The 55,763-nt window shown below is 65.6% G+C and carries 58 protein-coding genes and 3 tRNA genes (2 of these 61 running past the window's edge); 34 read left to right on the plus strand and 27 right to left on the minus strand.

Annotation, left to right across the window (positions count from 1 at the left end; translation table 11 throughout):
• The 6 genes in view from rsmG to rpmH are tightly spaced (at most 41 nt apart) and all read right to left on the minus strand, a layout consistent with a single transcriptional unit that may run on beyond the window.
• Positions 1–555, minus strand: partial view of a 16S rRNA (guanine(527)-N(7))-methyltransferase RsmG gene (gene rsmG, locus AC1D1A_RS06775; RefSeq protein WP_476947386.1) — the 5' portion only. The gene continues 96 nt to the left of window position 1, outside the view; the window shows 555 of its 651 coding nt (coding positions 1–555); the start codon lies at positions 553–555; the stop codon falls past the left edge of the window.
• A 16-nt stretch (positions 556–571) separates the two neighbouring features.
• Complete coding sequence (locus AC1D1A_RS06780; RefSeq protein ID WP_476947387.1) at positions 572–1,162, minus strand: Jag family protein; 591 nt, start codon at positions 1,160–1,162, stop codon at positions 572–574.
• On the minus strand, positions 1,162–2,139 hold the full coding sequence (yidC, locus tag AC1D1A_RS06785) for a membrane protein insertase YidC (RefSeq protein WP_476859643.1): 978 nt from the start codon (positions 2,137–2,139) through the stop codon (positions 1,162–1,164). The genes AC1D1A_RS06780 and yidC overlap by 1 nt, the downstream gene beginning before the upstream one ends.
• Positions 2,140–2,154: 15 nt before the next feature.
• Positions 2,155–2,550 carry a membrane protein insertion efficiency factor YidD gene (yidD, locus tag AC1D1A_RS06790; RefSeq protein WP_230009110.1) on the minus strand — a complete coding sequence of 132 codons (396 nt, stop codon included), beginning with the start codon at positions 2,548–2,550 and terminating at the stop codon, positions 2,155–2,157.
• The gene (gene rnpA / locus AC1D1A_RS06795; protein WP_079552763.1) at positions 2,543–2,953 is read right to left on the minus strand and encodes a ribonuclease P protein component; all 411 of its coding nucleotides are present in this window, start codon (positions 2,951–2,953) and stop codon (positions 2,543–2,545) included. The genes yidD and rnpA overlap by 8 nt, the downstream gene beginning before the upstream one ends.
• 41 nt (positions 2,954–2,994) lie before the next feature.
• Entirely contained in the window at positions 2,995–3,132 is a 138-nt protein-coding gene (rpmH, locus tag AC1D1A_RS06800; RefSeq protein WP_003800212.1) for a 50S ribosomal protein L34, read from the minus strand.
• 463 nt (positions 3,133–3,595) lie between these two features.
• Here rpmH and dnaA point away from each other — a divergent pair, with 463 nt between their 5' ends.
• The 11 genes from dnaA to AC1D1A_RS06855 all read left to right on the plus strand — a co-directional run bounded on the left by dnaA (position 3,596) and on the right by AC1D1A_RS06855 (position 15,986).
• Complete coding sequence (dnaA, locus tag AC1D1A_RS06805) at positions 3,596–5,017, plus strand: chromosomal replication initiator protein DnaA (protein WP_018775671.1); 1,422 nt, start codon at positions 3,596–3,598, stop codon at positions 5,015–5,017.
• Between the two features lie 585 nt (positions 5,018–5,602).
• Complete coding sequence (gene dnaN / locus AC1D1A_RS06810) at positions 5,603–6,727, plus strand: DNA polymerase III subunit beta (protein ID WP_018775670.1); 1,125 nt, start codon at positions 5,603–5,605, stop codon at positions 6,725–6,727.
• Between the two features lie 99 nt (positions 6,728–6,826).
• The gene (gene gnd, locus AC1D1A_RS06815) at positions 6,827–7,711 is read left to right on the plus strand and encodes a phosphogluconate dehydrogenase (NAD(+)-dependent, decarboxylating) (RefSeq protein ID WP_223915420.1); all 885 of its coding nucleotides are present in this window, start codon (positions 6,827–6,829) and stop codon (positions 7,709–7,711) included.
• A 45-nt stretch (positions 7,712–7,756) separates the two neighbouring features.
• Complete coding sequence (gene recF / locus AC1D1A_RS06820; protein WP_476947388.1) at positions 7,757–8,983, plus strand: DNA replication/repair protein RecF; 1,227 nt, start codon at positions 7,757–7,759, stop codon at positions 8,981–8,983.
• Positions 8,980–9,537 (plus strand): DciA family protein, encoded by a 558-nt coding sequence (locus tag AC1D1A_RS06825; RefSeq protein ID WP_223914868.1) that lies wholly within the window; start codon positions 8,980–8,982, stop codon positions 9,535–9,537. The genes recF and AC1D1A_RS06825 overlap by 4 nt, the downstream gene beginning before the upstream one ends.
• Before the next feature lie 414 nt (positions 9,538–9,951).
• Complete coding sequence (gene gyrB, locus AC1D1A_RS06830) at positions 9,952–12,051, plus strand: DNA topoisomerase (ATP-hydrolyzing) subunit B (protein ID WP_374706707.1); 2,100 nt, start codon at positions 9,952–9,954, stop codon at positions 12,049–12,051.
• Between the two features lie 61 nt (positions 12,052–12,112).
• Positions 12,113–14,851, plus strand: coding sequence for a DNA gyrase subunit A (gene gyrA, locus AC1D1A_RS06835; protein ID WP_476850707.1), 2,739 nt, complete (start codon positions 12,113–12,115; stop codon positions 14,849–14,851).
• Entirely contained in the window at positions 14,848–15,480 is a 633-nt protein-coding gene (locus tag AC1D1A_RS06840) for a DUF3566 domain-containing protein (protein ID WP_243178157.1), read from the plus strand. Before gyrA ends, AC1D1A_RS06840 begins: the two co-directional genes overlap by 4 nt.
• Before the next feature lie 98 nt (positions 15,481–15,578).
• Positions 15,579–15,652: transfer RNA gene (locus tag AC1D1A_RS06845), tRNA-Ile, on the plus strand.
• Positions 15,653–15,721: 69 nt separating this feature from the next.
• A complete protein-coding gene (locus AC1D1A_RS06850) occupies positions 15,722–15,838 on the plus strand; it encodes a DLW-39 family protein (protein ID WP_230006372.1) in 117 nt (38 codons plus the stop codon).
• A 72-nt stretch (positions 15,839–15,910) separates the two neighbouring features.
• Positions 15,911–15,986 (plus strand) — tRNA-Ala (locus AC1D1A_RS06855).
• 58 nt (positions 15,987–16,044) lie between these two features.
• On the opposite strand, the gene AC1D1A_RS06860 is transcribed toward AC1D1A_RS06855, so the two are convergent.
• Entirely contained in the window at positions 16,045–16,413 is a 369-nt protein-coding gene (locus tag AC1D1A_RS06860) for a cupin domain-containing protein (protein ID WP_230006371.1), read from the minus strand.
• 131 nt (positions 16,414–16,544) lie between these two features.
• Between AC1D1A_RS06860 and AC1D1A_RS06865 the strand changes: the two genes are divergently transcribed.
• A complete protein-coding gene (locus tag AC1D1A_RS06865) occupies positions 16,545–17,474 on the plus strand; it encodes a DMT family transporter (protein ID WP_476850708.1) in 930 nt (309 codons plus the stop codon).
• 65 nt (positions 17,475–17,539) lie between these two features.
• On the opposite strand, the gene AC1D1A_RS06870 is transcribed toward AC1D1A_RS06865, so the two are convergent.
• On the minus strand, positions 17,540–18,412 hold the full coding sequence (locus tag AC1D1A_RS06870) for a glycosyltransferase family 2 protein (RefSeq protein ID WP_223914864.1): 873 nt from the start codon (positions 18,410–18,412) through the stop codon (positions 17,540–17,542).
• 188 nt (positions 18,413–18,600) lie between these two features.
• Positions 18,601–19,599 carry a hypothetical protein gene (locus tag AC1D1A_RS06875; RefSeq protein ID WP_230011606.1) on the minus strand — a complete coding sequence of 333 codons (999 nt, stop codon included), beginning with the start codon at positions 19,597–19,599 and terminating at the stop codon, positions 18,601–18,603.
• A 155-nt stretch (positions 19,600–19,754) separates the two neighbouring features.
• Here AC1D1A_RS06875 and AC1D1A_RS06880 point away from each other — a divergent pair, with 155 nt between their 5' ends.
• Positions 19,755–20,300: a peptidylprolyl isomerase gene (locus AC1D1A_RS06880; protein WP_026538031.1), complete on the plus strand. Its 546-nt coding sequence runs from the start codon at positions 19,755–19,757 to the stop codon at positions 20,298–20,300.
• Positions 20,301–20,309: 9 nt separating this feature from the next.
• Positions 20,310–21,179, plus strand: coding sequence for a rhomboid family intramembrane serine protease (locus AC1D1A_RS06885; RefSeq protein WP_230008395.1), 870 nt, complete (start codon positions 20,310–20,312; stop codon positions 21,177–21,179).
• A 1,115-nt stretch (positions 21,180–22,294) separates the two neighbouring features.
• Here AC1D1A_RS06885 and AC1D1A_RS06890 read toward each other — a convergent pair.
• Positions 22,295–22,900 carry a DNA-3-methyladenine glycosylase I gene (locus tag AC1D1A_RS06890; RefSeq protein ID WP_476947389.1) on the minus strand — a complete coding sequence of 202 codons (606 nt, stop codon included), beginning with the start codon at positions 22,898–22,900 and terminating at the stop codon, positions 22,295–22,297.
• 104 nt (positions 22,901–23,004) lie between these two features.
• Positions 23,005–23,259: a cell division protein CrgA gene (locus AC1D1A_RS06895; protein ID WP_028278234.1), complete on the minus strand. Its 255-nt coding sequence runs from the start codon at positions 23,257–23,259 to the stop codon at positions 23,005–23,007.
• 177 nt (positions 23,260–23,436) lie between these two features.
• On the opposite strand from AC1D1A_RS06895, the gene AC1D1A_RS06900 reads away from it, so the two are divergent.
• Together AC1D1A_RS06900 and AC1D1A_RS06905 are read left to right on the plus strand one after the other, a co-directional pair.
• Positions 23,437–24,204: a class E sortase gene (locus AC1D1A_RS06900; RefSeq protein WP_476859648.1), complete on the plus strand. Its 768-nt coding sequence runs from the start codon at positions 23,437–23,439 to the stop codon at positions 24,202–24,204.
• A gap of 170 nt (positions 24,205–24,374) precedes the next feature.
• Positions 24,375–25,016, plus strand: a complete 642-nt coding sequence (locus tag AC1D1A_RS06905) for an anthranilate synthase component II (RefSeq protein ID WP_028278232.1) — start codon at positions 24,375–24,377, stop codon at positions 25,014–25,016.
• Positions 25,017–25,079: 63 nt separating this feature from the next.
• Here AC1D1A_RS06905 and pknB read toward each other — a convergent pair whose 3' ends face one another.
• The 7 genes from pknB to AC1D1A_RS06940 are packed head-to-tail and all read right to left on the minus strand — an operon-like array spanning position 25,080 to position 34,833.
• Positions 25,080–27,059: a Stk1 family PASTA domain-containing Ser/Thr kinase gene (gene pknB, locus AC1D1A_RS06910; protein WP_476947390.1), complete on the minus strand. Its 1,980-nt coding sequence runs from the start codon at positions 27,057–27,059 to the stop codon at positions 25,080–25,082.
• Between the two features lie 6 nt (positions 27,060–27,065).
• Positions 27,066–28,910, minus strand: a complete 1,845-nt coding sequence (locus tag AC1D1A_RS06915; protein ID WP_476850714.1) for a protein kinase domain-containing protein — start codon at positions 28,908–28,910, stop codon at positions 27,066–27,068.
• Positions 28,907–30,364: a peptidoglycan D,D-transpeptidase FtsI family protein gene (locus tag AC1D1A_RS06920; protein WP_476850715.1), complete on the minus strand. Its 1,458-nt coding sequence runs from the start codon at positions 30,362–30,364 to the stop codon at positions 28,907–28,909. Before AC1D1A_RS06920 ends, AC1D1A_RS06915 begins: the two co-directional genes overlap by 4 nt.
• A complete protein-coding gene (locus tag AC1D1A_RS06925) occupies positions 30,361–31,806 on the minus strand; it encodes an FtsW/RodA/SpoVE family cell cycle protein (protein ID WP_476850716.1) in 1,446 nt (481 codons plus the stop codon). The genes AC1D1A_RS06920 and AC1D1A_RS06925 overlap by 4 nt, the downstream gene beginning before the upstream one ends.
• Positions 31,803–33,602 carry a PP2C family protein-serine/threonine phosphatase gene (locus AC1D1A_RS06930; protein WP_476947391.1) on the minus strand — a complete coding sequence of 600 codons (1,800 nt, stop codon included), beginning with the start codon at positions 33,600–33,602 and terminating at the stop codon, positions 31,803–31,805. Before AC1D1A_RS06930 ends, AC1D1A_RS06925 begins: the two co-directional genes overlap by 4 nt.
• 2 nt (positions 33,603–33,604) lie before the next feature.
• Positions 33,605–34,087 carry an FHA domain-containing protein FhaB/FipA gene (locus AC1D1A_RS06935; RefSeq protein ID WP_018775647.1) on the minus strand — a complete coding sequence of 161 codons (483 nt, stop codon included), beginning with the start codon at positions 34,085–34,087 and terminating at the stop codon, positions 33,605–33,607.
• Positions 34,084–34,833, minus strand: a complete 750-nt coding sequence (locus tag AC1D1A_RS06940) for an FhaA domain-containing protein (protein WP_476870300.1) — start codon at positions 34,831–34,833, stop codon at positions 34,084–34,086. The genes AC1D1A_RS06935 and AC1D1A_RS06940 overlap by 4 nt, the downstream gene beginning before the upstream one ends.
• A 384-nt stretch (positions 34,834–35,217) precedes the next feature.
• Between AC1D1A_RS06940 and AC1D1A_RS06945 the strand changes: the two genes are divergently transcribed.
• A tRNA-Leu gene (locus AC1D1A_RS06945) sits at positions 35,218–35,300 on the plus strand.
• Between the two features lie 196 nt (positions 35,301–35,496).
• Here AC1D1A_RS06945 and AC1D1A_RS06950 read toward each other — a convergent pair.
• Positions 35,497–36,189 (minus strand): TetR/AcrR family transcriptional regulator, encoded by a 693-nt coding sequence (locus tag AC1D1A_RS06950; protein ID WP_476850718.1) that lies wholly within the window; start codon positions 36,187–36,189, stop codon positions 35,497–35,499.
• Between the two features lie 194 nt (positions 36,190–36,383).
• Here AC1D1A_RS06950 and AC1D1A_RS06955 point away from each other — a divergent pair, with 194 nt between their 5' ends.
• The 4 genes from AC1D1A_RS06955 to AC1D1A_RS06970 all read left to right on the plus strand — a co-directional run bounded on the left by AC1D1A_RS06955 (position 36,384) and on the right by AC1D1A_RS06970 (position 40,968).
• Positions 36,384–37,772 (plus strand): flavin monoamine oxidase family protein, encoded by a 1,389-nt coding sequence (locus tag AC1D1A_RS06955; protein WP_223915405.1) that lies wholly within the window; start codon positions 36,384–36,386, stop codon positions 37,770–37,772.
• 54 nt (positions 37,773–37,826) lie between these two features.
• Entirely contained in the window at positions 37,827–38,810 is a 984-nt protein-coding gene (locus AC1D1A_RS06960; RefSeq protein WP_476947392.1) for a universal stress protein, read from the plus strand.
• Between the two features lie 14 nt (positions 38,811–38,824).
• Entirely contained in the window at positions 38,825–40,357 is a 1,533-nt protein-coding gene (locus AC1D1A_RS06965; protein ID WP_476850727.1) for an APC family permease, read from the plus strand.
• 128 nt (positions 40,358–40,485) lie between these two features.
• Positions 40,486–40,968 carry a pyridoxamine 5'-phosphate oxidase family protein gene (locus AC1D1A_RS06970; protein ID WP_476947393.1) on the plus strand — a complete coding sequence of 161 codons (483 nt, stop codon included), beginning with the start codon at positions 40,486–40,488 and terminating at the stop codon, positions 40,966–40,968.
• Between the two features lie 111 nt (positions 40,969–41,079).
• On the opposite strand, the gene AC1D1A_RS06975 is transcribed toward AC1D1A_RS06970, so the two are convergent.
• Both AC1D1A_RS06975 and AC1D1A_RS06980 read right to left on the minus strand, forming a co-directional pair.
• On the minus strand, positions 41,080–41,718 hold the full coding sequence (locus AC1D1A_RS06975; RefSeq protein ID WP_230008242.1) for an NADPH-dependent F420 reductase: 639 nt from the start codon (positions 41,716–41,718) through the stop codon (positions 41,080–41,082).
• 53 nt (positions 41,719–41,771) lie between these two features.
• On the minus strand, positions 41,772–42,404 hold the full coding sequence (locus AC1D1A_RS06980; protein WP_230008241.1) for a hypothetical protein: 633 nt from the start codon (positions 42,402–42,404) through the stop codon (positions 41,772–41,774).
• A gap of 196 nt (positions 42,405–42,600) precedes the next feature.
• Between AC1D1A_RS06980 and AC1D1A_RS06985 the strand changes: the two genes are divergently transcribed.
• Positions 42,601–42,978, plus strand: coding sequence for a VOC family protein (locus tag AC1D1A_RS06985; RefSeq protein WP_223914848.1), 378 nt, complete (start codon positions 42,601–42,603; stop codon positions 42,976–42,978).
• A gap of 28 nt (positions 42,979–43,006) precedes the next feature.
• Here AC1D1A_RS06985 and AC1D1A_RS06990 read toward each other — a convergent pair whose 3' ends face one another.
• Both AC1D1A_RS06990 and AC1D1A_RS06995 read right to left on the minus strand, forming a co-directional pair.
• Positions 43,007–43,615 (minus strand): NADPH-dependent FMN reductase, encoded by a 609-nt coding sequence (locus tag AC1D1A_RS06990; protein WP_476947394.1) that lies wholly within the window; start codon positions 43,613–43,615, stop codon positions 43,007–43,009.
• A gap of 141 nt (positions 43,616–43,756) precedes the next feature.
• The gene (locus AC1D1A_RS06995) at positions 43,757–44,161 is read right to left on the minus strand and encodes a DUF5997 family protein (RefSeq protein ID WP_018775636.1); all 405 of its coding nucleotides are present in this window, start codon (positions 44,159–44,161) and stop codon (positions 43,757–43,759) included.
• Between the two features lie 122 nt (positions 44,162–44,283).
• Between AC1D1A_RS06995 and AC1D1A_RS07000 the strand changes: the two genes are divergently transcribed.
• Positions 44,284–45,039, plus strand: coding sequence for a LysR family substrate-binding domain-containing protein (locus AC1D1A_RS07000; protein WP_026538047.1), 756 nt, complete (start codon positions 44,284–44,286; stop codon positions 45,037–45,039).
• Between the two features lie 90 nt (positions 45,040–45,129).
• The gene (locus AC1D1A_RS07005; protein ID WP_476947395.1) at positions 45,130–45,615 is read left to right on the plus strand and encodes a VOC family protein; all 486 of its coding nucleotides are present in this window, start codon (positions 45,130–45,132) and stop codon (positions 45,613–45,615) included.
• A gap of 104 nt (positions 45,616–45,719) precedes the next feature.
• On the opposite strand, the gene AC1D1A_RS07010 is transcribed toward AC1D1A_RS07005, so the two are convergent.
• Positions 45,720–46,283 (minus strand): dihydrofolate reductase family protein, encoded by a 564-nt coding sequence (locus tag AC1D1A_RS07010; RefSeq protein WP_476947396.1) that lies wholly within the window; start codon positions 46,281–46,283, stop codon positions 45,720–45,722.
• 351 nt (positions 46,284–46,634) lie between these two features.
• Positions 46,635–47,180: a hypothetical protein gene (locus tag AC1D1A_RS07015; protein ID WP_476851761.1), complete on the minus strand. Its 546-nt coding sequence runs from the start codon at positions 47,178–47,180 to the stop codon at positions 46,635–46,637.
• Between the two features lie 223 nt (positions 47,181–47,403).
• Here AC1D1A_RS07015 and AC1D1A_RS07020 point away from each other — a divergent pair, with 223 nt between their 5' ends.
• Both AC1D1A_RS07020 and AC1D1A_RS07025 read left to right on the plus strand, forming a co-directional pair.
• On the plus strand, positions 47,404–48,111 hold the full coding sequence (locus tag AC1D1A_RS07020; protein WP_476947397.1) for a VOC family protein: 708 nt from the start codon (positions 47,404–47,406) through the stop codon (positions 48,109–48,111).
• Positions 48,112–48,154: 43 nt separating this feature from the next.
• On the plus strand, positions 48,155–48,739 hold the full coding sequence (locus AC1D1A_RS07025; protein ID WP_476947398.1) for a GNAT family N-acetyltransferase: 585 nt from the start codon (positions 48,155–48,157) through the stop codon (positions 48,737–48,739).
• 303 nt (positions 48,740–49,042) lie between these two features.
• Here the strand turns inward: AC1D1A_RS07025 and AC1D1A_RS07030 are convergent, their stop codons facing one another.
• A complete protein-coding gene (locus tag AC1D1A_RS07030; RefSeq protein WP_230012656.1) occupies positions 49,043–49,378 on the minus strand; it encodes a hypothetical protein in 336 nt (111 codons plus the stop codon).
• 97 nt (positions 49,379–49,475) lie between these two features.
• On the opposite strand from AC1D1A_RS07030, the gene AC1D1A_RS07035 reads away from it, so the two are divergent.
• The 8 genes from AC1D1A_RS07035 (at position 49,476) to AC1D1A_RS07070 (ending at position 55,321) form a co-directional block, all read left to right on the plus strand.
• On the plus strand, positions 49,476–49,796 hold the full coding sequence (locus tag AC1D1A_RS07035) for a DUF6221 family protein (protein WP_230010922.1): 321 nt from the start codon (positions 49,476–49,478) through the stop codon (positions 49,794–49,796).
• A 129-nt stretch (positions 49,797–49,925) separates the two neighbouring features.
• Positions 49,926–50,228 (plus strand): urease subunit gamma, encoded by a 303-nt coding sequence (locus AC1D1A_RS07040; RefSeq protein ID WP_476870293.1) that lies wholly within the window; start codon positions 49,926–49,928, stop codon positions 50,226–50,228.
• Positions 50,229–50,236: 8 nt separating this feature from the next.
• Positions 50,237–50,587 carry an urease subunit beta gene (locus AC1D1A_RS07045; protein ID WP_476947399.1) on the plus strand — a complete coding sequence of 117 codons (351 nt, stop codon included), beginning with the start codon at positions 50,237–50,239 and terminating at the stop codon, positions 50,585–50,587.
• Positions 50,584–52,374 carry an urease subunit alpha gene (gene ureC / locus AC1D1A_RS07050; protein WP_476947400.1) on the plus strand — a complete coding sequence of 597 codons (1,791 nt, stop codon included), beginning with the start codon at positions 50,584–50,586 and terminating at the stop codon, positions 52,372–52,374. Before AC1D1A_RS07045 ends, ureC begins: the two co-directional genes overlap by 4 nt.
• 19 nt (positions 52,375–52,393) lie before the next feature.
• Entirely contained in the window at positions 52,394–52,876 is a 483-nt protein-coding gene (ureE, locus tag AC1D1A_RS07055) for an urease accessory protein UreE (RefSeq protein ID WP_476859661.1), read from the plus strand.
• A gap of 108 nt (positions 52,877–52,984) precedes the next feature.
• Entirely contained in the window at positions 52,985–53,653 is a 669-nt protein-coding gene (locus tag AC1D1A_RS07060) for an urease accessory protein UreF (RefSeq protein WP_476947401.1), read from the plus strand.
• Between the two features lie 34 nt (positions 53,654–53,687).
• A complete protein-coding gene (ureG, locus tag AC1D1A_RS07065; protein ID WP_476947402.1) occupies positions 53,688–54,305 on the plus strand; it encodes an urease accessory protein UreG in 618 nt (205 codons plus the stop codon).
• Positions 54,306–54,604: 299 nt separating this feature from the next.
• A complete protein-coding gene (locus tag AC1D1A_RS07070) occupies positions 54,605–55,321 on the plus strand; it encodes an urease accessory protein UreD (RefSeq protein WP_476947403.1) in 717 nt (238 codons plus the stop codon).
• Between the two features lie 68 nt (positions 55,322–55,389).
• Here AC1D1A_RS07070 and galK read toward each other — a convergent pair whose 3' ends face one another.
• A protein-coding gene (gene galK / locus AC1D1A_RS07075) for a galactokinase (protein WP_476947404.1) crosses the window boundary here: on the minus strand, positions 55,390–55,763 show its 3' end. It continues 799 nt past the right edge of the window; the window shows 374 of its 1,173 coding nt (coding positions 800–1,173); the start codon falls outside the window, past its right edge — the gene reads right to left on this strand; it ends in the stop codon at positions 55,390–55,392.

The following is a 55,763-nucleotide window of genomic DNA, read 5'->3' on the forward strand; positions in this document are numbered from 1 at the left end:
GCCGCCCAGTTTGCGGATAACCTTGGCGGCCTTTTCGATTTCCTCGCCGACGCTGCGTCCCTTGATGGCGACGACTTCTCCCTTGCCGGCCAGGAGCGGAATGGTCAGCCCGGCGAGATTGGACAGCGCGGATACGGCGCGGGCAGTCACGACGTCGGCGTTCACGAGTCCCACTGCGAGTTCGGCGCGGGTGCGCATGATCGTGACGTTCTCGAGGCCCAGATCATCCACCACCTCCTGGAGCCAGATGACGCGGCGCTCCAGTGGTTCGATCAGCGTCAGTTCCAGATCCGGCCGCGCAATGGCCAGGCACAGGCCAGGCAGGCCGGCGCCGCTGCCGACGTCGGCGACATGGCTTCCGTGGGCAATCTGGCTCTCAATGACGGCGCAGTTAAGCACGTGCCGGCTCCAAAGCCGCGGCACCTCACGGGGCCCGATCAGGCCCCGCTCGGTCCCGGACGTCGCCAGGTGCTCGACGTAGCGTTTCGCCAGTTCCAGGCGGTCGCCGAAGATGGACTCTGCTGCCTTGAGTTCCGGGGCGGTAATTTCAACCATCAAGCTAGTCAACGGTTCAGTCTGCGGAGACAACGATGTGCCGGTCGGCGCCTTCGCCTTCGGACTCGCTCACGAGTCCCAAATCAGCGACGGCGTCGTGCACGATCTTGCGCTCGTAGGCGCTCATCGGAGCCAGGGCAACTGCATCACCGGAATCCTTCACAGCGGCGACAGCGTCCTCAGCGATCTTCTGCAGGTCGCCGGCACGCTCGGCACGGTAGCCGTTGATATCCAGCACCAGGCGGGAACGGTTCTCCGTCGCGGAGAGGACCGCGAGCCGCGTAAGCTCCTGGAGGGCCTCAAGGACTTCGCCGTCACGGCCCACCAGGCTGTCCAGCCCGGCGGCTTCCTCTTCGGCGACGATCGAGATGTACGTGCGGCCGTTGCGGACCTCGATGTCGATGTCGCCATCAATGTCCGCGATATCCAGCAGTTCCTCGAGGTAGTCCGCAGCGACGTCGCCTTCTTCTTCGAGGCGGCTGGCGGAAACACTCTTGCCGGTGCCGGCGTCCGCACCCTGTGACGAGTCGTCGGCCGCGCTCTGGGCGTCGTCCCGGTCCTCGTCAAACTCGGCGGAAATAGCGTGTTCGGTGCTCTCGGCGGACATTACTTCCTCTTCCTGTTCTTACGTTGCGGCTGGACGCGCTGGGTCTTGGCTTCGACGGCGGCCGCGGCGGAGGCTTCGGCCTCGGCGTCGACCTTCTTGCCGCCCAAAAGGGGCAGGGCGGGCAGGCCCTTGGCTGCCCGGCGCTCGGCGAGAGCCTTGGCCGCCGGCGATCCCGGCGTAGGCATCCGGCGGATCACGAAGAACTGCTGTCCCATGGTCCACAGGTTGGTGGTGGTCCAGTAGATCAGGACGCCGATGGGGAAGTTAATACCGCCCACACCGAAGACGACCGGCAGGATGTAGAGCATCATTTTCTGCTGGCGCATGAACGGGCTGGCCAGGGCCTCTTCGGACATGTTCTTGGCCATGATCTGCTTCTGCGTGATGAACTGCGAGGCCGTCATGGCCAGGATCATCACGATGGAGAGGATCCACACCGACACCACATTGCCGCCCGGAGGCGTGCCGTGGAGCAGCGTGGCGGACAGCGGGGCACCGAAGATGGTGGACTCGTCGAACTGCTTGACCTGCTCGGGGCTCATGGCGCCGATGCCCTGGCCGGTGGTGGCCGCCGCAGTGATGCCGGAAAGCACCTGGAAGAGCGCAAAGAAGAAGGGCATCTGGATCAGCATGGGCAGGCAGGCGGAGAACGGGTTGGTGCCGTGCTTCTTGTACAGCGCCATCTGTTCCTGCGCCATGGCCTGGCGGGAGAGCTGGTCCGTCTTGCCCTTGTACTTGTCCTGCATTTTCTTCAGGTCCGGCTGCAGGAGCTGCATCCCGCGCTGGGCCTTGATCTGCTTGACGAAGACGGGAATCAGGGCGGCGCGGATGACCAGCACCAGCCCGATGATGGCCAGGGTCCAGGTCCAGCCGCTGGCCGCCGGCATGCCAATGGCGCTGAGTCCGTCATGGAAGCCGACCATGATGGCTGAGACCAGCCATTTGAACGGGGCCAAGATTGTTCCAAAGATGTCCATACGATTCCCTATTCGTCAGGCCGCAGTGCGGCCTTCTCCATCAGGCTGAGCAGCCAGGTATATGTCCGGATTGTTCAGCACAACAATTGTGGGGGTGCGGCCCGCGGGCCATTCCCGATGCCCGGCGGGGACATGGTCCACACCACCGGCATTCCATGGATGGCAGCGCAACAGGCGCCTCGCAGCGAGCCAGCTTCCTTTCACCGCGCCGTGGACGGTGATCGCTTCAAGGGCATAGGCCGAACAGCTGGGGAAAAAACGGCAAACCTGGCCGTACAGCGGTGAGATCACCTTGCGGTACGCCAGGAGCAACAGGATGAGGACATCGCGGGGCAGGTTCCAGACTGCCCGGCCCAACCATGCTGCTGCGGATCTTGCAGGAGGGACGACGGCGGCAGTTGAGTTACGCACGCGGGGTCCCTTCCTGTGTCGTCTCGTTAGAACCTGGTGAAGCAGCCTGCGAAAGGCGGTTGCCCAGCCTTTTCATGGTCGTCTCCAAAGCGGCGTCATAGTCGGCAAGCAGCTGGTCCCAGCTGGCTCCCGCTGCGGCGGGCAGGGCCCGGACCACAATGGCGAACCCGCTGCCGTATTTCTGCAACGACAATGCACCGGCTTCTCTCAGTCTCCTCTTAACGAGGTTCCTGACAACAGCGTTCCCGACACTCTTGGAAACGATGAATCCGATCCGGCTTGGTTCATCGGCAGCGAGAGCTGCCGCATATAACACTACGTTCCGGCGTCCATTGCGGACACCGGAACGTACAGTTGTTGAAAAATCGGTTGATGTCCGCAGACGGTTCCTGGTGGCTAGCACCGTTCAACTCGCACAGGGATATGGACCGACGAGTCAGTTATTTAGGCCGACAGTTCGGTGCGGCCCTTGCCACGACGGGCTGCCAGGATGGCACGGCCGGCACGGGTACGCATACGAAGGCGGAAGCCGTGCTTCTTGGCTCGACGGCGGTTATTCGGCTGAAAAGTCCGCTTGCTCACGTTAGTTACTCCAGTGGATCAAAGGTGCGCCCACCCGATCAAGGGGAAGAACTGGCCGACGCTAAGTTTTGGTATGTGCCGCTTCCCTCGTATCTCACACGACGCGGGGCGTCAGGAAAGATGCAGATGAGGCGAAAAGCGTACACATGGGACTTCACAACGTTAGGGCTTGCCAACCTCCCGAGTCAAACCGGGGACCGCTCCGCACGCTATCCCCAGCTGTGGCTAACTACTCCCGCAGCCTGTGGATGAAGTGCGTCACGCGCCCCATTTCAGAACCACAACGGTGTAATTATCCACAGGACTGAACCCAGCTATCTTCTGGCGTTTTCATCCCCTACAGTGTCTCAGTAACCCCTTATCCACGGACTGTGCATAACCCTGTGGATTGAGCCGGCCGGTGGACAGCTCCGGACCGCGTGGATGCACGTAATGCAGGCCAGCAAGTTTGAGGAACTGATTGATGACAGTAGACGAAGCCAACCAAGCCAACACTGTCGGAAGTTCCTGGCGGCGGGTAGTGAGCCTCCTGGAGAACGACCACCGTGTCTCTCCCCGGCAGCGCGGCTTCGTCATCCTCGCCCAGGCGCAGGGGCTCATCGGTTCCACCCTGCTAGTGGCAGTTCCGAATGAGCTCACCCGCGAAGTGCTGCAGACCCAGGTCAAGGAAGCCCTCGACGACGCGCTCCGCAGCGTGTTTTCCGACGAAATCCGCTGCGCGATCGACGTCGACACGGATCTGGTGCCGCTGCACACAGAACCCGAACCCGCCGTCGAACTTTCCCTGGCCGCCGACCCGACCGTGGAGTTGAAGCCGCAGCCGATGCTGCCGAGCACCTCGCATGAATTCGGCCGGCTTAATCCGAAGTACGTTTTCGACACCTTCGTGATCGGTTCCTCCAACCGGTTCGCCCACGCAGCCGCCGTGGCAGTAGCCGAGGCGCCGGCGAAGGCCTACAACCCGCTGTTCATCTACGGGGACTCCGGACTCGGCAAGACCCACCTGCTTCACGCGATCGGCCACTATGCGCGCCGGCTCTACAGCGGGATCCGGGTCCGCTACGTCAATTCCGAGGAATTCACCAACGACTTCATCAACTCCATCCGCGACGATGAAGGCACCAGCTTCAAGACCACGTACCGCAACGTGGATGTGCTGCTGATCGACGACATCCAGTTCCTGGCCGGCAAGGACCGGACGCTGGAGGAGTTCTTCCACACGTTCAACGCCCTGCACAACAACAACAAGCAGGTGGTCATCACCTCGGACCAGCCGCCGAAACTGCTCGCCGGCTTCGAGGACCGGATGAAGTCGCGCTTCGAATGGGGCCTGCTGACCGACATCCAGCCGCCCGAACTGGAGACCCGCATTGCGATCCTCCGGAAGAAGGCCCTCAGCGAGGGCCTTTCCGCGCCGGACGATGCGCTCGAATACATCGCCTCCAAGATTTCCAGCAACATCCGCGAACTTGAGGGAGCCCTCATCCGCGTCACGGCGTTCGCCAGCCTGAACCGGCAGCCGGTGGATGTGGCCCTGGCCGAGATGGTGCTCAAGGACCTGATCACCGACGACGGTGCCCAGGAAATCACCTCTGCGCAGATCCTCACCCAGACAGCCGACTACTTCAAGCTCAGCATGGAAGAACTCTGCAGCAAGTCGCGCACCCGCACGCTGGTGACCGCCCGGCAGATCGCGATGTACCTGTGCCGGGAGCTGACGGACATGTCCCTGCCCAAGATCGGACAGGAGCTGGGCGGCCGCGACCACACCACCGTGATCCACGCCGACCGCAAGATCCGCGAACTCATGGCCGAGCGCCGGGTCATCTACAACCAGGTGACCGAGCTGACCAACCGGATCAAGCAGCAGCAGCGCAATTCCTGAGCCATCGGCCGGCGCACTCATACCTTATTAACAGGGCCCTGTGGACAACCCTGTGGATAGTTAAGGGGACAACCGCGGTTAATGGGCTTAAAACCCTTAAGGCGCCTGTGGATTGGCCAGTCGGCCAAAAATCTTGTCCCCATCCACACCCTGTTTAAAACCTGCTCCGCCCACAGTCCATGAACAGGGCTTAACCGCGGATTCGCACGGCAGGATCGAGTTATCCACAGTTTCCACAGCAGTTATTAACACTACTAATCCCAAGAAAATGAAATTCCCTCAAACAACAATCTCCATCCCACCTCCAAGCAGCGCCCAGGCCCGTTCCGGACCGGCGCAGGAGACCGGCCCCGCGAACAACACCGATGTAACCCGGGGATGGGAGAAACGCTCACCTTGGGGCTAAGCTGTCTGCAGTGCGTCCGTCCCGGACATCTTTTGTGGTTCCTACCGGGCCATGGGGCCCGGGCGGGCGGACGATTCCTTTGTTGACGGAATTCGGCGTCCCTGCCGAGGTCCGCCGCAGCTCGAGCAGTTTCAGCGATTTTCAGCACTAACAGCAGCAATGAAAGGCGGCACCCTTCCGTGAAGTTCAGAGTCGAACGGGACGTCCTGGCAGAAGCCGTGACATGGACCGCCCGGTCGTTGTCTCCGCGGCCGCCCGTTCCCGTACTTTCGGGCCTGCTCCTGAAAGCTGAAGCCGGTACCGTCAGCCTGTCGAGCTTCGACTACGAGACCTCCGCGAGGCTCGAAATCCCCGCTGACATCAGCGCCGAGGGCACTATCCTGGTATCGGGCCGCCTGCTCGCGGACATCTGCCGCAGCCTGCCGTCCGCCCCCGTCGAGGTCGAAACCGACGGCAACAAAGTGACGCTCACCTGCCGCCGAAGCAGCTTCCACCTGGCCACGATGCCCGAGGCTGAATACCCGCCGCTGCCGGCCCTGCCGACAATCAGCGGCACCGTGCCCGGCGATTCGTTCGCCCAGGCCGTATCCCAGGTGATCATCGCGGCCAGCAAGGACGACACCCTGCCGATCCTGACCGGTGTGCGGATGGAAATCGAGGACGACCTCATCACCCTCCTGGCCACCGACCGCTACCGCCTGGCCATGCGGGAAGTCCCCTGGAAGCCTGCGACGCCGGGCATCTCCACGAGCGCCCTGGTCAAGGCCAAGACCCTCAACGAAGTGGCGAAGACCCTGGGCAGCAGCGGCGACATCAACATCGCCCTCGCCGACGACGACAGCCGGCTGATCGGCTTCGAGAGCGGCGGCAGGACCACCACTTCACTCCTGGTCGACGGCGACTACCCGAAGATCCGTTCGCTCTTCCCGGATTCGACCCCCATCCACGCCACCGTGCAGACCCAGGAACTGGTCGAAGCCGTGCGCCGCGTCTCGCTCGTGGCCGAACGCAACACGCCTGTCCGGCTCGCTTTCACCCAGGGCCAGCTGCACCTGGACGCCGGCACCGGCGAGGACGCCCAGGCCTCCGAAGAGCTCGAAGCCCAGCTGTCCGGTGAAGACATCACCGTGGCCTTCAACCCGCACTACCTGATCGAGGGCCTCAGCGTCATCGAAACCAAGTTTGTGCGGTTCTCCTTCACCACCGCACCCAAGCCGGCCATGATCACTGCCCAGCAGGACGCCGAGGGCGAGGACCAGGGCGACTACCGCTACCTCGTCATGCCCGTCCGGCTGCCCAACTAGCCCGTCATTGCCGTGCCCCGGACCTCCGGAGCACGGCACCTGCGGGCCATCACGGCCGTCTCCAACGAAGCACCCCAGCGCAGAAAAGAGTTCATCCCCGTGCACATCGGACTAATCGGCCTTGGAAAAATGGGCTTCAACATGCGTGAACGGCTGCGCAACGGCGGGATCGAGGTCACCGGGTTTGACCGCAACCCCGACGTTGCCGACGTCGCCACCCTGGACGAACTCATCGCCGCCGTCCCGGCGCCGCGCCTGATCTGGGTCATGGTCCCCTCGGGCGAGATTACCGACGCCGTGATCACCGAACTGGGCACCAAGCTCGACGCCGGTGACCTTGTGATCGACGGCGGCAACTCCCGCTTCACGGAAGACCAGAAGCACGGTGCCGCGCTGGCCGAAAAGGGAATCCGCTTTGCGGACTGCGGCGTGTCCGGCGGGGTCTGGGGCCTCCAGAACGGTTACGGCCTGATGGCGGGCGGCGATGCCGCGGACATCGAACGGGCACTCCCCGTCTTCGATGCGCTCCGTCCCGCAGGTGAGCGGGCCGACAGCTTTGTGCACGTCGGCGGCGTCGGCGCCGGCCACTACGCCAAAATGGTCCACAACGGGATCGAATATGGCCTGATGCAGGCTTACGCCGAGGGGTACGAGCTCCTGGCCGCCAAGGAGATCGTCGCCGATCTTCCCGGGACATTCCGGGCCTGGCAGAAGGGAACGGTTGTCCGCTCCTGGCTCCTGGACCTCATGGTCAAGGCCCTTGACGAGGATCCCGGACTGGAATCGATCTCCGACTACGTCGAGGATTCGGGCGAAGGCCGCTGGACCGTCGAGGAGGCCATTGCCAACGCGGTGCCGGCCCCGGCGATCACGGCTGCGCTGTTCGCCAGGTTCTCCTCCCGCGAGGACAATTCGCCGGCCATGAAGATGGTCTCGGCGCTGCGCCACCAGTTCGGCGGCCACGCGACCCGGCCGGCCAAATAATCCTGCCCGGCCACTTGATCCTGCCTGTGAAGTCCTGAATCCCGCGTGTACCTAGAAAAGCTCTCGCTCACCGATTTCCGCAGCTACGCCCAGGTCGATCTCAGCCTTGAGCCCGGAGTCACCGTCCTGGTGGGTTCCAACGGCATCGGCAAGACCAATCTGATGGAGGCGATCGGGTATCTGGCCACGCTCAACTCGCACCGGGTCAGCACGGACGCGCCGCTGTTGCGGTTCGGTGCCGAGCGGGCCATGATCCGGGCCAAGCTGGTCCGTGGCGAGCAGTCCACCGTGCTGGAGCTGGAAATCAACGCGGGCCGGGCAAACCGCGGACGGATCAACCGGAGCAATCCGGTCCGCGCCCGGGACCTGCTCGGGATCTGCCAGACGGTGCTCTTCGCGCCGGAGGACCTGGCGCTGGTCAAGGGCGATCCGTCCAGCCGCCGCCGGTTCCTGGACGAGCTCCTGGTCAGTCTCATGCCGCGCCACGCCGCGACCAGGAGCGACTATGACCGGGTCCTGAAGCAGCGCAACGCGCTGCTCAAGTCGGCCCGCGCTGGAAAATTCAGCACCGGCCACGAGGCAACGCTCGATGTCTGGGACCAGCACATGGCCCGGGCCGGGGCTGAGCTGCTGCACGCGCGCCTGGAGCTGGTGGACCGGCTGCAACCGCACCTGAAAAACGCCTACGCGCAGCTGACCGACGGCTCCAAGGAGGCCTCTGCGGTGTACCGTTCCACGCTGCAGGACAGCCTGGACGACGACGGCGCCACCTCAGGACCAGCGGATTCCAGGCCTGCGGACGGAACCGCAGCCGATGAGGCCGCGCCGGCGGACGACCTGCGCCTGCTCTCCGTCGAGCAGCTCACCGACCGCTACATCCAGGCCTTCGCCGCAGCCCGGCGCAAGGAACTGGAACGGGGAATTTCGCTGGTCGGGCCACACCGCGACGAACTTGAGCTCGTGCTTGGATCGGCACCGGCCAAGGGCTACGCCTCCCACGGGGAAACCTGGTCCATGTGCCTGTCCCTGCGCCTGGCCTCCTACTACGTCATGCTCGACGATGCCCGCACGGGCGGTTCGCCCCCGATCCTGATTCTGGACGATGTCTTTGCCGAACTCGACGTCCAGCGGCGGCGTAAACTGGCGGCAATAGTATCCGGCGCCGAGCAAGTGCTGGTCACTGCCGCCGTCGAGGACGATATCCCGGCGGAGCTGACCGGACGGCGGGTGAAGGTCATCCCGGGAGGAATCGATGAGCAGGAAAATCGATGAATAAGGATACCGACGGCGGCCTGCAGCCCGGCCGTGACCCCGACGATATCGATGCCGCGCAGGCCGCATTGAACCGGATGCGCGACGCCGCCGCGGCCCGGGGCGAAATCCGCCGAAAGGCGCCGCCGCGGCCCGGCAGCACCCAAAAGCCTGCCCGCAGCGCTGGAACCCGCGGGTTCTCCCAATTCCACGGTACCGGCAGGGATCCGTTGGGCCTCGGAAAAGTCGTGGGACGCCTCGTGGCCGAACGCGGCTGGAGCTCGCCGGTGGCCGTCGGGTCCGTCATGGCGCAGTGGGCCGTGCTGGTGGGCCCGGAGATCTCGGCGCACTGCACTCCCGAGAGTTTTACCGACACCACCTTGCATGTGCGGACCGATTCCACGGCTTGGGCAACCCAGCTGCGGCTGCTCAGCAGCAGCCTGCTGGAAAAATTCCGGACCGAGCTTGGCGATGGCGTCGTCACCAGCATCCAGGTGCTCGGACCCGCCGCCCCGAGCTGGCGCAAGGGCCTCCGGACGGTCAACGGCCGGGGTCCCCGCGACACGTACGGATAGCCCCGGCCCAATGGCGGGCACCGGATCTGAAGCACTTCTTGCAAAAACCCTTGAAAAATCCGCAAGCGGCGTGTAGGGCGCTTGAACCTCCCGGAGTCGTATAGGAACCCTAGGGCTGGACCCCGAAAGCCTTGCAGGGGGAGCCAGCGCCCTCCCAGCGGCACTTTCCCGCCCGTTTGGCGCCCTGGAATGCAAGTTTGGCCCCTATAACACGATAGAATCGGTGTAGATAACTGGGCGCCGGTGAAGCGTTGACTGAGTCCGTTTCCGACGCAATTTCAGCGTGCGGCGGACGGGATCCCCAAGTCAGCGGAAACACCCGGCGTCGTCAGTGACGTGCCTGTTGGCAGGAGCCTTTTCCACGGAAGGGGCAACCGCCGGCCTTCAACGAACATAGAGGAGTCGAAAGCGCCTGTGGCTAACGACAATGCAGAGATCCCGGCAGTGGAAGACGTAGCGGAAGCGGTGGAACAAGAGGCTGCGGTGGCGGCGCCGTCGGGGACCGCGACATCGCGCGAATACGGCGCCAGCGACATCACCGTACTTGAAGGCCTGGAAGCTGTCCGGAAACGTCCCGGCATGTACATCGGCTCCACCGGCCCCCGCGGCCTGCACCACCTGGTCTATGAAGTGGTGGACAACTCAGTGGACGAGGCCCTGGCCGGCTACTGCACGCACATCGAAATCGTGCTGCAGGCCGACGGCGGGGTCAAGGTGGTCGACAACGGCCGCGGCATCCCCGTGGACATGCACCCCACCGAGCACAAGCCCACCGTGGAAGTCGTCATGACGATCCTGCACGCCGGCGGCAAGTTCGGCGGCGGCGGATATGCTGTCTCCGGCGGCCTGCACGGCGTCGGCATTTCGGTGGTCAACGCACTCTCCAGCCGGGTCGACACCGAGGTCCGCCGCCAGGGACACGTCTGGCGGATGTCTTTCGCTGACGGCGGCAAGCCGCAAGGCGGCCTGGTCGAGGGCGAGGAAACCACCGAGACCGGCACCACCCAGACGTTCTACCCCGATGCCAGCATCTTCGAGAGCACCGACTTCGACTTCGAAACACTGCGGGCCCGCTTCCAGCAGATGGCATTCCTCAACAAGGGCCTGCGCATCACGTTGACGGACGAGCGCCGCGCTCCGGAGGAATCGTCCGAGGACGACGACCTGGACCTGGACACCGTCCCCACCGAAGGTGAGATCGCCGCGGAATTCCACACCGTGGTCTACCAGTACGACGACGGCCTGCTGGACTACGTCAAGCACCTTAACTCCGGCAAGAAGGTTGATGTGGTCCACGAGGACGTCATCGCCTTCGAAACCGAGGACACGGAACGGCACATTGCCCTGGAAATGGCGATGCAGTGGACCAACGCGTACTCCGAAAGCGTCCACACCTACGCCAACACGATCAACACGCATGAGGGCGGCACCCACGAAGAGGGTTTCCGCGCCGCGATGACTTCACTCATCAACCGCTATGCGCGGGAGAAGAACATCATCAAGGAAAAGGAAGACAACCTCACCGGGGACGACATCCGCGAGGGCCTGACGGCAGTCATTTCCGTGAAGCTCTCCGAACCGCAGTTCGAGGGCCAGACCAAGACCAAGCTCGGCAACTCCGAGGTCAAGGGCTTTGTCCAGCGCGTTGTCACGGACGGCCTGGGCGACTGGCTCGAGCGCAACCCCGGTCCCGCCCGGGACGTCATCCGCAAGGCGATCTCCGCAGCCCAGGCGCGCATGGCCGCCCGGAAGGCCCGGGACAACGCCCGCCGCAAGAGCCCGCTGGAATCCTTCGGCATGCCCGGCAAGCTGTCCGACTGCTCCTCGAAGAACCCGGAGAGGTGCGAGGTCTACATCGTGGAGGGTGACTCGGCCGGCGGTTCCGCCAAGCGCGGCCGCAACCCGGAGACCCAGGCCATCCTGCCGCTGCGCGGCAAGATCCTGAACGTCGAGCGTGCCCGGCTGGACAAGGCGCTCGGCAATGCCGAGGTCCAGTCCATGATCACGGCATTCGGCACCGGCATTGGCGAGGACTTCGACATCGCCAAGCTGCGCTATCACAAGATCGTGCTCATGGCCGATGCCGACGTCGACGGCCAGCACATCACGACGCTGCTGATGACGCTGCTGTTCCGCTACATGCGCCCGCTGATCGAAAACGGCTACGTCTACCTCGCGCAGCCGCCGCTGTACCGGATCAAGTGGTCCAATGCCCCGCACGACTACGTCTACAGCGACCGTGAACGCGACGCGAAGCTACTCTCGGGCCAGGCCGCCGGCCGCCGCATCCCCAAGGACAACGGCATTCAGCGCTACAAGGGCCTCGGTGAAATGGACTACACGGAACTGTGGGACACCACCATGGACCCGGACCACCGGACCCTGCTGCAGGTGACGATGGACGATGCCCTGGCGGCGGACCAGATCTTCTCGGTCCTGATGGGCGAGGACGTTGAATCGCGCCGAAACTTCATTCAGCAGAACGCCAAGGACGTTCGGTTCCTGGACATCTAGAGGGCAGTCAAGCCCCGAATATGCCCGGACTGATATATACCTGAAACGGAAAATATAGACTATGAGTGACGAAACACCAGAGGTGCCGGCCGGCTCCGAGCCCGTCCTTGAAGGCGCCATCCTCGATGGCGACGTACTGACCGACCGCGTCGAGCAGGTGGATCTGCAGACCGAAATGCAGCGCTCCTACCTCGACTACGCCATGGCTGTGATCGTGGGCCGTGCCCTGCCGGATGTCCGCGACGGCCTCAAGCCCGTCCACCGCCGCGTGCTCTATGCGATGTTCGACGGCGGCTACCGCCCGGAACGCTCCTTCAACAAGTGTGCCCGCGTGGTGGGCGAGGTCATGGGCCAGTACCACCCGCACGGCGACACCGCGATCTACGACGCCCTGGTCCGCCTGATCCAGGACTGGACCATGCGCTACCCGCTGGCACTGGGCCAGGGCAACTTCGGCTCGCCCGGCAACGACGGCGCGGCCGCCCCGCGGTACACCGAAACCAAGATGGCGCCGCTGGCCATGGAGATGGTCCGGGACATCGACGAGGAAACCGTCGACTTCCAGGACAACTACGACGGCAAGAACCAGGAGCCGACCATCCTGCCGGCCCGGTTCCCGAACCTGCTGGTGAACGGTTCCTCGGGCATCGCCGTCGGCATGGCCACCAACATCCCGCCGCACAACCTCCGTGAGGTCGCCGACGGTGTGCAGTGGTACTTGGCCAACCCGACCGCCAGCCGCGAAGAGCTGCTCGAAGAGCTGATCCAGCGCGTCAAGGGACCGGACTTCCCGACCGGCGCCACGATCCTGGGCCACAAGGGCATCGAGGACGCCTACCGCACGGGCCGCGGCTCCATCACGATGCGCGCCGTGGTCAACGTCGAGGAACTCCAGGGCCGCACGTGCCTGGTGGTCACCGAGCTGCCGTACCAGGCCAACCCGGACAACCTGGCCATCAAGATCGCCGAACTCGTCAAGGACGGCAAGATCTCCGGCATCGCCGACCTCCGCGACGAGACCTCGGGCCGCACCGGCCAGCGACTGGTGATCGTGCTCAAGCGCGACGCCGTGGCCAAGGTGGTGCTGAACAACCTCTACAAGCACACCCAGCTGCAGGACAACTTCGCCGCCAACATGCTCGCGATCGTCGACGGCGTGCCGCGCACGCTCAGCCTCGATGCCTTCATCCGGCACTGGGTCACGCACCAGATGGACGTCATTGCCCGCCGCACCCGGTACCGGCTGCGGAAGGCGGAGGAGGAAGCGCACATCCTGCGGGCCCTTCTCAAGGCGCTGGATGCGCTCGATGAGGTCATTGCCCTGATCCGTGCGTCCACCACCACCGAAGCGGCCCGCGACGGGCTGATGGAGCTGCTGGACATCGACGAGGTGCAGGCCCGGGCCATCCTGGACATGCAGCTGCGCCGGCTCGCCGCCTTGGAGCGCCAGAAGATCCAGGACAAGCACGCCGAACTTGAGGCCCTGATCGTCGAATACAACTCGATCCTGGCCTCGGAGGAGCGCCAGCGCGAGATCATCAGCACCGAACTCTCGGAGATCGTGGCCAAGCACGGCGATGACCGCCGCACCAAGGTCCTGCTGGGCTACGACGGCGACATGTCCATCGAGGATCTGATCCCCGAGGAGGAAATGGTCGTCACCATTACCCGCGGCGGCTACGTCAAGCGCACCCGCAGCGACAACTACCGCTCGCAGCAGCGCGGCGGCAAGGGCATCAAGGGCGCGCAGCTGCGCGGCGACGACGTCGTCGAACACTTCTTCGTCACCACCACCCACCACTGGCTGCTCTTCTTCACCAACCTGGGCCGGGTCTACCGCGCCAAGGCGTACGAGCTCGTGGAAGCCGGCCGCGACGCCAAGGGCCAGCACGTGGCAAACCTGATGGCGTTCCAGCCGGACGAGCACATCGCCCAGGTGCTGGACCTGCGCGACTATCAGCACGCCCCGTACCTGGTGCTCGCCACCAAACGCGGCCTCGTCAAAAAGACCCGTCTGGAGGACTACGACACCAACCGGTCCGCCGGCGTCATCGCCATCAACCTGCGCGACGGCGATGAGCTTGTCTCGGCCCAGCTGGTGTCCGAGACCGATGACCTCATGCTGGTCTCCCGCAAGGGCCAGTCCGTCCGCTTCACCGCGACGGACGATGCGCTGCGCCCGATGGGCCGTGCCACCTCGGGCGTGACCGGCATGAAGTTCCGCGAGGACGACGAACTGCTGGCGGCCGACGTCGTGCAGGACGGTTCGTTTGTCTTCATTGTCACCGAAGGCGGCTTCGCCAAGCGGACCGCTGTGGAGGAATACCGCCTCCAGGGCCGCGGTGGCCTTGGCATCAAGGTGGGCAAGTACCAGGAAGAACGCGGCCACCTCGTCGGGGCCCTCATTGTCAACGAGGAAGACGAAGTCCTGGTGGTCATGGAAGGCGGCAAGGTGGTCCGCTCGTCGGTCAGCGGCGTGCCGGCCAAGGGCCGCGACACCATGGGCGTGATCTTTGCCAAGCCGGACAAGAACGACCGCATCATCGCCGTCGCGCGCAACAGCGAACGCGGGCTCGAAGTCGAGGAACCGGCCGAAGGTCAAGATGCCGGTGAAGACACCGGCGAAAATACCGCAGACGTGACCGAAAATCGGGCATCCACGCCCGATGACGTAACGTTGGCTGAAGATGGCGGACTGCATGAGGAGTCCGCAGCGGCAGAATCAGTACCGGCCCCGGAGTCAGATGAGTCATCAGGCAATGCCGAGCTGGACGAAGACAATACCGGAGGTAACGAGTGAGTAATTCCGACTCATATCCCAAGCCGAGCAGCGGCGTGCCGAGCGGAGTGCGGCAGCCCGCCGCCGCACCGCGCGTAGGCGCCCCCTCGCGTCCGCAGCAGCGCCCCGGCGTGTCCGGCGCAGCCACGGGAACGGGCCAGCGGCCCGCCGCACCCGGCCAGCGCCCCACGGTCCCCGGCCAGCGCCCAGCCGTCCCGGGGCAGCGCCCCGCCCAGTCCGGCGGGCAAGGCACTGCCGGGCTGATCAAGCCCGCTCCCAAGGCCAAGGTGCGCCGTGCCCGGCTGCTGGTCAGCAAGGTGGACCCCTGGTCCGTGCTGAAAATGGCCTTCCTGCTCTCCGTAGCGCTGGGAATCGTCACCGTCGTGGCGGCGATCGTGCTCTGGACCGTCCTGGACCTGACCGGGATCTTTGACCAGGTGGACAGCCTGCTCGGGACCCTCGCGGGCTCTGAAGGCGGCGGCTTCGAATTGAAGAAGGTGGCATCCCTGGGCCAGGTGGCTTCATTCGCCACCATCATCGCCGTGATCAATGTGGTGCTGCTGACGGCGTTGTCGATGCTTTCGGCGGTGCTCTACAACATTGCCGCGACGCTCGTCGGCGGCATCGGCGTGACCCTCACGGACGACTAATTCCCGTACTTTTCCGCGGATTCCCGCGGAAAAAGGCCTCGATTTGAGATCGGGCCGGGATGTGCTGTACAGTCATATCTCGGCCCGATGAGGCATCGGGGCGTATAGCTCAGGCGGTTAGAGCGCTTCGCTGATAACGAAGAGGTCCCAGGTTCAAGTCCTGGTACGCCCACGGAGCCTGTACTGGTTCTGGCAGAGGTTAGTGAAGGTTCGTCCATGACAGAACCGGAACGGGGTGCATGTGAAGAAGTTGCTGGTTATCGCAGCCACGGTCGCAGGCGTCCTCCTCTACAGGAAAGTGCAGGAATCCGAAGCCCGGAAAGTGGTCTGGAGCAATTCAACCGATACGGTTGACTAGCCCAGAATCTGGGGATGGAAGCTGGAAACCGGCTCTCCGGACCTAGGGTATGATTGTCTGGTTGCTTCTTATGGGGGCATGGCGCAATTGGTAGCGCACCTGCTTTGCAAGCAGGGGGTTCGGGGTTCGAGTCCCCGTGCCTCCACCATAGGAAAAGCCCCGGACAGCGGAAACGTTGTCCGGGGCTTTTTTCATGCCTTCCCCACTCACTCCTTCGGCTTGGCGTAGTCCGCCATCCCTTGCCAGTCGATATACACGTAGGGCTCGTCGCCGAGGACCCAGGCGTCGTGGCCCGGCGGAATCACACCGAAGTCGCCGGGCCCGAATTCGAGTTCTTCGCCGTCGTCCATGACGACTTTGATGCGGCCGGAAATCGTGTAGCCGGTATGGCTGGCCATGCAGCTGTCAGTTTTGGCGATCGGCTTGACGTGGTCTGACCATTTCCAGCCCGGAAGGAAGGTGGCCCGTCCAACCGGGCCGGCCTCGAGGTTGACGAGATCCACCTGACCCATGCCCTCGGCAACGGGGCGCGTCTCTTCGGGATCGTCCAGGCTCTTGCGGATCATTGACGCCATGATGGTCTCCTTCTTCGATGATGGCGAGACCGGAACGTGAGACCGCGCCTTAAGATTGGCACCGCGGTATCCACCCGTCAAGGAGCAGCGGCCGTAAGGGCCCCTGCTGTCCGTCCCATTAGTGTTGGAGCGTGAACTTCTTACTTGCGGCCGTAGGCGTGCTGGGTGTGGCCTCGTCGGGGCCCCTCATTGCCGCCACGCTGGGCGCCACGTCGGTCAGTGCCCTCGCCATCGCTTTCTGGCGCAACGCCATTGGAGCAGTCGTGATGGCCGGTCCGGTTGTGGTCCGCAACCCCCGTCAGTTCGGAAAGGTGACCGGAGCCGAGTTCCGCTGGTCGCTCGCCGCGGCGGTGGCCCTGGCCCTGCACTTCGCGTGCTTCATTACCTCCCTGCAGCTGACGTCGGTCGCGGCGGCGACGGCGCTGGTGTGCCTTCAGTCAGGCTGGATCGCGATCTTCCAACTCTTCCGGGGAGTCCGGTTCCGCTGGCCGGTCCTGGTAGGGCTGGGGCTCGCCTTCGGCGGTGTCGTGACAATCACCGGTTTTGATATGGGTTCCTCGCCCGAGGCGCTTGTGGGCGATCTCCTGGCCGTCGCCGGCGGCGCCCTGGCGGGCATCTACACGCTCGCCGGAGGCAAGGCGCGACAGAGCATGGGCACCGGCGTCTATACGACCCTGTGCTACGGCATGTGCGCCGCGATTGTGGCGGGGATGGCGCTGTTGGCTGGACAGCCGCTGGCAGGGTTCGAAGCCACCGGCTGGCTGGGGATCCTCGCCATTACCGTGTGCGCACAGCTGGTGGGGCACACCGCGTTCAACTATCTGCTGGCGACCATGAGCCCGCTGCTGGTGTCCATGATCATCCTGCTGGAAATCCCCGGAGCGGCGCTCCTGGCCGCAGCCTTCCTGGACGAGACGCTGCCGGCTGGAACCTACGCGGGGCTGGCGATGATCCTGGTGGGGCTCGCCGTCGTGGTCCTGGGGCAGCGAGGCTCACGCTCCGCCCGGAGAACGGGCGAGGGAGCCGGTGAAGAGCGGCTGGCGGAGCTCGGCACCGACTAGGCCGCTCCCGGCGGCCGCATCTCCCCGGCATCTCCCGGTGGCCGCGTGGCCGCCGCCATTGGCCGCTATTGGCCGCCGCGGCGGGCCGGCTGGGGAACGTTGACCGTGTGGATGGCACGGAGCAGTTTCGCCGGGAAGTAGACCGAGAAGAAGACCACCATGGGCGCCTTCAGTGCCATCTTCTTGACGTTGTGGGCCTTGTAGGTGCGGTCAAAGCGCGTCACGTAATAGCGGTAATCCCGCGGCGAGTCCTCCAGCCGCCGGGCCGACATGCCCGAGATCATCTGCGGCCAGTACTGGATCCGGAGCTCGTGGTCGGCCAGGTGCAGCGACAGATCGATGTCCTCGTGCATCTCGTCCCGCTCGTCGCGGCAGGCTTCCGTGCGGATGGTCTCCCAGGCCGAGCGGCGCATTGCCATGTTGGAACCGAAGAGGAAGTGATACTGGTGCTTGGCAAGCCTGAGCATCAGTTGGCGCATTTTGTCGTCGGCCTTGAGCCCGAACCGGCGCATGGGCATGTCGTAATAGACCACCGGACCGGTCGCAGCGTGCACAGACTCGTCGGCGAAGGCTTTCTGCACCTGCTCCACCCAGTCCGGTTCCAGCACGGAATCGGCGTCGATCCGGCCGAGGATATCGCCCGTGGCGTGGTCCAGACCGAAATTGCGTGTGGGGATGAGCCCCTGGTCGCGGTCCTGGCTGAGCAGGATGATCGGGCTCTCCGGATACTCCAGCTGCATCTGCCGCACGATTTCCGCCGTGCGGTCCTTGGACAGGTTGTCCACCACAATGATTTCGTGAGCGGGCACCGACTGGTAAACCGCGGCGATCAGACACTGCCGGATGACGCTTTCCTCGTTGTACGCCGGGATGACGATAGACACAGCCGGCGGCGGAGCAAGGAGCAAGGCATCCTGGGGTGATCTATGGGGTGACATCACCACAAATTTAGCATCTAGCCTGGCGTTTCAAGCCGGACCGTGACGTGCCTGCGGAGGCCGCGTCAAACAAAAGGAGGGATCCCGCACCGTGGCGGAATCCCTCCTTGGGAGAGTGCAGGTCACCTGCCGGCAGCGGGACTGCCCGGCGCAGGGTCTCGACTCAGCCGGCCTGTGCCGGCCAGGTTCTACTTGCCGGGCTTGTCTGCGCCGTTGTTCAGGCTGGCCGCGATGTTGCGTACGGCCGTTTTGGCGTCGGTGGCAACCTTGTCGGCGGCCTCAGCGGCGTTGCCGGCGGCGTCCTTGGCCGTTTCCGTGGCTTTGTCCGCCGCGGTGGCTGCGGAATCGGAAGCCTCCTTGGATGCCTCAGCCGCGGAGTCCGCTGCCGCTACAGTCGCGGAACCGGCCTTGTCGGCGGCGTCCTTCAGCGATTCGCCGGCCGGGGCGGCCGTGGGGGCGGGCTTTACCGGCGTCGGTACCTTCCAGGGGTCCTCCACCGGCCTGGACGCCCGCCAGGCGGCGACACCGGCTGCAACGGCGGCAGCGATGATGCCGAAGATCAGCAGGCCGCGGTGCTTGGGCTTCTGCTGCTTGGCGAGCTTGGCATTAGCCGTCTTGGTGACCTCATTGGCGGCCGCCTTGATGTTCTTGCTGGCGTTCTTGCCTGCCTTCTTGGCGTGTCCCTTGACGGCCTGGGCCTGCGTCTGGACGCCGGTGACAACACCGGAATCAACAAGCTTCTGTGCGACGGCGTCCACGTGGGCCGGGGCGTTTTCCAACGTGCGGTGGACGGCCACGGAAGCCTGCCCGATCTGGTCGGAAAGCCTGGGCAGGTACTCGACAACAACCCGGTCGCGTGCATTGGCGATGACCGGGGCTGCCTTGTCCACAGCTTCGTGCAGGCGCGGGGTAGCGCTGTCCGCGGCATCGTGGATCCTCGGCGCCAGCTGGGCCAGGCCATCCTGAAGGCGGGGAGTGACAGTGGCAACGCCGCCGGCCAGATTGTGGGCCGCCGACTTGAGGCCCTCCTGGATCTTGGGAGAGGCGGTGTCCAGTCCGTGCTGCAGGCGGGGAACAGCCCAGTTCACGGCAGCCTCAACCCGCGGGGCCGCCCAATCCTTGGCGCTGTCTACTCCGGTGCTGACTGACTGCTCCAAGTCACGGGCAATACGATCCGTTTTCTTCACAACTACCTCCCGATTAATGTGACGGTTCTGCTGTTAGCCTACGTGTCTAGGAACGCACCGGCTATTCTTCAGGCCGATTTCCAGTGGATTTCACCCAGCGCGGAACTGACTGTGCGGCCCTACGCGGGCGTAGCCGTCATGGAAGAATGGGCGCTATGACTGCCAACGCAACCGCAAAAGCCACTATCCACACGAGCCTCGGCGACATCGTCGTCAACCTCTTTGGCAACCACGCGCCGAAGACCGTCGACAACTTCGTCGGGCTGGCCACCGGTGAGAAGGCCTGGACCCACCCGGAAACGGGCGAGGACAAGACCGGCACGCCGCTCTACAACGGCACCATCTTCCACCGCATCATCAAGGACTTCATGATCCAGGCCGGCGATCCGCTGGGCCGCGGCACCGGTGGACCGGGCTACAAGTTCGACGATGAGATCCACCCGGAACTGACTTTCAACGAGCCGTACAAGCTGGCCATGGCCAACGCCGGCGTCCAGATGGGCCGCGGCACCAACGGCTCGCAGTTCTTCATCACCACCATCCCCACCGGCTGGCTGCAGGGCAAGCACAGCATCTTCGGTGAGGTCGCCGATGACGAATCCAAGAAGGTCGTCGACGCGATCGAAGGCGTCCGCACCGGCATGGGCGACCGCCCCGTCGAGGATGTCACCATTAACAGCATTGACATCGAAAAGCTCTAACCCACAACCATGAGCTACGGAATTCCGGCGGCAGAGCCGTCCGCAGAGGTCCCGGTATGCCCCAGGCACCCGGACCGGCCCGCCTATGTGCGTTGCCAGCGGTGCGGGCGCCCTGCGTGCCCCGACTGCCAGCGGGCGGCCGCCGTCGGATTCCAATGCGTTGACTGTGTCAACGAAACCAAGCGCACGACGCCGGCCGTCAGGACCGTCTACGGCGGCGCCGTGACCGCCGGCAAACCCGTGGTCACTTACGTGATCATCGCGCTGTGTGCCCTTGTCTATGCGCTGCAGTGGATAGTCCCCAACGACGGGATTTACCAGCAACTGGCCTACGCTCCCGCACTGACCGGCGTTGAACCGTGGCGGATGCTCACCTCGGCGTTCCTGCACTCGCAGGGATTCCTGCTCCACATCGTCCTGAACATGTACACGCTGTGGATATTCGGCCAGATCCTCGAGCCGCTGCTGGGCCACGCCCGCTTCCTGGCCATCTACCTGCTCTCGGCCGTCGGAGGCTCCGTCGGCTTCCTCCTGCTGACCCCGGTGTATCCGCTGAACGGCCCGGTGGGCCTCGTCGGCGCCTCCGGCGCCATCTTCGGCCTGTTCGGCGCCCTGCTGGTGGTCCAGCGCCAGCGCGGCGGCGAAGTCCGCCAGCTCCTGGTCCTGATTGCCATCAACGGCGTCATCGGCTTCATGGTCCCGCAGATCGCCTGGCAGGCCCATCTTGGCGGCCTCGTCACCGGCGCCCTGAGCGCCGCCGTGATTGCCTACACCCCCCGCGGCCCGCGGCAGACCCTGCTGCAGGCCATCGGCCTCGCGGTGGTCCTGGCCCTGGTGATCGCCGTGTCCGTCGTGCGAATGGCCGGCGCCGGCGCTTAGCCCGCTCCTGCCGAAGTCCCCGGCCGCAATCGGCCGTAACCGGCCGGAATTGAACGCCCGGCCCCTTCACTCTTTTCCAGTGTTTCCCTCGCTGGTGTTCCTTGGCTGTTCCCTCCGCTTTGTGGGTCTTTCCCCCTGTACACCCGGGCCGCGCCCCGAACCTGAATTCACAGGTGCGGATCCGAGAGTTTTCCACAGCGGTTATCCACATTGTTAATAACTTACAAGCGTGTAGTTCACTGTGACGACCCGGTTCTGACCGCCCGGGCTGGCGATTATCCAGCTTGCAGGCGATGCTGCCGACCCGATCTCCACACCTGTGGATAACTTCTGTGGGTTGCCCTGTGAGTAAGTGGACAACTGTGCCCGCCCAGGCCCTGTTGCCTGGCGCCGGGCGGCACCAGCCCTGTTCCGGCCGTGCGCCGCGGGCACCCCAGGGAGTACTCCACAGAACGGTGCCACGGGCACACTAGGGACCGGTGCCTCAGGACCTCCAGGCGGCGCCGCGTCTCCCCGACGTTCTCCCAGCGCCGTCGCCCCCACAGGGCCCGCGCGCGGCGGCGGCAGGTCGCGACGGGCCGTGGGACGGCCGCGGTGTGTGTTTCAACAGGGTTATTCACAGTGTTAATAACTTGATGGTCTGAGCATCCGCGGGATTTAACCCGGCTCATGGCCCGGCAGAGGGGGTTGCGGCTCCGATGCGCCGGCTGTTATCCCCAGCTGTGGATAACTTGTGGGTAGTGAGCTGTTATTAAGTGGATAACTCGCCCGGTGCAGCTGTGGTCGGGACGGGCCACAACGTCGGGCGGCCGGCCTGCCCCGAGGCGGCCCCGAGGCTGCCGTGAGCCGGCCGTGCGGCGGGACCGCGGTGCCATCCGCGGCCTGTTGCCGGGATCGGGGAACTTGTCCACAGGAAATCCACACTGTTAATAACTTACAGCCGTGTAATTCAGAACCGGCCGGGGATCTCAACAGTGGCTTTGCGCCCCGCTGTGGCCGCCGAACCCGGCTGAACCGCATGAAGACCCGGAACTTATGAACAGTGTGGATAAGTTTCCCCAGACTTGTGCACAGCTGTGGATAATGAGGCGGGACCTCGCCGGGTCGCCGCCGGGTCAATGTGGCCAGACGCCCGATGACCCGCGCCGGTGGCTGTCCAGCAGATGGGTGTCCACCATTCCGATGGCCTCCATGAGCGCGAACATCGTGGTGGGCCCCACGAAGGCGAAGCCCTTCTTGCGCAGCGCCTTGGAGAGCGCGACGGACTCGGCCGAGGTGGTGGGGACCTCATCCAGGGAGTTCGGCCGGGGTGTGGAGGGCGGCTGGAACGCCCATACGAAGTCAGCCAGGCCGCCGTCGTCCCTCAACGCCAGAGTAGCGCGGGCATTGGTGATGGTTGCCTGGATCTTCAGCCGGTTCCGGACGATCCCGGCATCGAGCATGAGCCGCTCCACATCGGCGTCCGTGAAGCGCGCCACCAGTTCCGGGTCGAACTCCTTGAACGCCGCGCGGAAAGCGGGCCGCTTGCGCAGGATTGTCGCCCATGAAAGCCCCGCCTGAAATCCCTCGAGGCTGATGCGTTCGTAGAGGCCCTGTTCGTCCCGGACGGGCATGCCCCACTCGGAGTCGTAATACTCGCGCAGCATGGGATCCACGGCGGCCCACGCCGGCCGCGCCAGTCCGTCGTCGCCAATGGTCGAGCCGTTTACTGCCGGGGTCATCTGGATTCCTTCGCTGGGCCGGGACTAATGCTGTGGGTTAACGGCGAAGGCCGGCACACTGTGTGTACCGGCCCGTCAGGGATCTGCGCCGCGCGGGCCTGGTGTCAGGAACGCCAGCGTGTGGTCATCAGGAAGCCGATGATCGCGATTCCGAAGCCGGCGACGATGTTCAACGAGCCCCAAGCCTGAACCGGGAAGGCGCCCTCTGTGATGTAGAACGTGATGATCCACAGCAGGCCAATGATCATCAGGCCAAACATGACGGGCTTGAACCAGACCGGATTGGGCTTGTAGGCCTCCGCGGCAGAAGTCTGCGGGGCCACACGGGCAGTCCTTTTACGCGGCTTCGACTCGGGCACTGATCCTCCTTGGCGGGCTGGAACAAGAGCGGCCAACGTGGCTTGGTATCCTGCAGGAAGCGAGCCCCCGCCGGCCAACGTGCTCTTGGTCGAGCTTGAATTCTTGTGTCGCACAATTCTAGCTGTAGTTCCGGCCACGCCGTGGACCCGCGCAACCGTCTTGGAGGAGAACCCGCAGTGCTGGAGTTGGAGCAGGAATCCGGCCGGACGGCGCGCAGCCGCCGCGGGCTGCTCCTGCGCTCCATCCACGTCGCGGGCGAGCTGCTCCTGACCGTGGGCGTCATTGTCCTGCTCTTTGTAGCCTGGCAGTTGTGGTGGACGAATGTGGCCTCCGACGCCCGGCAGCGCGAGGCGGTGCACGACTTTGCCCGCGGGATTGGAACAGCCGCTCCCGCAGCGCCGCCTCTGCCGTCGGCTGTTGCCCCGGATCCCGCCGTCGCGCCCGAACCGGCCGAGGGCGCGACCATCGGCATCCTGTATGTTCCCCGTTTCGGCGCCGGATACACGCGTCCAATCGTTCAGGGAACCACTCCGGCGGTGTTGGACACTCTGGGCATCGGGCACTATCAGGGCACGGCCATGCCAGGGGCTGCGGGAAACTTCGCCCTGGCAGGGCACCGGCAGACCCACGGCGCCGTCCTGGACCATATCGACGCCCTGGTGCCCGGGGACCGGATCTACGTCCAGACCCGTGAGGGCTACTATGTCTACGTGTTCCGGAACAGCCAGACAGTCCTCCCCTCGCGGACCGATGTGCTGTTGCCGGTGCCGATGCGGCCGGGCGCCGCGCCGACAGAGAGCTACCTGACCATGACGAGCTGCAACCCGCGGTTTGGCTCCGAGGAACGCTTTGTGGCCTACGCCCTGCTGGAGCGGTGGCAGTCCCTTTCGGCTGGACCGCCGGCTGAAATTTCCCGGGCGGCCCGCGCGGCCGGGGAAGGCTGACGAATGTATGGCTGGCTTTTCCGCCGCCTTCCCGGGCCCTTGTGGCTCAGGATTGCGACCGCGCTGGTGCTGGCGGCCGGAGCACTGGTATTGATGGTTCAGTTCCTTTTTCCCTGGCTGGCGCAATTCACCCAGTTAACAGATTCAACGATTGGTTCGGCAAGGCACCCATGAGCACAACGAAGATCCTGGTCGTAGACAACTACGACAGCTTTGTCTACACCCTGGTCGGCTATCTCCAGGAGCTCGGTGCGGAGACCACCGTAGTCCGCAACGACGACGTCACGCTCGCCGAGGCGATCGAAATGGCCGAGGCGCGGGACGGGGTCCTTATCTCTCCCGGTCCGGGGAATCCAGCCGGGGCCGGCGTCTGCATTGAGCTGATCAAGTGGTGCGGCAGCCACGACAAGCCCATGCTGGGTGTCTGCCTGGGGCACCAGGCGCTGGCGGAGGCCTACGGCGGAACCGTGACGCACGCTCCCGAACTGATGCACGGCAAGACTTCCCTCGTCGAACACCATGGAACCAGCGTCTTTGCGGGGCTCCCGTCGCCCCTCACGGCCACCCGCTACCATTCGCTGGCCGCTGTCCGCGAGAGCATCCCGGAGGTCCTGGAGATCACCGCGGAAACGGGCACCGGTGTGGTGATGGGCCTGCAGCACCGCACCGCCCCGCTGTGCGGCGTCCAGTTCCACCCGGAATCCGTCCTGACCGAAGGCGGCTACCAGATGCTCGGCAACTGGCTGGAGTCGCTGGGCATGGCGGGCGCTGCCGAACGGGCAGCGGACCTGAGCCCGCTCATCAAGCACTGACCCGGCAGGCACTGGAAGCTCGGGCGCGGCGGTAGCCGGCACCTTAGGTTTTTCCCGACCGGGTTAGGGGAACAGTCCGCCCAGGGCCGCGTCCTCTTTGGACGCGCTCTTCGTCGGCGTCGGCGTGGGCGACGGCGGGGGCGGCGGCGGCGGCGGCGCCGGTGCCTTCGCCACGGTCACGGTAATGGTCTTGCCCTGTTCGACGAGCGAATCCGCGGCATCGGCCTGGCCTGTCACCTTGCCCGGAGCCACCTGGGAGTTCTCCACCTCGGTGGCCTTGAGCACCAGGCCCTGTTCCTTCAGTTTCGCCTCCGCCTCCGCCAGCGGCAGCCCGATCAGCTGCGGCACAGCCACCTTGCCGGTGGAGACGACGATTTCGACCGCGTCCGCCACGGCCACAACCTGGCCCGGGGCCGGGTTGGTGGTGATGACAATGCCGACCGGAACGGTGGGGTTGTTGGACATCTTGGTGGTGAGGGCGCCAGTCAGCCCCGTTTGGTGGAGAAGATCGCGGGCTGCCGCCTCGGTCCGGCCGGGCAGGTCCGTCGGGATGGTGATCGCGCTGGGGCCCTCGGAGATGTTGAGGATGATGTCCGAGTTGGCGTCCATGGAACTCCCCGACGTCGGCACGGTGCCAATCGCGGTGCCTTTGGGAATGCTCTCGTGCTGCAGCCGTTGGAGCTGTGGCTTGAAACCTGCGTTGTACAGCCTTTGCAGGGCCTCTGATTCCGTCAGGGACGTCACCGTGGGAACCAGTACCTTGGTTGCCTGCGGCGGGGCCTGATTCATGAGGTTGTACAGCCACAGGCCGCCGCCGGCCAGCACCAGCAGTGTGAGGACCACGAGCGTCGCGATCCAGGTGCGGCGGCGCGTCTTCTGGCGCGGGGTGTGCTCGCGTTCGACCGGCAGCGCCAGCGGCAGGCTGCCGGTGTCCGCAATGCCATAGAGTTCGGTGCCAGCCGGCTGCAGCACTTCCTCGTCGTCGGGTATTTCTTCGGCGGGCCGCAGCCGGCCGCCGGGGGAATCGTCGAGGAACTTGGCGCCGGTCAGGGAGAAAGCTGCCGTGGGCGCCAGGGGGTCGTGCCGGGGAACCTCGTTGGTGGGGTCGGTGGGGGCCTCGCTGGCGGACGGCGCCGTCACCGGAACGCCGCTGCGCGCGGCCCGCAGGGCGCGGCGGAAGGCGGCGGCGTCCTGGAAACGGTCGGCGCGGTTCTTCTGCAGGGCCTTCATCAACACGCTGTCCAGCGCGGCGGAGACTTCGGGATTGAGGCTGCTGGCGGGCTCGGGGATCTCGCGAACGTGCTGGTAGGCCACGGAGACGGGGCTGTCGCCGATGAAGGGCGGCCGGCCGGTCAGCATCTCGTAGAGAAGGCATCCGGCGGAGTACAGGTCGCTGCGCGCGTCGACGGCTTCGCCCCGCGCCTGTTCCGGGGACAGGTACTGCGCCGTGCCGACGACGGCCTGCGTCTGTGTCATGGTGGCGGACGAATCCGCAATGGCGCGGGCGATTCCGAAGTCCATGACCTTGACGCTGTTTGAATCGGGGCAAAACATCACGTTGGCGGGCTTGATGTCGCGGTGCACGATCCCGGCCTTGTGGCTGTAATCGAGCGCGGACAGCACGCCCAGGGTGAAGTCGATCGCCTGGTCGATGGTGACGTCCTTGGCCCGCACCATGTCGCGGATGGTCTTGCCGGAAACGAACTCCATCACGATGTAGGGCACCCGGACGCTGTCGTCGTGGTCACCGGGGACCGCGTGGTCCCCGGTGTCGAAGACAGCCACGATCGAGGGGTGGTTGAGTGCCGCGACAGCCTGGGCCTCGCGCTTGAAGCGGGCCTGGAACTGCGGATCCCGGGCCAGGTCCGGGCGCAGCAGCTTGACGGCCACGGTACGTCCCAGCCGGGTATCGAGGCCGCGGAAAACATCCGCCATGCCGCCACGGCCGATCAGCTCACCCAGCTCATAGCGCCCGCTGAGGACGCGCTGCGTGTTCGCCGGGCGTTCCTCCCTGTGCGACGGAGTGCGGGGTGTATTGCTCATGATCGTTTAGGGTCCGGACTTGGTAGCTGAAGGTGAAGGGGATGCGGCCGTGGCCTTGGCGAGGTGGTAGGTCACGACGCTTCCCGCGGTCACTTTGGACCCGGAAGGAGGCTGCGAGCTCACGAAAGTGCCCGGATCTTCCTTCTTGTTTGTGGGACTGACGTCGGCTCCCTTGGCCCAGCGCAGCCCGGCGTCCTGGATTGCCTGCTGGACTTCAGCCTCGCTGGCGCCCGCCTTGATGGACGGGACGTCGACCATTTCCGGGCCCTTGGAGTAGCTGACCGTGATGGTGGTGCCGGGCTGGACCGCACCGGAGGGATCGATGTTGGTGACGGTGCCTGGCGTCGCGTCGTTGACGACCTCGACACCAGTGACTTGCAGCCCCTTGCCGATCAGCTCATTGCGGACATCGTTGTACGGCCGCCCGAGGTAGGCGTCCGGGATCAGGTTGACCGCGGCCGGGGTGGATTCGGTGGGTGTCGCGGAGCTGGGCGTGGGGGTGGGGGTCTCGGTCGGGGAAGCCGAGGACGCCGACGGCGTGGCACTGCTCGGTTTCGCGATGCTGGACGTGGCACTGCTCGTGGCCGGACCCTGCGAGGGGAAGAGGCTGCCGGCCTGGCTCAGGACCACACCGACCAGGGCGAACACCACCAGCAGGATCAGCGCAATCAGCGGCCACGTCCACGGGCTGCGTCCGCGGCGCTTCGGCTCCTCCTCCGGCTCGTCGTAGTCTTCTTCCTCCTCTTCCTGCACCCAGCTTCGCTCGGCCGCCAGGGCATCGGCGCGGTTGAGAGCGTTGCGGGCGCCGTAGCCGCTGGCTGCGGCAGCGCCTGCTGCCAGGCCCGCGGCTGCACCTGCACCGGCGGCGCCCACTACGGGCAGCGCGGACGTCGCCGACGTCGACTTGTCCTCTGCGGCGCTGGAGCCAATGACGCTGGTGGCCGCTGTGGGGACGTCGACGGGGGCCGTGATGGGCCCGGTGGCTGCCTCGAAAAGCAGCATGCCCGGTACGGCTGCGTGTGCGGCGGCGATATCACCGTTGCGGATGGCCTCGGCCGCCTCGGACAGCTTGATGGCATCGGCCGGGCGGTTCTTCGGATCCTTGGCCAGCATGGACATCAGCAGGGCGCGGACGGGTCTGGGCAGTGTGTCCGGCAGGGGCGGAGGCGCATCGTTGACCTGGGCCAGCGCGATGGCGATCTGGGATTCCCCGGAGAACGGCCGGTGGCCCGTGAGGCACTCGTAGCCGATGACGCCGAGGGAGTAGATGTCCGAGGCTCCGGTGGCAGTCTGCCCCGTGGCCTGTTCGGGCGCCAGGTACTGGGCGGTGCCCATCACCTGGCCGGTCTGGGTCAGCGGAACCTGGTCGGCCAGGCGCGCGATGCCGAAGTCGGTGACCTTGACGCGGCCGTCGGGGGTGATGAGCAGGTTCCCCGGCTTGATGTCGCGGTGCACGAGGCCCTGGGCGTGGGCGACTGCCAGGGCCCGCGCCGTCTGGGCGATCATCGAAAGGGTGCGGTCCGGGGAAAGCACTTGTTCGTGCTCGATGATGCTGCTCAGCGGCTGGCCCGGAACCAGTTCCATGACCAGGTAGGCGGAACCCTCTTCCTCGCCGTAATCGAAGACGTTGGCGATGCCCACGTGGTTCAGCAGGGCGGTATGGCGTGCCTCGGCGCGGAAGCGCTGCAGGAAACCGGGGTCGCCCGTGTATTCCTCCTTGAGCACCTTGATGGCGACGATGCGGCCAAGGATCAGGTCTTTGGCTTTCCAGACTTCTCCCATGCCGCCGATCGCAATGCGCGTGGTCAGCTGGAATCTGCCGCCGAGGGTGATTCCCGAAGTAGGCCTCACTTATTCAACACCGCCTCAAAAATCTTCTTCGCGTTCGGACTGGTTAGGTTTGCGCCAGTGGTGATGTCTACGCCTTCCATGACGATGGTGACGGCCACTTGCGGGTCATTTGCCGGGGCAAACCCGGTAAACCAAGAATTGTTCAGGCCGTTGCCGAGTTCCGCGGTACCGGTCTTGCCGGCCACCTGGACACCGGGCACGGCCGCACGGTGTGCGATGCCGTCGTCGACAACGCTGACCATCCACTCGTTGATCTGCCGTGCGATCTCCGGAGTCGTGGCGGTGCGCAGGGCCTGTGGTTTCGGTTCGTTGATCGTCCGCAGGTCGGGGGCGCGTACGGCCTTGATCAGGTTCGGCTGCATCTGCACTCCGTCGTTGGCGATCGCCGCCGTCATGGTGTTGATCTGCAGCGGCGTGGCGCGGACGTCGCGCTGGCCGATCGAGGACTGCGCCAGCCCGGCGTCGTCCAGCGGTTCGGTCGGGAAGAAGCTTGGGGCACTGTCCAGCTTGAGCTGGTCGCCGAAGTCCTGGCCGAAGCCGAATTTCTCCGCCTCGTCCGCGATGGCTTTCTGCTTCAGGTCCAGGGCGATGCTGGCGAACGGTGTGTTGCAGGACTGCTGCAGGGCAAACGCGAACGACGCCGTCGTGCGCGTGTAGCAGTTGCCGCCCGCGTAGTTGGGCAGCTTGTAGTCGATGCCGGGGAAGGACATCTCGGCCGGGTTGGGCAGGTCGCTGTCCTTGTTATACTTGCCCGATTTCAGCGCCGCAGAGGTGTCGATGAGCTTGAACACCGATCCCGGTGCCAGCAGCTCGCCCGTGGGTCCAGAGACGTTCTGGTTCAGGTTGATCCCGGGGACCTGGTTCAGCTCGGTGTAGTTGGCCTGTTCGGCGGCAGCGTCCTGGGTGGCAATCAGGTTGGGGTCATAGGACGGTTTGGACACCATGGCCAGGACCGCGCCGGTCTTCGGGTTGGTGACCACGATGTGCCCGCGAATGCCGTCCGGGATGAGGTCGTACGCCAGCTTCTGGAGCTTGGGGTCCAGGGTCAGCTCCACGGACGCGCCCTTGGGCTGGTTGCCGAGGAACAACTGGCCCACCCGGTCCAGGAACTGCTGGTCCGAGCTGCCGGCCAGGACATCGTTCATGGACTTCTCGAGTCCGGTGAGGCCGTAGTTCTTGGAGAAGTAGCCGGTGACGCCCGCGTAGAGCTCGGGCTGGGAGTAGGTCCGCTGGAATTTGCAGCTTTCCGTGGCGGGCACGGACTCTGCCACCGGGGTGCCGCCGACAATGATCGCACCGCGGTCGTTGCAGTAGTTCTGCAGGATGGCGCGCCTGTTCCAGGCGTTGGCCTTAAGCTCGTCGGCGCCAACCACCTGCACATAGCTGAGCGCGCCGAAGATCAGCACGAACATCGCGATGGCGGCAATCCATGAATTGCGGATGGCCTGGTTCACAGCTGTTTCACCGCCTCGGTGGGTGCGTCGGGACTGTTACGGGGATCCGGCGCCGGTTTGGCAGGCAGCACGGGGAAGTTCTTGCGCGCACCGGGTTCCTGGCCGGGCGGCAACGGCGTTGTATCCACCGGGCCGCGCGCGGAGTGCGAAATCATGAGCAGCAGACCCACAATGATCCAGTTCGCCAGGAGCGAGGACCCGCCGGCGGCGAGGAACGGCGTCGTAAGTCCGGTCAGGGGGATCAGGCGCGTCACGCCGCCGATCACCACAAAGCACTGCAGCGCGATCGCGAAGGAGAGCCCGGTGGCGAGCAGTTTGCCGAACGCGTCGCGGGTGCCCAGCGCGGCGCGGAAGCCCCGGGTGAACAGCAGCAGGTACATCAGGACGATCGCGAAGACGCCGATCAGGCCCAGTTCCTCGCCAAAGGAGGCGATGATCATGTCGCTGTTGGCGAAGGGGACGAGGTTGGGCCGGCCCTGGCCGAGGCCGGTGCCGACCAGGCCGCCGTTGGCCATGCCGAACAGGCCCTCGACAATTTGGAGGCTGCCCCCGAACTGCCGGCCGTAGACCTCATCGGTGAACGCGTTGAGCCAGCCGTCGATCCGCAGGGCCACGTGCGAGAACACGCGGGCAGCGACGACGCCGCCGACGGCAATCAGCACGAGGCCGATGATCACCCAGCTGATGCGGCTCGTGGCGACGTAGATCATGACGAGGAACAGGCCGAAGAACAGGATCGAGGATCCCAGGTCACGCTGGAAGACCAGCACGCCGATGCTCACGAGCCAGGCGGTGATCATGGGGCCCATGTCCTTGAACCGCGGGAACTGCACCGGGCCGATCTTGCGGCCCGCCAGCAGGATGAGGTCCCGGTTCGACGACAGATAGCCGGCAAAGAAGATGGCCAGCGTGATCTTGGCGATTTCACCCGGCTGGAAGGTCATGGAACCGATCTTGATCCAGACGCTGGCACCCAGGACCTCTCCGGCGGAGACGCCGGGAACCAGCGGCAGGATGAGGAGCACGGCGCTGATGGCCAGGGAGATATAGGTGAAGCGGCGCAGGATCCGGTGGTCCTTGAGGAACCAAATGACCGCGATCGCGACCGCCATGGCCACCAGGGTCCAGCGCAGCTGGTTGTTGCCGGTGTCTTCGCCCACCCTGTCCAGCCGGTGGATCATGGCCAGGCCCAGCCCGTTAAGGGCGACCACGAGCGGAAGTATTACCGGGTCGGCATATTTTGCGCGGAGCCGCAGCACCACATGGAAGGCGAGGGCGGCCAACGCCAGGAGTCCGGACTGGAACCAGAAGTCGGTGTCAAACGCTTTTTGCCGGTCCACGCCCACGAGTGCCTGGGCACCAATCCCTACGGCGAGGGCGAGGACCAGGAGGACAAGCTCCACGTTTCGTCGTGGCCTGGGCACGGGGTCGATGGGTGTCATTTGGCCCCCTCGCAATTCGTAGTCGGGGTGGCGGATGGCGACGGCTTGGCCGCTCCAGGGGAGGCTGTGGCACTTGGCGACGCCGTGGAGCCCGGCTTGGCCGTGGTGCCGGGGGAGGGGGTGGCACCGGCGGCCGTCGCTGCGGGGGACGGGGTGAGGCATTCATCGGCCGGGGCGGTCGTGCCGGTGCGTTCCAGGTTTTTGACGATCCGCTGCGCGTCGTAGAGGTCGCGGGCGGGCACAGTCTGGCGCACCCGCTGCTGCGAAAATTCGGGAAGGTCGGACATCTTGATATCGGTTACCGCTTCGAGAGTGGAAAGCTGGATGGGTCCGAGACGCTGGGAGACGCCGTTGAAGATGGCCACATGCTGATCGTGTTCGCCGATGTAGTAGCGCGTCTGGGTCCAGGCGTAGCCAAGCCAGAGTCCGACGGCCAGCAGCGCGACGATCGCGGCGGCAATGGATACGGTAAGCCACCGGCGCGGCCGTCCGGCGGGCCTGAAGTCGTCTGCCTCCTCGCGGTCCTGTTCGGACTTGTGCGTGAGGACCGTGGCCGCGCGCCGGGCCACGGTGCGTCCGGCGATGGAAGGAATGGACCCTGATTCCGCTGCTGCGGCGGCGGCCCCGACAAGTTCGTGCGGGCGCATGGAGAGTTCTTCCCGCAGGACTTCGGCCGAGAGGTGTTCGCCCAGATGCGGGTCGGTGGTGGTCTCGGGTTCCTTGCCCTCGGCGGCCTTCTGTGTGGATGCGGCCGGCGATGTGCCGTCGGCCGGGGACCCTGCGGCCGGGTCGGCCGGCGGCCCCGAGGCTTCTGCCGCGGCGGCCAGCGCGGCGGGCCCGGTGTCCTGGGCGGAGTTGTCCTTCTTTACGGACTCGTTTACGGACTCGCCGGGGGTTTTCGCGGCACCAACGGTGCTGCCGGCCAGGGGCCCGGCCGGGGCGGCGGGCGCTGACGTCCCGGCGGCCGCTGCGGGCGCGGGCACGACGTCGACGGCGGCGGTCCGGACGTCATCGCGTGTCGGCTCGGCGATGTCGAGTACCACCACGGTCACGTTGTCCGGGGCGCCGGCCTCCAGCGTGAGTTCAACCAGCAGTTCGGCGCATTCGCCCAGGTCCTTCGTCTCCCGGACGGTGCGCTCCACGACGTGGCCGGCCACATAGTTCAGGCCGTCCGAGCAGAGCAGCCATCGTTCCCCGGCCTGGACTGCCAGTGTGTCAAGATCAAGCTCCGGGCTGGCATCGACGTCGCCCAGCACGCGCATGAGGACGTTCTTGTGCGGATGCGTTTCGGCCTCTTCGGGGCGGAGCCTGCCCTCATCGATGAGCCGCTGGACAAAGGTGTGGTCGACACTGACCTGTTCGAACTCGCCGTCGCGCAGCCGGTAGGCCCGGGAGTCGCCGATGTGGGCGAAGTGGAGCTTTCCTTCGGCGAGGAGCAGGGCCGTGACCGTGGTGCCCATCCCGGCGAGCTTGGGATTCATGTGCACCAGTTCGGACAGCAGGGAGTTGGCCGTCTGGATTTCGTCGGCGAGCACGGTCCCGGCGTCGCCGTCGTAGTCGTCGTGGTCCAGGTGGATCATGTCCAGGACGGTCGCGGCGGAGGCGACGTCGCCGCCGGCATGGCCACCCATGCCGTCGGCGACGACGGCGAGGTGCCGGCCGACGTAGGCGGAGTCGTCATTCTTGGCGCGTATGCGGCCGACGTCTGACCGCGCGGCGTAGCGCATGATGAGCGGCCGCTTCGGGGCAGTTGGCTTGCCTTCGGCCCTGTCTGCGGGAAATTCCGGGGCAGCCACGGCTACGGCCTCAATTCGATGACCGTCTTGCCGATTCTCACGGGGACGCCCAGCTCCACCGGGAGGGCCCGGGTCAGCTGCTGGTCTGCCAGATATGTGCCATTAGTGGAGCCGAGGTCCTCGATGAACCAGCGGCTGCCCTGCGGGAACAGGCGGGCATGGCGGCCCGAGGCGTAGTCGTCCTCCAGGACCAGGGTGGCTTCCTGTGCCCGGCCAAGGAGGATCGGGCTCGCCGCGAGGGCGATGGTGGTGCCCTTCAACGGTCCCTCGGTCACGATCAGCTGGCGGGCCTGCTGTTTGACGGGGGCGGGCGGCGGTTCAGCAAGGGAAGGATTCTTGCGCACCTGGCGTGCCGTGGGGGCACCGGCCGCCGCCTTGCGGCCGATCATCAGGTCGCGGCGCATGGCCGAGACAATGCTGAAGATCAGCACCCACAGGAGGATGAGGAACCCGAAACGCAGGGCCGTGATGGTCAATTCGCTCATGCGTGGCCGCCTGGGTGGGCGGGCAGTAGGCGGAAGATGATTTTGGTTCGTCCCATCATGATCGTGGCGCCGTCAGCAAGATCCGAACTGCCCACGATCTTTTGGCCGTTGACGTAGCTGCCGTTCGTGGAGCCGAGATCGATCGCCTGGGCCGTACCAGGCCCAGTCCGGATTTCCAGGTGGCGGCGCGAAACGCCGGTGTCGTCAATAAGGATGTCTGCTTCGGAGGACCGTCCGAGGACGATTGAGGGCGCGTTCAGCGAATAGCGCTGGCCGTCGATGTCCAGTACAGGCTGAAGCTGTGTCGGCTGGCGTGTCGGAGCCGCGGGTACGTTGCCGTGAATACCCGGCTGCGCCGGGACGGAAGGGGCGGAGGCTTTCTCGGTCCGCGAGGTGATGTCGAAATTCCCGGCGCGGTGCTCCTCATCGCGGCGGAAACTGATCCGGACCGGGCCCTGGAGGGTGTAGCCCTGGCTGCGGACATGGTTGATGACGACGTCGCACAGTTCCTCCGCGAGCGGTGTGCCCCATTCCTGGGCGCGCTGGAAGTCCTCGCTGCTGAGGAGTACGTCAAAAACGTTAGGGGCCAGGGTGCGTCCCGCGGCGATCGTGATGGCCTTGTTGTCCACCTCGGTGCGGAGGCGGCTCGCGATCTCGACAGGCTCAACCTGGGCGCGGGAACCGGTGGAGAAGACTCCGCGGACGGCCTTTTCGATGCCGCGCTCGACTTTGTCCAGCAATCCCATGGTCCTTCTCCTTTCCTGTTGGCTGCGGGGCAGCGTTCGTTCCGGAACTCGGTTTCCAACTTTTGCGAGCCCGCGCTCAGCGGACACTCCTACATCAGATACTACTGGGCGTGTCTGGGAATGGCCTCAACGGACGCCGCCGGGGCGACGTCAAAATGAGTGCCCGCCGCGCCCTGACGTGCGCGGACACCGCCGCCGGGACTGCCGCGGCGGGTCCCCGCGTGACGCCCGGCCGCGGGGCAAGCGTGGCCGGCAAACGACCCCATTCAGGGGGCTCTGGGGCTCGATTGGTGTTTTCCGGCAATTGTCCGTTATGCTTGATCTCGCTGCTTTTACGAGGTTGGCGGTCCGGGAAACCGGCCCTATCCGAGTGGAAGAAGTTGCGCGCGAGTGGCGGAACGGCAGACGCGCTGGCTTCAGGTGCCAGTGTCCGAAAGGGCGTGGGGGTTCAAATCCCCCCTCGCGCACGCAATCGAAAGAACCCCGGTCTTGGACCGGGGTTCTTTTGTTTAACCCGCACGGGGGCAGCCGGCGTCGGGGTTTCCCGGTTTCCCCACATTCGAAGGCTTGGCCCGGCGTGTTGCGCCGACCCGCCGGTGTGGGGCGGCGCCGGTCCGTCAAAAGTGGGGAAACTCCGCAGCAGCGGACCACGCGGCAAGACCGCTAGGCTGCCCGCAGCGCCCCGAGCCCGGCGAGGAGTGCCTCGAGTCCCAGCTTGAAGGCGACGTCGGCCGGTTTTTCATGGCCTTCCTCGGCCAGGCGCTGGACGGCGGCGGTGAAATGCGGTGTCGACGCGGCCATGGTGCCGGAATCGAAGATGTCCGCGGGTGCGGTGACGTCGTAGGCGGAGCCAAAGATGAACGATTCGATCGCGACAATGGCCGGGACAATGCGCTCCTGCGGAAAGCCTGCGCGGCTGAAACCGGCACTGACGGCCTCATACATGGCCAGTGTCTTGGGCGCGTCGGTCACGGGCAGTACGGCAATGACGGGAATCAGTGGGGTGTGCTTGGAAAATACGTCGCGGTAGCTCCAGGCCCAATCCCTCACGGCCTGTTCCCAGTCCCCGGCCTCGAAGGCGGTGACGTCCACGAACGAGGTCAAGTGGTCCTGGACGAGGACCAGCACGTCCCGTTTGGACGAGACATGGTTGTACAGCGCCGAGGGAGCCACGTTGAGGGTCCGCGCCAGGGCAGCCATGGTGAACCCGTCGTAGCCGCTCTTGCCAATCAGCTGCAGGGCCGCCACGGTGATGCCGTTCTGGTCCAGCACTGCCGCGGCGGGCCGTCCCGCACGGCGGCGGGGCCTGGCTGCGGGGCCGTGCGGATCGGCGGGGGCGCTGGTTGCTGCCGTCATTCCGGGCCTTTCTTCTCTGCTTGGCTTCTCAGTTTGGCTGGCGGGTTCGGGGTGAGCCCGTTCTGCCCCTACTTTACGGGCGAAATTCATTAGGCGGAGGGTCTTCCCCGAAGCGTGTGGAAGGTCTATCATTCTAAATGAACGCCATTCATTTTGTGGTCCGCATCACTCTAGCGGCCACGGGGAGGAACATCATGCTGGAACTTGACCGCGACGTCGTCATCGTAGGAGCCGGCCCGTCAGGCTTGACCGCCGCCCGCGAGCTGAAAAAGGCCGGACTCAGTGTGGCGGTGCTCGAGGCGCGGGACCGCGTGGGCGGCCGGACCTGGACCGACACGGTTGACGGGGCCATGCTCGAGATCGGCGGCCAGTGGGTTTCGCCGGACCAGACCGGGCTCCTGGGGCTCCTGGATGAGCTCGGACTGCAGACCTATTCCCGCTACCGCGACGGCGAATCCGTCTACATTGGCGCGGACGGCAGGCGCACCCTGTACACCGGTGACACCTTCCCGGTCAGCGAAACCACCGCCGTCGAAATGGACAAGCTCACGGCCCTGCTGGACTCCCTGGCCGCGGAGATGGCTCCCGAGGAGCCGTGGGCCCACCCCAAGGCCCGCGAGCTGGACACCATCTCCTTTCACCATTGGCTGCGGCAGAACTCAACAGATGAGGAAGCCTGCAACAACATCGGCCTGTTCATCGCCGGCGGCATGCTAACCAAACCGGCCCACGCCTTCTCCGCCCTGCAGGCCGTCCTCATGGCTGCCTCGGCGGGGTCCTTCACCAACCTCACGGATGAGGACTTCATCCTGGATAAGCGGGTTGTCGGCGGGATGCAGCAGGTTTCGCTGCTGCAGGCCGCGGAACTGGGCGACGACGTCGTCCTCGGCAGCCCGGTCCGCACCATCAACTGGGCCGATGACGCGAGCGGAGGCTACCGTGTCACTGCCGTCTCTGACCGGGCCACGGTGAACGCACGTTTCGTCATCATGGCCGTGCCGCCGAACCTCTACACCCGGGTGTCCTTTAACCCGCCGTTGCCCCGCCGCCAGCACCAGATGCACCAGCACCAGTCACTTGGCCTGGTCATCAAGGTCCACGCCGTCTACAGCAGCCCGTTCTGGCGCGAAGACGGCCTGTCCGGGACGGCCTTCGGCGCCGGCGCCATTGTGCAGGAGGTCTACGACAACACCAACCACGAGGACCCGCGCGGCACGCTGGTGGGCTTTGTCTCGGATGAGAAGGCCGACGCCATGTTCGAGCTCAGCGCGGAGGACCGCCGCCGCGCCATCCTCGAGTCGATTGCGTCCTTCCTCGGCGAAAAGGCCCTGGATCCCGAGGTTTACTACGAGTCCGACTGGGGTTCGGAGGAATGGACCCGGGGGGCTTACGCCGCCAGCTACGACCTTGGCGGACTGCACCGCTACGGCAAGGACCAGCTGACGCCGGTCGGGCCGATCTATTGGTCCTGCTCGGATCTTGCGGCCGAGGGCTACCAGCATGTTGACGGCGCCGTCCGGATGGGGCAGCTCACGGCGGCCCGGATCGTCGCTGCTGCGGACCGTGCGTCCGTCGCCTCGTAGAGAATCCCAACAATTCAGTTGAATGCAGTCCAGTTCAGTTAGGAGAGCGGCCAGATGCGTTACGTAGTGGGGTATTCAGCCAATGCCAGGGGCCATGATGCGGTCAATCTGGCCGTCTCCCTGGCGCTCGGGCGGGGGGCGAGCCTGGACCTTGTGCTGGTGGTGCCCGAAGTGCAGCAGTCCGGGCACGCCCTCGCGCCGAAGGCGGGCTTCGAAAATCTGCTCACCGAGCAGGCCCAGGAGTGGCTCGACCAGGCCCTGGCGCTGGTTCCATCCAGTGTCCCGGCGCAGGCCCACATCCGCAGCCATGATTCCGACGCGCACGCACTGATCGAGGCGGCCGAGGAACTGGGCGCGGACATGCTCATCATCGGGGCCACCAGCACCGGGCTCTTCAAACGGTTCACGATCGGGTCGGTGGCCAGTGCACTACTCCACGCCTCGACCGTTCCGGTTGCCCTGGCACCGCACGGCTATCACCGCCAGGAGGCCCTGACCCGGATCAGCTGCGGGCTCGGAACCCGGGCCGGTGCGGAGAAGCTGCTCGAATTCGCCCTAGGCATGGCGTCGAACCGGGACGTGCCACTGCGGGTGGTGTCGCTTCTGGCCCTCGACGGCGACGCGGCCGATTCAGCCGACGCGGCCCGGGAGTATGCGGCCAAGTGCCTTGCCGACGCACTGGCTGCCGGCGGGCCGGCAGTCCCGGGGGAGGCGAAGGCGGAGGTCCCGGGGGAGGCGAAGGCGGAGGTCCCGGGGGAGGCCAAGACGGAAGCCCAGGTGGAGGCGAAGACGGAAATCGTCGTCGCCCACGGGCGCAGCATCGAGGAAGCCGTGGACCGCCTGGACTGGGAAGACGGCGAGGTCCTGTTGATCGGATCCAGCCGGCTTGCCAAGGGCCGGTCCATCTTCCTCGGCAGCACAGCGGGCCGCATTCTGCGCGCCCTGCCGGTGCCGATGATCGTGGTCCCCAGCGACTATGAACTCAAGCACCTCAATCATTCAGCGTCGAGTGACACCCCCCGAGAGGCACAACAATGAGCGCAGACCATGCGATGTCCAAGCCGTCGCAGACAGGACAGCAGACAGGACAGCACACCGAACAGCAGCACGGACTCAGTGAGAAGGGCCTGAAAGCCGGATCGGTGGGGCTCATTGGCGCCGTCGTCATCGGCATTTCCTGTATCGCCCCGGCATACACCCTTACGGCCGCCCTGGGTCCCACCGTGGCCGAGGTCGGCGTGCAACTGCCGGCGATCTTCCTGGTGGGCTTTATCCCCATGCTGCTGGTGGCCTTCGGCTACCGGGAGCTGAACAACGCCATGCCCGACGCCGGGACCTCCTTCACCTGGGCGTCGCGGGCGTTCGGCCCCTGGATTGGCTGGATGGGCGGCTGGGGACTCATCGCCGCCACCATCATCGTGCTCTCGAACCTGGCCGCCGTAGCGGTGGACTTCTTCTACCTCATGCTGGCGCAGATCTTCGGCAATCCCGAACTCGCCGACCTCACCACCAACCTGCCGCTGAATATCGCGACCACACTGGTGTTTATCGCCCTCGCGTGCTGGATCTCCTACCGCGGCATGGAAACCACCAAGACCGTCCAGTACGTTCTCGTGGGATTTCAGTTGCTGGTCCTCGCCTGGTTCTCGATCTCAGCGTTCAGCCACGTCGCCAACGGAACCGCCTTTGACGCCACGGCCATCTCCCCGGACTGGTTTAACCCGTTCGCCGTGGGATCCTTCTCCGCCTTCGCCGCCGGCGTTTCGCTGTCCATCTTCATCTACTGGGGCTGGGACGTCACGCTGACCATGAACGAGGAGACCAAGAACCCGGAGAAAACGCCGGGACGTGCCGCCACGATCACCGTGCTGGTCATCGTGATCATCTACATGACGGTTGCCCTGGCCACGCTGAGCTACGCCGGCGTCGGCGACACGGGGCTGGGCACCGGCAACCCGGAGAACCAGGGCAGCATCTTCGCCGTTCTGGCGGGACCGGTAATGGGCCCGTTCGCCATCCTGATGTCCCTGGCTATCCTGAGCAGCTCCGCCGCGTCTCTGCAGTCCACATTTGTCTCGCCGGCGCGCACCCTGCTGTCCATGGGCCATTACCGGGCGCTGCCGCAGAAGTTCGGCAGGATCAGCCCCACATACAAGTCGCCGAGTTATGCCACGATCGCCTCTGCCATCGCGGCCGCGGCGTTCTATGTCATCACCCGGACCACGTCGGAAAACGCACTGTGGGACACCATCACGGCCCTGGGCATGATGATCTGCTTCTACTACGGCATCACCGCGTTGGCCTGTGTCTGGTTCTTCCGCGCCGAGGCGTTCAGCGGAGCGAGGGCCTTCTTCTTCAAGTTCCTCGCGCCACTCCTGGGCGGCGTCATCCTGCTGGTCATGTTCGTCAAGACCGCCTACGACTCCATGGATCCCGCGTACGGATCAGGGTCGTCGATCGGCGGTGTGGGGCTGGTCTTCATCCTGGGCATGGGCGTCCTCCTGCTGGGCGTGGTGCTCATGCTGGTCATGGCCAAGCTCCGCCCCGAGTTCTTCAGGGGCCAGGTCCTGACCCGCGGGCACTGAGTCCACTGCCGGTTCAGGGAAGGTCCCGGGAAGGTCTCCGGCCGGCAGCCATTGGAAAGTAAGCACACTTACCAATAGGCTGTCCGGAGGGGGACCTTCCTCCGTTGGAACCAGAACGAGGTGAGAGCATGTCGGATGCCGAAAGCATCAGCAAGGTCACGGACATCATCAACGATTCGCACATCGGAATGTTCACCACCATCAACGAAGCAGGCGGGCTCGTCAGCCGGCCGCTGGCCGTCCAGGAGGTCAAGGACGACGGCGACATGTGGTTTTTCACGTCGGCGACCACCTCTCAGGTGGCCCACATCCGCGCCAACCCGGCGGTGAACGTCTCCTTCGGCAAGCGCACCGAGTGGGTTTCGGTGGCCGGGACCGCTGAAGTGGTCACTGACCGGCAACTGATCCACGACATGTGGAATCAGGTGGTGGAGGCCTGGTTCCCGGACGGGCCGGACACCCCTGAGGTGGTCCTGCTCCACGTCGACTCGGACTCCGCCGAGTACTGGACCAGCCCGGGCGGCACGGCGGCCACCGTGCTGCAGTGGATCAAGTCCAAGGTGACCAACAGCCGGATGAGCGTGGGCAACAGCGGAACGGTCGAGCTGTAGCGCGCCGAACCCGGGCCACCGCCCGGTCTCACCGGTGGATATTGCCGCTCGATATCACCGCTCTGTATCACCGCTCAGAGCCGATGACGGCCGATCGGGACCGGACTGCTCCTAGTCGGTGATTTTCAGGCCGGTGCCCCAGTTGAAGGTTGGATACGCGGGGTTGGCCTGCAGCGCCATGACCAGCAGCATGAAGCCCTCGAGTTCTCGGGCGTGACGCAGTCCGCCCACCTGGAGCGGACGCAGCCCGGCGGCTTCGGCGAAGACCGCAACCTCGTTGCGGGCCTCTTCGGAGTCCGAGGCGATGAAGACATCCATCGGCTGGCCGCCGGCTGCCCCGGACCCGAGCGGGCCGGCAAAGGTGGTGTTGAAGGCTTTCACCACCCGTGCGCCCGGGAGCAGTCCGGCGATTTCCTCCGCCGCCGACGTCCCCGGGGCGACCACCAGCGAGTCGAAGGTTTCGGTGTCAATCGGATTGCTGATGTCCACCACCGTCTTGCCGCTGAGCGTGTCGCCGAAATGCGTGGCAACTTCCCTGGCCGGGCCGAAGTACAGCGCGAGGACGACGATGTCTCCCTCGGGAACCTCGCTCAGGCCGCCGGAGCTGGTGGTGCCGCCAAGTTCAGCAGCGAGCTTGGCGGCATTCTCCGGCGTCCGGTCCAGGATCTGGACGGAGCGCCCGGCGGCGACAGCCCGGGTTCCGATCGCCCGTGCCATATTGCCGCTGCCGATGATCGTGATGTCAGTCATGATGGAACCTTTCCAAGGTGGCCGCGAACTGCCGGATCGGCAATTCCGGGGAATCAGCCGTGCGCGTGGTCCGGGCCAGGCGGCCCGGCGGCGCTGACGCCGGCCGCGCGTTCGGCGGCAGCGAGGGCATGTTCCAGCCGTTCCACGGCCGGGGCGTAGGCGGCATCGGTGCAGGCGCGGTCCGTACGGCCGCCGAGGCCCTCGGCGGCCTTGATCGCCCGGATCAGTGCCGCGGTTTCCGGTTGCCGGGTATCGCTCATCGCGGGATAGTCAATCGAGAACCCCGGATCCAGTTCGTACCGCTGCCACCGGGCGAGGGCGCTCCGGTGCCGTGCGGCGGCCGCCTCGTTCAAGAGCCGGGTTTCCCGGCTGGCCCGGCGGGCTTCCTGCCGGCGGAGCAGCCGGGGTGCCGCAGCGACGGCCGCCAGGGCAGCCCCCGCGGCCAGCATCCCGAGCGCCAGGCCGGCCCAGGGCCATGTGGAAGAGGCCAGGACGATGGCGGGCACAATGACGGCGAGTCCGGCGAATGCGTCCCAAAACGCGCCGTCCGCGCCTTCGGAAGGCCCGTCGTCGGCCGCCAGGTGCTTGCGGGCGAAATAGACCGAGGCGAACGCTGCCCCGGCAACCAGAATGGCGAGGGCCAGGAACTGCCAGGCCGCGAGGGCGCCGGATAGTGAAAGCGTCATTGCACACCTCCCCGGAACGGTCCCGGGCGGGCGCTGTTCCGCTAGTTCCATTGGAATCCCTGGCGGCGGGGCCGTCAATGCCTGCCGGGCCGGGGCAATGCCCGGCGCCAGCGCGGACGCAAACCCAGGCGCCAGGGCCGGTGCGGAGGCCGCGTCGCGGTTCCTACGCCGAGCCTCCCGGCGTAGCCTAGGGGCCATGCGACTGAAAATGTGCAGTATCCACGTCAAGGATCCAGCCTCGGCCCATGAGTTCTACACCGGCACGCTGGGCTTCGAAACGCTGATGGCCATGCCGGAGCACAACCTCTTCATCATCAAGGATCCGGATGGTGCCGGAGGCGCCGGACTGCTGCTGGAACCCAGTGACAACCCGATCGGCGCGGCCTACATGAACGGTCTGCACGACGCCGGGATTCCCGCGATCGTCTTTGGCGTGCCGGACGTGCGCGCCGAATACGACCGGCTGGCGGCCAAGGGCGTGATGTTCCAGGGGGAACCGTCCGAGGGGCCCGGCGGGACCAGTGTGGTGTTGGATGACGGCTGCGGGAACTTCGTGCAGCTGCACCAGGACTAGATGCCGGAGAACCGCGCCCTGACTCTGCCTAACGGCTCGTCTTGTCCTTGTCCGGGTGCTCGTCGCCGATATGGCCCGGTGCATTGGCGGCCAGGACCCGCGCCACGAAGGAGGCATACTCCTCCATATAGTGGCGCAGCAACCCGGCCGTAGCCTCGTCCTTGACCTCGCCGTCCTCGCCGTAGGCCTCCGGGACGAAGCGGATGTAGGCCTCCGGCGCATTCAGCTGCGGCGCGTCGAGGAAGCTCAGCACACTGCGGAACGAGGACTGCATCACGGCCGTCCCAATGCCGCCGGGGGAGGCGCCGATGATCCCGGTGGGCTTGCGGGCGAAGGAGTTGGTGCCCCAGGGCCGGGATCCCCAGCCGATGGCGTTTTTGAGCGCTCCGGGGATGGACCGGTTGTATTCGGGCGAGACGAACAGGATGCCGTCGGAAGCCGAGATGGCATCTTTGAGGGCCTGCCCAACGGGTGGGAAAGCGGCATCAAAATCCGGGCTGTACAACGGCAGATCCCTGATGGGGATCTCCGTGAACTCCAGTTCCGCAGGTGCAAGCCGGATCAGCGCCCTGGACAAGGTGCGGTTGATGGAATTGCTCGAGAGGCTCCCGACAAAATATCCGATCTTGAAGCCCATGAACTTGTTCCTTCCCGATACGCCGCCGGTGGCAGGTGAATTGGGATGCGGAGGGGATCGGACCGGCGGCCCCGACCCATTCCGCGAGCGTAGTCCTGCGTCCGCGGGTTGAAAAGAGGGGCCGGGAGAAAGCTCGTGCCGCTATTCGGCCTTGGCGCGGGCTTTCTTGGCGTCCTTCTTGGCGGCCTCGTCCTTGACCCGCTGGGCCTCGGCGCGGACGGCGGCGTGGGTGGCGCGCTCGGCCACCAGCCAGGCCGGGGGAGCCTGGAGCAGTGCGGTGATTTCCGCCGTCGTCAGCGCTTCCTCAACACCACCGCGGGCCAGGCCGGCGATGGAGACGTTGAGCTTCTGCGCGACCACGGGGCGCGGGTGCGGGCCGTTGCGGCGCAGTTCCGCGAGCCACTCCGGCGGGTTGGCCTGGAGATCGGCAAAATCAGCGCGGGTGATGGTTGAATCCTGGAACTCCTGGGGTGTCGCCGGCAGGTAGATGCCAAGCTTCTTGGCAACGGTGGCCGGTTTCATGGACTGGGAGTTTGCAGAGGTCATAGTCCAAGGGTATCCGGCCAGAGCACTGCGAGGCACCAAACTAGCACCAAACCAGCACCGGATCAGCACGGTGCCGCCATCGCGGCGGACCCCCGCGCCACCCCGGGCGGTACTGTGAACATGTGTCCGCAGCAGAAGAACCATCCCAGACCCCCGACGAAACCGCCGTCGTCCCAGCCGTCGCAGTTGGGCGGGAGCTGCGCTTCGCGTACGTCGCCGGTGTGACACCGGGCAAATGGATCCGCCGCTGGGAGGAACGGATGCCCGATGTTCCGCTGCACTCCTTTATGTCCGACGACGGCGCGCAACTGTCCGTGCTCCGCGACGGTTCCGCGGACCTGAGTTTCGTCCGGCTCCCGGTGGAACGCGAGGGCCTCAGCGTGATCCCGCTCTACGAGGAGCAGCCCGTGGTGGTGGCACCGAAGGGGCACGAGGTCTCCTTGTTTGAAGAAGTGGACCTGGCGGACCTGTCCGCCGAGACGTTTCTCGATGTGCAGGAGCTCGGCGGCCCGGCGATGGCGCTGCAGGTGGTGGCGTCCGGTGCCGGGCTGGTGATCCTGCCGATGTCCGTGGCCCGGCATTTCAACGTCAAGGACACCGTGGCGCGGAAACTCACGGGGGCGCCCGGCACGGAGATCGCCCTGGCCTGGCCGAGCGACGCCACGGACGAGGTCATCGAGGAATTCATCGGTATTGTCCGCGGACGCACCGCCGCGAGCTCCCGCCAGCCCTCGGCGCAGCAGGAGAAACCCAAACGCGAGCCCAAGCCGGACCGGCGCGGCACCGGAGCCGCGAAGAAGCCCAAGGTGGCGCAGCGCTACGCTCCCAACCCGGACAAGGGCCGCGGCAAGGGATCCCGGAAGAAGGGGAAACGCTAGGCCTTACTACGAGGGGCGCCACGATTGCGGCCTCCCGCAGATGATTCGGACCTATCGTTGGAACACGACCCCGCGATCAAAGGATTTGCCGTGGACACTCAGGTTCCCCAGTTCGATGGCGTGCATCACCTCAAACTCCCGGTCAGTGATCTCGACCGCAGCCGCGAGTGGTACCAGAGCCGGCTTGGTTATGCCGTTGCGATGGAGTTCCGCGAAGATGGCAAAGTCATGGGCCTTGCTCTTAATCACCCGGATGGCGGACCGAGACTGGCCCTGCGGCTGGACCCCGGCAAAGCGGCGGCCTCTTCCGGATTCGATTACTTCTCCATAGGCGTTCCGACCAAGGCGGCAATTGACCAGCTCTCCGCGCGGCTGACGCAGTTGGGGGACGCCCATGCTGGCGTCCTGGTCGCTTCTCTGGGGTGGATTCTGCCCGGTCTCTCGGACCCGGACGGACACGAGATCCGCTTCTACACCACGGAGTCCCACAAAAAAGCGCCCGACGGGAAGGTCTATGTTGTGGAGAATGCCCGGCAGACGACGACGCACCGAAACCAGGAACGGTTGTCTCAGTGACCACTCAAGTTTGAACCCACCGATGACATTCCGGACTATCTACTGCCCGTCGATTGGCAGACGCTGGTGTGGAGTCCTTCCTCGACCGCCCGGAGGAAGCGTGCTCAGCGCCTCGCCTCGTACCTGGTCAGGACCACGCCGCCGGGAAACGTCCGCGTCTCCACCAGGTCCAGGTTCACCCAACTGTCCAGCGCGTTGAAGAACGGAGTGCCGCCGCCTACCAGGACCGGATGGGTGGCCAGCACGTACTCGTCGATCAGCCCGGCCCGCATGGCCGCCCCGGCGAGCGATGCGCCGCCGACGCTCATCGGGCCGCCGTCCCCGGCCTTGAGCCGGGTGATCTCGGCGATCGCGTCACCGGTGACCAGGCGGGTGTTCCAGTCGACCTTGTCGATCGTCGAGGAGAACACCACCTTCGGTGTGTCCCGCCAGTTTCTTGCGAACTCGATCTCCGCCGCGGTGGCGTCGGGCTGCTGATCGCCGGTCGGCCAGTAGGAGCTCATGGTCTCCCAGAGCTTTCGGCCGTACAGCGACAGGCTGCTAGCCCGCTCCTGGTCGAGCCACCACTGGAACAGTTCGTCGCTCGGCCCGCCCCAGCTGATGTCGTCGCCGGCCGCGGCGATGTAGCCGTCCAAGGTCAGATTCATGCCGTAGATCAGTTTTCGCACGGCGCCAGCCTTCCGTCTTGTCGTGGTCGAGGGCATCATTGAACTCTGTCGTCCCGCATATGATCGGCAGCATCCTGTCCCTCTTGGAGCCACCGTAACCGCCCATGGTCTGGATGCCATAGCCTTCGGTCCGCGTTTCAACTGAGCTGCCCGATGAGGGGTCGGCTTACGGACACGTTGCGGAGCATCGAAACCCGTCTTGACGTGTCCCACCCAACGATCCTTCACTGGACACCTCCAGTCATCCGGCGCTTCAGGAAAGAGCTAACGAAAGCCGGGGTAGCCCATTCTCACGTCTGTATATGGCGCACGAATCTTGATCGCCGTCCTATGCGGTCAAATATCTGCGTATCAGGACCAGCCAGGTATGTCTGGTGAGGGCGCGAATGAATTGGGAAGTTCCGTGACTTGGTAGAAGCGTTCGGTCTCAGGTTTCCTGTACTTGCTCACGCGGACTGTTTCCAGAGACGGACAGTTCTCCAAGACGTTGAGTGTGCCGTCTTCGGGGAGCACCCCGAAGAGCTCAATGTGCGCCAGAACCGGTAACTCCGTTAGCGGGGCCAGCGATTGAACGATTGTTTTCTTCCCAGATGAGTCCCAACTAGGCAGCGTGCTGAGTCTTATCGTTCTTAGACGTTGCAGTTGACTGAGCGGGCCGAGGTCCGACACGTTAGGCAAGTGCATGATGCTTAGATAATCGAGCCGGCCCAGACCTCCCAAGGACGCCAGGCCCATATCCGGATATGTTGCAATGATAAGGGTCTTCAGATTGACGAATTCCGATAGGCCCGCCAGGGACTTGTATTTGCAGTGCCACACCCGCAGAGCAGTCACTTCAGCTGGGGCCGGATGCGCAGGCAGTGACCGAGCATCGTCTCTCATGAAGTCAGCGATCATCCTGCCACCGTAGTGGAAATATTAGGAAAGCGGCCGGTGAGGGACCGGCTTACGGGCGGTTGCCCAGTATCCGCGCTCGTGGAGACGCCCTTGCTTGGGCAGCGGGCGCAGACTTCCCTTGAAGATGCCTTTGGTATCGGCTTAACTGTTGGCAAAGGGGCGGGAGGCACTTACAAATGACGAGCTCCAGCGCTGAGACTGAATCACAGATGAGGTCCCGAACATGGACATGCTGAACGGCGAGGAGATCGCCGAGGCCAGGCTGACCGACTGGCGCAAGTTGGCCCAGGGACTCCATGCCCGCTACCTGGTCGACGACTTCGGCACCGGTGCACGGTTCGTTACCGCGGTAGGCGAGGCGGGCGATGCGCTCGGACACCACCCGAGCGTGTCGATCGGCAATGGGTACGTCGACCTCAAGATGGTCAGCGCCGACGCCATCTACCGCGACGACGAGGGCACCGAGCACGTCGTCGAATGGGTAACCCAGCAGGACGTCGACCTCGCGCGACGGATCTCCGAGTTCGCCGCCGACCACGAGGTCGACGCCGACCCGGCCTCGGTCAGCGTCATCGAGCTCGGTCTCGATACGGCCCACTCCGCGACCATCGCCCCAGTGTGGGCCGCCCTGTTGACCGGGAACGCCGAGGCCCAGGGTCACGGGTCGCCCAGCGACGAGATCCGGGACGCCACAGGGCGTGTACCGAACCTGTGGTTTGGGGACGCCGGTGAGACCCCGAGCCAGCGGTTCCACGTCGAGATCTATGTGGCGCCCGAAGTGGCCGAGCAACGAATCGCCGCTGCCGTCTCCGCGGGCGGGACTGTCGTCGATGACACCGGCGCGCCGTCGCTCACCGTGATCGCCGACCAGGACGGCAACACAGGAGTCCTATGCGTCGCTGAGTCCCCCGCGACGAGAGCTACCTCCTGACTTTCTTCAACTCGTTCCCGAGACAACCCCTGAGGTGGGCGTGATGACTTCGCACGTGATCAAGCCGCTCACCGCCGAGACCTTCCCGGCGTGGCTGGCGCTCGCGCAGAAGCACAACGGGGTCTGGGGTGGGTGTTACTGCTCGTATTTCCACGACGACACGGAGCGCACCGTCAAGAGCGAGTACGACGGGCCGACGTTCAAGCAGAGACTCATGGCGGAGGGCGTCGCGCACGCCGCGCTCGTCTTCGACGGCGACGACGCGATCGCGTGGTGCGAGTACGGCAGTCCGGTCGAGCTGCCGCGCATCTATCACCGCAAGGAGTACGACGCGGGCGAGACTGAGCCGGCACCGTGGCGCATCACATGCTTCTTCGTCGACCGCGACCACCGACGTTCGGGAGTGGCACGGGAGGCGCTGGATGGCGCGCTCGAGCTGATCGCGCAGGCCGGCGGGGGCGAGGTGGTCTCGTTCCCCAACGAGCTCGCCCCGGGCAAGAGGACGTCGTCCTCATTCCTCCACAACGGTACGAGGGCCATGTTCGAGAAGGCTGGATTCACGTTCGAGCGTCACATCGGCAAGAGCAAGACCGTGATGCGCAAGACGGTCCCGCCGGCCGGCGGCTGACGCTGGGTTCGCACGGGCTGGTCACGACGGCGTCAGGTTCGGCTCGCCGCCCTCTCGATCGCCGCCCTTGAGATCCCGCAACATCAACGACACTCAGAGTGTTCGAAAACAGGGTCGTCGCCGGGACTCTCCTGAACGAACCCGAGACGCCCCGAACCGTGCGGATATTGGCCGCAAGCCAATCCACGACTAGCGTTGGCCAACAAACCGGACCGATTCCGACACCGACCGCTGACGGTCCCCTTGCGGGCGGCCTGCCTCATAACCCCGGTGCCTCGAAACCCATGCCGCGCATGACGTGGGTTACTTGGCGCAGGCGTCCTGAAGGGCCTTGACGGATTCGGCCGGAACCTGGTCGCCGGAGTCGGCGATCTGGCGCAGCGGGGTGGTGATCTCAGCGGGTGCACCCGCGGCTTCCGCGCTGGTGACAAGACCGCCCAGCAGTTCCTTGTCCTTGGCGCTGACCAGGCCGTTCTTCACGATGGCGCAGGCCTGCTTCTTCACTTCATTGCCGGCCGCCGTCGCAGCCCGTGACGCCCCGTCGTTGACGGCCTTTTCGGTAGCGTCCTGCACTTGCCCACAGCCGGTAAGTCCGATCAAGAAGGCGGCAGCGGCAAGGGCGGCGAGACGTCGTTTCATCCACCCACCCTAACAAGCGCGGCTTGTGCCGGCCTGAGGAAAAAGGGCAAACGCCAGGCCGTAGCCGTGTGGGCACCGGCGCGCATAGGCTCGGTGAGTGGACATCGTCGAGTTCCTGACCGCGCGCATTAGAGAAGACGAAGCCGTCGCCCTAAAGCTGCTCGGCGACCCCACGCTTGCCGTCTCCGGCGAGTGGTATGAACGCCGCCTGCTCCGTGAGTGCGAGGCCAAGCGCCAGCTCATCGGCATCATTGAATCCGCACGCCAGTCCGTGCTGGCCATGTTGGTCAGCCAGGAACCCGCCGAGGCCGGATGGGTGCCGGACGTCATCGAATGGACCACGCTCTCCCTGCACACCCTGGCGCTGCCGTATGCGGACCACCCCGAATTCCAGGCGCACTGGCGGATCACCGGATAGGGCCGTCAGCGGTTAGCTCCTGAGATGATGACGGGTCCCGGAAACCTGCAGGAAATCTCCGCGGCCTACTCTGGTCACACCGCGGCTTCTGCGGTCCGCCAGTCGGCTGGTTCTTGAAGGGATACCGTCATGCACCTCTTGCCCCGTGAGCAGGAAAAGCTCATGATCGTGGTCGCGGCGGATCTCGCCCGCCGCCGCCAGGCACGCGGACTGAAGCTGAACTTCCCCGAGGCCGTCGCGGTGATCAGCTACGAACTGATCGAGGGCGCCCGGGACGGCCGGACCGTTCCGGAGCTCATGAGCTCCGGAACCACCATCCTTGGCCGCGACGACGTGATGGAGGGCGTGCCGGAAATGATCCACGACGTCCAGATCGAAGCAACCTTCCCGGACGGCACCAAGCTCGTCACCGTTCACGACCCGATCCGTTAGGAGCTTCGATGATTCCGGGAGAATACGTTCTCAGTTCCGCGCCGCTGGTCATCAACGCCGGCCGTGAGGCGGTGGACGTCGCGGTGACCAACACCGGAGACCGGCCCGTCCAGGTGGGCTCGCATTATCACTTTGCCGAAGCCAACTCCGCGCTGCAGTTTGACCGGGCGGCCGCCTACGGCCGCCGGCTGGACATCCCGGCCGGCACGGCCGCGCGGTTCGAACCCGGGGACAGCAGGACCGTCCGGCTGATCGAGCTCGCGGGCAGACGGGAAGTGTACGGCCTCAGCAACGCCGTCAACGGCGCACTCCGCAAGAGCGGACTCCCTGTTTCCGAAGGGGAAGGTGACGCACAGTGAGTTTCGAGCTATCCCGCAGGCAGTACGCGGACCTCTACGGCCCGACGACGGGCGACGCCATCCGCCTGGCCGACACGGATCTGTTTCTTGAGATCGAGAAGGACCTCACCGTCTACGGCGAGGAAGTGGTGTTCGGCGGCGGCAAGGTGATCCGCGACGGCATGGGCCAGAACGGCCAGGTGACCCGGGACGGTGACGGTTCCGGAGGTATTGGTTCCGGCGGTATTGGTTCCGGCGGCGGAGTCCCGGACACCGTGATCACCAACGTCGTGGTGCTGGACTACACCGGCATCTACAAGGCCGACGTCGCGCTCCGGGACGGCCACATCTTCCGGATCGGCAAGGCCGGCAACCCGCAGATCACCGACGGCGTGGACATCGTGATCGGCGCGAGCACCGAGATCATTGCGGGTGAACGGAAAATCCTGACCGCCGGCGGGGTGGACTCGCACATCCACTTCATCTCCCCGGACCAGGTCCCCGCCGCCCTGTGCAGCGGCGTGACCACGATGGTCGGCGGCGGCACCGGCCCCGCCGAAGGCACCAAGGCCACCACCGTCACCCCCGGAAAATGGCACATCCAGCGGATGCTGCAGGCCGCCGAAGGGCTGCCCATCAACATCGGCCTGTTCGGCAAGGGCCACGCGTCCGCCGTCGAACCCCTGGCCGAGCAAATCCGCGCCGGCGCGATCGGGCTGAAAGTCCATGAGGACTGGGGCTCCACCACGTCCTCGATCGACACGTCGCTGCAGGTAGCGGACCAGTACGACGTCCAGGTGGCCATCCACACCGACACCCTGAACGAGTGCGGCTTCGTGGAGGACACCATCCGGGCCATCGACGGCCGCGTGATCCACACCTTCCACACCGAAGGCGCCGGCGGCGGCCACGCCCCGGACATCATCAAGATCGCCGGGCTGCCCAACGTCCTGCCGGCGTCCACCAACCCCACCCTGCCGTACACGCGCAACACCATCGAAGAGCACCTGGACATGCTCATGGTCTGCCACCACCTGAACCCGGACATCCCGGAGGACGTGGCATTCGCGGACTCCCGCATCCGCGCCGAGACCATCGCCGCCGAGGACGTCCTGCAGGACCTGGGCATCTTCGCGATCACGTCCTCGGACTCGCAGGCCATGGGCCGGGTGGGCGAGGTGGTCATCCGCACCTGGCAGGTGGCGGACAAGATGAAGAAACAGCGCGGCGTCCTGAAGGATCCTGCCGGGGGTGCGCACGGGGCCGCGTCAGGCCTGGGCGCCGAGAGCGACAACTTCCGGCTCAAGCGCTACGTGGCGAAATACACCATCAACCCCGCCATCGCGCAGGGCATGGCCGATTCCATCGGCTCCGTGGAGGTCGGCAAGTTCGCCGACCTGGTGCTCTGGGACCCCGCGTTCTTCGGAGTGAAGCCGGACCTTGTGCTCAAGGGCGGCCAGATCGCCTACGCCCTCATGGGTGACGCCAACGCCTCCATTCCCACCCCGCAACCGCGCACCATGCGGCCGATGTTCGCCGCCTATGGCAAGGCGCTGCAGCAGTCCTCCATCACCTTCCTCTCCCAGGCCGCCATCGACGCCGGGGTCCCGGCCGAGCTCGGACTGGAGAAGGTCATCCGGCCGGTGTCCGGAATCAGGAACCTCACCAAGGCGGACCTCAAGTACAACGGCGCCACCCCTGATATCGAGGTGGACCCGGAAACGTATCAGGTGAGCGTCGACGGCGAGGACGTCACCTGCGAGCCCTCAGACGTGCTGCCCATGGCGCAGCGCTACTTCCTTTTCTAGGCTTCCAGAGGAGACCACCATGATCATCGAAAAGGTCCTCGGCAACACCCACGACCTCCCTCCCGGTCCGGACCCCTACCTTGGGCTCCACCGCGAGAAGGTGGTGCTGCCCAGCGCCCAGCTGGTCAAACGCATCCAGCGCGTCACCACCGACCACGGGAAGGAACTCGGCATCCGCCTCCCCGCCGGTTCCGGCGACCTGCGCGACGGCGACATCCTGCACGTGGCCGGCACCAACATGATCGTGGTGTCAGTCCTGCCCACCGACGTCCTGGTGATCGCCCCGCGCTCCATCCACGAGATGGGGGTGGTGGCCCACTCCCTGGGCAACCGGCACCTGCAGGCCCAGTTCTTCGACGCTTCCTCGGAGTACGGGGCGGAGGTGATGGTCTGCCAGTACGACCACACCGTGGAGGACTATCTCAAACACGTCGGAGCGCCCTACGACCGCCAGGAGCGCGTGATGCCCGTCCCCTTCCGCCATGCCGAACACTCGCACTAGTTTCGCCGCGGCCGCGCTGGGCGCTCCGCTGGGAAGGGGGCTGTGCCCGCTTCGCGGTGCCCACCACACCGCAGCCCCCTTCCCAGCTTCGCGCATTCGGGGGCGGTCGTGACCCAGTACCAGCTTGCGTTGCAGCAGCTGACGGATTCTGCTCTGCCTACCGGGGCGTTTGCTCACTCGCTGGGGTTTGAGACGTATGTGGAGCGCGGGCTGGTGCACGACGAGGAGTCCTTTGGGGTGTGGCTGGCGGCGTTCATTTCACAGCAGCTGACGTACTCGGACGCCCTGGCAATCCGGTTCCTCTATGAGGACGTTCCGGTTGCCGAACTGGATGCGTTGTTGACCGCCCAGATGTTACCCCGGCAGTTGCGCGAGGCCAGTACCAAAATGGGCGGGCGTCTGCTGGAGATCGGCGCCGAGATCTTTCCGTCCGCAGATCTGGCGGAGTACCGGGAGCTGGTGGGTTCCGGCCGTGCCGCCGGGCATCAGCCGCTGGCGTTCGCCGTCGTCGCACGGTCCCTGAACGTGCCGCTCCCGGAGGCCCTCGCCGCTTATCTTTTCGCCGCGGTGACGTCCTTGACGCAGAACGCCGTCCGGGCGATCCCCCTGGGGCAGAACGCCGGCCAGCGGATCCTGCGGAAGGCGGCCGACGGCGTAGCTGCCGCCGCCGAGCGCTCCAGTCACCTCACGCCTGACGATTTTGGGGCCGTCAGCCCCGGGCTGGAAATTTCGCAAATGCGGCACGAACGCCAGCGCGCCCGCATGTTCATGAGTTAACCGAGCTACACACGAAATATGTCTGGAGAAGAATATGTCTGAGCCCGTCAAAATCGGCATCGGCGGCCCGGTGGGTGCCGGCAAGACCCAGCTCGTGGAGCGGCTCACCCGTCATATGAGCCGGGAGATCTCCATGGCGGCCATCACCAACGATATCTACACAATCGAGGACGCCAGGATTCTCGCCGCCAATGGGATCCTGCCGATCGACCGGATCATCGGCGTCGAAACCGGCGGCTGCCCGCACACGGCCATCCGCGAAGACACGTCCATGAATACGGCCGCCATCGAGGAGCTGAAGAAGCGGCACCCTGACCTGCAGGTGATCTTCGTGGAATCCGGCGGCGACAACCTCTCCGCAACGTTCAGCCCCGAACTGGTGGACTTTTCCATCTACATCATCGACGTGGCCCAGGGTGAGAAGATCCCGCGCAAGGCCGGCCAGGGCATGATCAAGTCCGATCTGTTCATCATCAACAAGACCGACCTCGCCCCCCACGTCGGCGCGGACCTGGCCGTCATGGAGCGGGACTCCAAGGAATTCCGGGGCGAGAAGCCGTTCTGCTTCACGAACCTCAAGACCGACGAAGGGCTGGACCGCGTGATCGAATGGGTGCGGCGGGACGTCCTGATGCTCGACCTGGCGTCGTGACGGCGATTGTGCGGAGTCCGGCGGCTTCGCCGGATTTGGGGCCGTGCCCGTCCCCAGCCGCTCCCGACTCTCGCAAGCTCGAGTCGGGACCCTCGCGGCAGTGGGCCCCCCGCGGTGCCCGCCACGCCGCGGCCCCAAAATCCGGCCTCGCCGCCTCAGCGGTTAAGTCGCCGATGGGGGAACTGGAACTCGTCGTCGAAAATCGGGACGGACGTTCTGTTGCCACGCATCAGTTCCATCGGGGGGCTTTGAGGGTTTTGCGGCCGCATTACTTGGATGGCAGCGGGCAGGTTTGTTATGTGCTCGTCAATCCTGGCGGTGCCTATCTGGGCGCTGACCTGTATGTGATTGACGTGGAGGTGGCCGATGGGGCGAAGCTGCTGCTCGCCACGCAGTCGGCCACCAAGATCTACCGGACTCCGGGATCCTTTGCCGAACAGCGGATGCGGCTGCGGCTCGGGGAGGGGGCCCGGCTGGAGCTCGCCCCGGATCAGGTGATCGCCTACCGGGAGGCCAGCTACCGGCAGAATACGCACGTGACGGTGCGGCCGTCGTCGAGCCTCATCATGGCCGAAATTGTGACCCCGGGGTGGTCGCCCGACGGGGCCTCGTTCCGGTACGAGGAGCTGCGGTTGCGGACCGAGATCCGGGTCGAGTCGGAGGCGTCCGTCGGGGAGGCGGGCGGGCTGCTGGCCCTGGACAACGTGCTCATCCAGCCGCCCCTGGGCGATGTGACGGGCCTGGCGTTCATGGAGGGCTTCAGCCATCTGGGGTCGCTGATCGTGGTGGACCCGCGGGTGGACCAAGCCCTTGCCGACGAACTCCACGAGATCACGGCCGGGCTCGGCGCCCATACCGGCATCTCGCTCACCGCCGCCGTGCTGGGAACGGCCGGGCTGGTGCTGAGGTCGCTCTCGAACAGCACGGAGGAACTGAGGTGTGTTCTGGGAGCCGCCACCGCCCTGCTGCGCAAGCGCTGGTACGGCCAGGATCCGCTGGATCTGAGGAAGTACTGATGGCCGGGACCCAGCAGAGGACTGCGCTGCGCCGGCTTCGGGCGCTGACCACCCGGCCGGCGGCCTGATCACAGCCGGCGCGCCCCCTCTGCCGGCAGGACGGCGAAGACATCGGGTGCCTGCAGCCCGCGGGCGGCGAAGCCGGCCAGGACCGCGGACCGGACCTGATCGGCGTCGTCCACTGGAACCAGGGCGATGGCGGAGCCGCCGAACCCGCCGCCGGTCATCCGGGCCCCGATGGCCCCGTTGGCGCGCGCGGTGTCAACGGCCAGGTTCAGTTCCGGGCAGGAGATTTCGAAGTCGTCCCGCATGGAGCGGTGGCTGGCGTCCAGCAGGTCTCCGATTGCCAGCGGCCCATGGGACGTGAGCCATTCCGCGGTCCGGGCGACCCGTTCGTTCTCGGTGACAATGTGCCGGACCCGGCGGAACGTCACGTCGTCGA

The sequence above is a fragment of the Arthrobacter sp. P1_B9 genome (assembly GCF_056406495.1).

Excerpts from the sequence above, each read along its gene's own strand:
- AC1D1A_RS07025 (WP_476947398.1), top strand. The coding sequence starts at position 48,155 with ATGACTTCGCACGTGATCAAGCCGCTCACCGCCGAGACCTTCCCGGCG.
- AC1D1A_RS06970 (WP_476947393.1), top strand. The coding sequence starts at position 40,486 with ATGTCGGATGCCGAAAGCATCAGCAAGGTCACGGACATCATCAACGAT.
- AC1D1A_RS06935 (WP_018775647.1), bottom strand. The coding sequence starts at position 34,087 with ATGAGCGAATTGACCATCACGGCCCTGCGTTTCGGGTTCCTCATCCTC.
- yidC (WP_476859643.1), bottom strand. The coding sequence starts at position 2,139 with ATGGACATCTTTGGAACAATCTTGGCCCCGTTCAAATGGCTGGTCTCA.
- AC1D1A_RS07040 (WP_476870293.1), top strand. The coding sequence starts at position 49,926 with ATGCACCTCTTGCCCCGTGAGCAGGAAAAGCTCATGATCGTGGTCGCG.
- gyrA (WP_476850707.1), top strand. The coding sequence starts at position 12,113 with ATGAGTGACGAAACACCAGAGGTGCCGGCCGGCTCCGAGCCCGTCCTT.
- AC1D1A_RS06825 (WP_223914868.1), top strand. The coding sequence starts at position 8,980 with ATGAATAAGGATACCGACGGCGGCCTGCAGCCCGGCCGTGACCCCGAC.
- AC1D1A_RS06950 (WP_476850718.1), bottom strand. The coding sequence starts at position 36,189 with ATGACGGCAGCAACCAGCGCCCCCGCCGATCCGCACGGCCCCGCAGCC.
- AC1D1A_RS06780 (WP_476947387.1), bottom strand. The coding sequence starts at position 1,162 with ATGTCCGCCGAGAGCACCGAACACGCTATTTCCGCCGAGTTTGACGAG.
- AC1D1A_RS06940 (WP_476870300.1), bottom strand. The coding sequence starts at position 34,833 with ATGGGATTGCTGGACAAAGTCGAGCGCGGCATCGAAAAGGCCGTCCGC.
- AC1D1A_RS06990 (WP_476947394.1), bottom strand. The coding sequence starts at position 43,615 with ATGGGCTTCAAGATCGGATATTTTGTCGGGAGCCTCTCGAGCAATTCC.
- AC1D1A_RS06985 (WP_223914848.1), top strand. The coding sequence starts at position 42,601 with ATGCGACTGAAAATGTGCAGTATCCACGTCAAGGATCCAGCCTCGGCC.
- ureG (WP_476947402.1), top strand. The coding sequence starts at position 53,688 with ATGTCTGAGCCCGTCAAAATCGGCATCGGCGGCCCGGTGGGTGCCGGC.
- AC1D1A_RS07045 (WP_476947399.1), top strand. The coding sequence starts at position 50,237 with ATGATTCCGGGAGAATACGTTCTCAGTTCCGCGCCGCTGGTCATCAAC.
- AC1D1A_RS06965 (WP_476850727.1), top strand. The coding sequence starts at position 38,825 with ATGTCCAAGCCGTCGCAGACAGGACAGCAGACAGGACAGCACACCGAA.
- dnaA (WP_018775671.1), top strand. The coding sequence starts at position 3,596 with ATGACAGTAGACGAAGCCAACCAAGCCAACACTGTCGGAAGTTCCTGG.
- AC1D1A_RS07015 (WP_476851761.1), bottom strand. The coding sequence starts at position 47,180 with ATGATCGCTGACTTCATGAGAGACGATGCTCGGTCACTGCCTGCGCAT.
- AC1D1A_RS06960 (WP_476947392.1), top strand. The coding sequence starts at position 37,827 with ATGCGTTACGTAGTGGGGTATTCAGCCAATGCCAGGGGCCATGATGCG.
- AC1D1A_RS06905 (WP_028278232.1), top strand. The coding sequence starts at position 24,375 with ATGAGCACAACGAAGATCCTGGTCGTAGACAACTACGACAGCTTTGTC.
- AC1D1A_RS06885 (WP_230008395.1), top strand. The coding sequence starts at position 20,310 with ATGAGCTACGGAATTCCGGCGGCAGAGCCGTCCGCAGAGGTCCCGGTA.
- AC1D1A_RS06955 (WP_223915405.1), top strand. The coding sequence starts at position 36,384 with ATGCTGGAACTTGACCGCGACGTCGTCATCGTAGGAGCCGGCCCGTCA.
- AC1D1A_RS06980 (WP_230008241.1), bottom strand. The coding sequence starts at position 42,404 with ATGACGCTTTCACTATCCGGCGCCCTCGCGGCCTGGCAGTTCCTGGCC.
- AC1D1A_RS06925 (WP_476850716.1), bottom strand. The coding sequence starts at position 31,806 with ATGACACCCATCGACCCCGTGCCCAGGCCACGACGAAACGTGGAGCTT.
- AC1D1A_RS06880 (WP_026538031.1), top strand. The coding sequence starts at position 19,755 with ATGACTGCCAACGCAACCGCAAAAGCCACTATCCACACGAGCCTCGGC.
- AC1D1A_RS06860 (WP_230006371.1), bottom strand. The coding sequence starts at position 16,413 with ATGGCGTCAATGATCCGCAAGAGCCTGGACGATCCCGAAGAGACGCGC.
- AC1D1A_RS06995 (WP_018775636.1), bottom strand. The coding sequence starts at position 44,161 with ATGACCTCTGCAAACTCCCAGTCCATGAAACCGGCCACCGTTGCCAAG.
- AC1D1A_RS07020 (WP_476947397.1), top strand. The coding sequence starts at position 47,404 with ATGGACATGCTGAACGGCGAGGAGATCGCCGAGGCCAGGCTGACCGAC.
- AC1D1A_RS07030 (WP_230012656.1), bottom strand. The coding sequence starts at position 49,378 with ATGAAACGACGTCTCGCCGCCCTTGCCGCTGCCGCCTTCTTGATCGGA.
- pknB (WP_476947390.1), bottom strand. The coding sequence starts at position 27,059 with ATGAGCAATACACCCCGCACTCCGTCGCACAGGGAGGAACGCCCGGCG.
- AC1D1A_RS06975 (WP_230008242.1), bottom strand. The coding sequence starts at position 41,718 with ATGACTGACATCACGATCATCGGCAGCGGCAATATGGCACGGGCGATC.
- ureE (WP_476859661.1), top strand. The coding sequence starts at position 52,394 with ATGATCATCGAAAAGGTCCTCGGCAACACCCACGACCTCCCTCCCGGT.
- AC1D1A_RS06870 (WP_223914864.1), bottom strand. The coding sequence starts at position 18,412 with ATGTCACCCCATAGATCACCCCAGGATGCCTTGCTCCTTGCTCCGCCG.
- AC1D1A_RS06890 (WP_476947389.1), bottom strand. The coding sequence starts at position 22,900 with ATGACCCCGGCAGTAAACGGCTCGACCATTGGCGACGACGGACTGGCG.